This window comes from Yinghuangia seranimata (assembly GCF_029953285.1).
Lineage (GTDB): Bacteria > Actinomycetota > Actinomycetes > Streptomycetales > Streptomycetaceae > Yinghuangia > Yinghuangia seranimata.
In genome coordinates this window covers 1-56,687 of the sequence record NZ_JASAOI010000058.1, presented here as the reverse complement: position 1 = coordinate 56,687, position 56,687 = coordinate 1, and the positions used below count along the sequence as shown (strand labels likewise).

53 protein-coding genes and 1 tRNA gene (1 of these 54 running past the window's edge) are annotated in these 56,687 nt (G+C 73.6%); 35 read left to right on the top strand and 19 right to left on the bottom strand.

Annotation, left to right across the window (positions count from 1 at the left end):
• The 5 genes from QI554_RS34245 to QI554_RS34225 all read left to right on the top strand — a co-directional run.
• Positions 1-430, top strand: the final stretch of a protein-coding gene (locus QI554_RS34245) for an SIS domain-containing protein (RefSeq protein ID WP_281475785.1). The gene continues 503 nt to the left of window position 1, outside the view; the window shows 430 of its 933 coding nt (coding positions 504-933); the start codon falls outside the window, past its left edge; it ends in the stop codon at positions 428-430.
• A 442-nt stretch (positions 431-872) separates the two neighbouring features.
• Positions 873-2,174: an ROK family protein gene (locus tag QI554_RS34240; protein ID WP_343230841.1), complete on the top strand. Its 1,302-nt coding sequence runs from the start codon at positions 873-875 to the stop codon at positions 2,172-2,174.
• The gene (gene nagA / locus QI554_RS34235) at positions 2,171-3,337 is read left to right on the top strand and encodes an N-acetylglucosamine-6-phosphate deacetylase (RefSeq protein ID WP_281475783.1); all 1,167 of its coding nucleotides are present in this window, start codon (positions 2,171-2,173) and stop codon (positions 3,335-3,337) included. Before QI554_RS34240 ends, nagA begins: the two co-directional genes overlap by 4 nt.
• Positions 3,337-4,470, top strand: coding sequence for a 1-phosphofructokinase family hexose kinase (locus tag QI554_RS34230; RefSeq protein ID WP_343230840.1), 1,134 nt, complete (start codon positions 3,337-3,339; stop codon positions 4,468-4,470). The genes nagA and QI554_RS34230 overlap by 1 nt, the downstream gene beginning before the upstream one ends.
• Complete coding sequence (locus QI554_RS34225) at positions 4,448-5,302, top strand: class II fructose-bisphosphate aldolase (RefSeq protein ID WP_281475781.1); 855 nt, start codon at positions 4,448-4,450, stop codon at positions 5,300-5,302. Before QI554_RS34230 ends, QI554_RS34225 begins: the two co-directional genes overlap by 23 nt.
• A 279-nt stretch (positions 5,303-5,581) precedes the next feature.
• Here the strand turns inward: QI554_RS34225 and QI554_RS34220 are convergent, their stop codons facing one another.
• Together QI554_RS34220 and QI554_RS34215 are read right to left on the bottom strand one after the other, a co-directional pair.
• Positions 5,582-5,887, bottom strand: a complete 306-nt coding sequence (locus tag QI554_RS34220) for a type II toxin-antitoxin system PemK/MazF family toxin (RefSeq protein ID WP_281475780.1) — start codon at positions 5,885-5,887, stop codon at positions 5,582-5,584.
• Entirely contained in the window at positions 5,884-6,090 is a 207-nt protein-coding gene (locus QI554_RS34215) for a hypothetical protein (RefSeq protein WP_281475778.1), read from the bottom strand. Before QI554_RS34215 ends, QI554_RS34220 begins: the two co-directional genes overlap by 4 nt.
• A gap of 111 nt (positions 6,091-6,201) precedes the next feature.
• Here QI554_RS34215 and QI554_RS34210 point away from each other — a divergent pair, with 111 nt between their 5' ends.
• From QI554_RS34210 to QI554_RS34195, 4 genes are all read left to right on the top strand, one after another.
• Positions 6,202-6,993 carry an HAD family hydrolase gene (locus QI554_RS34210; RefSeq protein WP_281475776.1) on the top strand — a complete coding sequence of 264 codons (792 nt, stop codon included), beginning with the start codon at positions 6,202-6,204 and terminating at the stop codon, positions 6,991-6,993.
• Positions 6,990-9,395 (top strand): glycoside hydrolase family 65 protein, encoded by a 2,406-nt coding sequence (locus tag QI554_RS34205; RefSeq protein WP_281475774.1) that lies wholly within the window; start codon positions 6,990-6,992, stop codon positions 9,393-9,395. Before QI554_RS34210 ends, QI554_RS34205 begins: the two co-directional genes overlap by 4 nt.
• Positions 9,396-9,562: 167 nt before the next feature.
• Positions 9,563-12,361, top strand: coding sequence for a protein kinase domain-containing protein (locus tag QI554_RS34200; protein ID WP_281475772.1), 2,799 nt, complete (start codon positions 9,563-9,565; stop codon positions 12,359-12,361).
• A gap of 123 nt (positions 12,362-12,484) precedes the next feature.
• The gene (locus QI554_RS34195) at positions 12,485-13,345 is read left to right on the top strand and encodes an SAM hydrolase/SAM-dependent halogenase family protein (protein ID WP_281475770.1); all 861 of its coding nucleotides are present in this window, start codon (positions 12,485-12,487) and stop codon (positions 13,343-13,345) included.
• A gap of 31 nt (positions 13,346-13,376) precedes the next feature.
• Here the strand turns inward: QI554_RS34195 and QI554_RS34190 are convergent, their stop codons facing one another.
• From QI554_RS34190 to QI554_RS34180, 3 genes are all read right to left on the bottom strand, one after another.
• Positions 13,377-14,330 carry a carbohydrate-binding protein gene (locus QI554_RS34190; protein ID WP_281475769.1) on the bottom strand — a complete coding sequence of 318 codons (954 nt, stop codon included), beginning with the start codon at positions 14,328-14,330 and terminating at the stop codon, positions 13,377-13,379.
• A gap of 282 nt (positions 14,331-14,612) precedes the next feature.
• Positions 14,613-16,169, bottom strand: a complete 1,557-nt coding sequence (locus tag QI554_RS34185; RefSeq protein WP_281475768.1) for a diguanylate cyclase domain-containing protein — start codon at positions 16,167-16,169, stop codon at positions 14,613-14,615.
• Positions 16,170-16,424: 255 nt separating this feature from the next.
• A complete protein-coding gene (locus QI554_RS34180; protein WP_281475766.1) occupies positions 16,425-17,204 on the bottom strand; it encodes a TetR/AcrR family transcriptional regulator in 780 nt (259 codons plus the stop codon).
• 94 nt (positions 17,205-17,298) lie between these two features.
• On the opposite strand from QI554_RS34180, the gene QI554_RS34175 reads away from it, so the two are divergent.
• The 7 genes from QI554_RS34175 to QI554_RS34145 all read left to right on the top strand — a co-directional run bounded on the left by QI554_RS34175 (position 17,299) and on the right by QI554_RS34145 (position 23,181).
• Positions 17,299-17,886 carry a 2-oxoacid:ferredoxin oxidoreductase subunit gamma family protein gene (locus tag QI554_RS34175; RefSeq protein ID WP_281475765.1) on the top strand — a complete coding sequence of 196 codons (588 nt, stop codon included), beginning with the start codon at positions 17,299-17,301 and terminating at the stop codon, positions 17,884-17,886.
• Complete coding sequence (locus QI554_RS34170) at positions 17,883-18,128, top strand: 4Fe-4S dicluster domain-containing protein (protein ID WP_281475764.1); 246 nt, start codon at positions 17,883-17,885, stop codon at positions 18,126-18,128. The genes QI554_RS34175 and QI554_RS34170 overlap by 4 nt, the downstream gene beginning before the upstream one ends.
• Positions 18,125-19,297 carry a thiamine pyrophosphate-binding protein gene (locus QI554_RS34165; protein WP_281475762.1) on the top strand — a complete coding sequence of 391 codons (1,173 nt, stop codon included), beginning with the start codon at positions 18,125-18,127 and terminating at the stop codon, positions 19,295-19,297. Before QI554_RS34170 ends, QI554_RS34165 begins: the two co-directional genes overlap by 4 nt.
• Positions 19,294-20,154, top strand: coding sequence for a thiamine pyrophosphate-dependent enzyme (locus QI554_RS34160; protein ID WP_281475760.1), 861 nt, complete (start codon positions 19,294-19,296; stop codon positions 20,152-20,154). Before QI554_RS34165 ends, QI554_RS34160 begins: the two co-directional genes overlap by 4 nt.
• Positions 20,151-21,212, top strand: a complete 1,062-nt coding sequence (locus QI554_RS34155; protein WP_281475758.1) for a D-2-hydroxyacid dehydrogenase — start codon at positions 20,151-20,153, stop codon at positions 21,210-21,212. The genes QI554_RS34160 and QI554_RS34155 overlap by 4 nt, the downstream gene beginning before the upstream one ends.
• Before the next feature lie 24 nt (positions 21,213-21,236).
• The gene (locus QI554_RS34150) at positions 21,237-21,560 is read left to right on the top strand and encodes a cupin domain-containing protein (protein ID WP_281475756.1); all 324 of its coding nucleotides are present in this window, start codon (positions 21,237-21,239) and stop codon (positions 21,558-21,560) included.
• A gap of 130 nt (positions 21,561-21,690) precedes the next feature.
• Complete coding sequence (locus tag QI554_RS34145) at positions 21,691-23,181, top strand: class I adenylate-forming enzyme family protein (RefSeq protein ID WP_281475754.1); 1,491 nt, start codon at positions 21,691-21,693, stop codon at positions 23,179-23,181.
• 86 nt (positions 23,182-23,267) lie between these two features.
• On the opposite strand, the gene QI554_RS34140 is transcribed toward QI554_RS34145, so the two are convergent.
• The 4 genes from QI554_RS34140 to QI554_RS34125 all read right to left on the bottom strand — a co-directional run bounded on the left by QI554_RS34140 (position 23,268) and on the right by QI554_RS34125 (position 27,483).
• Positions 23,268-24,983: a CHAP domain-containing protein gene (locus tag QI554_RS34140; RefSeq protein ID WP_281475753.1), complete on the bottom strand. Its 1,716-nt coding sequence runs from the start codon at positions 24,981-24,983 to the stop codon at positions 23,268-23,270.
• On the bottom strand, positions 24,980-25,153 hold the full coding sequence (locus QI554_RS34135; protein WP_281475752.1) for a hypothetical protein: 174 nt from the start codon (positions 25,151-25,153) through the stop codon (positions 24,980-24,982). The genes QI554_RS34140 and QI554_RS34135 overlap by 4 nt, the downstream gene beginning before the upstream one ends.
• A 223-nt stretch (positions 25,154-25,376) precedes the next feature.
• Positions 25,377-26,018 carry a TetR/AcrR family transcriptional regulator gene (locus QI554_RS34130; protein WP_281475750.1) on the bottom strand — a complete coding sequence of 214 codons (642 nt, stop codon included), beginning with the start codon at positions 26,016-26,018 and terminating at the stop codon, positions 25,377-25,379.
• A complete protein-coding gene (locus tag QI554_RS34125) occupies positions 25,999-27,483 on the bottom strand; it encodes an MFS transporter (RefSeq protein ID WP_281475749.1) in 1,485 nt (494 codons plus the stop codon). Before QI554_RS34125 ends, QI554_RS34130 begins: the two co-directional genes overlap by 20 nt.
• Positions 27,484-28,223: 740 nt before the next feature.
• Between QI554_RS34125 and QI554_RS34120 the strand changes: the two genes are divergently transcribed.
• Together QI554_RS34120 and QI554_RS34115 are read left to right on the top strand one after the other, a co-directional pair.
• Positions 28,224-28,820, top strand: coding sequence for a flavin reductase family protein (locus tag QI554_RS34120; RefSeq protein WP_425528104.1), 597 nt, complete (start codon positions 28,224-28,226; stop codon positions 28,818-28,820).
• A 277-nt stretch (positions 28,821-29,097) separates the two neighbouring features.
• Positions 29,098-30,681 (top strand): GMC family oxidoreductase, encoded by a 1,584-nt coding sequence (locus QI554_RS34115; protein WP_281475747.1) that lies wholly within the window; start codon positions 29,098-29,100, stop codon positions 30,679-30,681.
• 28 nt (positions 30,682-30,709) lie between these two features.
• Here the strand turns inward: QI554_RS34115 and QI554_RS34110 are convergent, their stop codons facing one another.
• The gene (locus QI554_RS34110; protein WP_281475746.1) at positions 30,710-31,564 is read right to left on the bottom strand and encodes an acyl-CoA thioesterase; all 855 of its coding nucleotides are present in this window, start codon (positions 31,562-31,564) and stop codon (positions 30,710-30,712) included.
• A gap of 92 nt (positions 31,565-31,656) precedes the next feature.
• Positions 31,657-31,938, bottom strand: coding sequence for a GlsB/YeaQ/YmgE family stress response membrane protein (locus QI554_RS34105; RefSeq protein ID WP_281475745.1), 282 nt, complete (start codon positions 31,936-31,938; stop codon positions 31,657-31,659).
• Between the two features lie 199 nt (positions 31,939-32,137).
• Between QI554_RS34105 and QI554_RS34100 the strand changes: the two genes are divergently transcribed.
• A tRNA-Thr gene (locus QI554_RS34100) sits at positions 32,138-32,214 on the top strand.
• A gap of 131 nt (positions 32,215-32,345) precedes the next feature.
• On the opposite strand, the gene QI554_RS34095 is transcribed toward QI554_RS34100, so the two are convergent.
• On the bottom strand, positions 32,346-33,572 hold the full coding sequence (locus QI554_RS34095; protein ID WP_281475743.1) for a tetratricopeptide repeat protein: 1,227 nt from the start codon (positions 33,570-33,572) through the stop codon (positions 32,346-32,348).
• 188 nt (positions 33,573-33,760) lie between these two features.
• Here QI554_RS34095 and QI554_RS34090 point away from each other — a divergent pair, with 188 nt between their 5' ends.
• From QI554_RS34090 to QI554_RS34080, 3 genes are all read left to right on the top strand, one after another.
• The gene (locus tag QI554_RS34090; RefSeq protein WP_281475742.1) at positions 33,761-34,249 is read left to right on the top strand and encodes a hypothetical protein; all 489 of its coding nucleotides are present in this window, start codon (positions 33,761-33,763) and stop codon (positions 34,247-34,249) included.
• Positions 34,250-34,321: 72 nt separating this feature from the next.
• On the top strand, positions 34,322-34,999 hold the full coding sequence (locus QI554_RS34085) for a hypothetical protein (RefSeq protein WP_281475740.1): 678 nt from the start codon (positions 34,322-34,324) through the stop codon (positions 34,997-34,999).
• A gap of 163 nt (positions 35,000-35,162) precedes the next feature.
• A complete protein-coding gene (locus QI554_RS34080; protein WP_281475738.1) occupies positions 35,163-36,950 on the top strand; it encodes an LGFP repeat-containing protein in 1,788 nt (595 codons plus the stop codon).
• 62 nt (positions 36,951-37,012) lie between these two features.
• On the opposite strand, the gene QI554_RS34075 is transcribed toward QI554_RS34080, so the two are convergent.
• Positions 37,013-38,260 carry an ROK family protein gene (locus QI554_RS34075; protein WP_281475736.1) on the bottom strand — a complete coding sequence of 416 codons (1,248 nt, stop codon included), beginning with the start codon at positions 38,258-38,260 and terminating at the stop codon, positions 37,013-37,015.
• A 156-nt stretch (positions 38,261-38,416) separates the two neighbouring features.
• Here QI554_RS34075 and QI554_RS34070 point away from each other — a divergent pair, with 156 nt between their 5' ends.
• The 3 genes from QI554_RS34070 (at position 38,417) to QI554_RS34060 (ending at position 41,618) form a co-directional block, all read left to right on the top strand.
• Complete coding sequence (locus QI554_RS34070; protein ID WP_281475735.1) at positions 38,417-39,904, top strand: carboxylesterase/lipase family protein; 1,488 nt, start codon at positions 38,417-38,419, stop codon at positions 39,902-39,904.
• A 252-nt stretch (positions 39,905-40,156) separates the two neighbouring features.
• Positions 40,157-40,444: a cation transporter gene (locus tag QI554_RS34065; protein WP_281475734.1), complete on the top strand. Its 288-nt coding sequence runs from the start codon at positions 40,157-40,159 to the stop codon at positions 40,442-40,444.
• 103 nt (positions 40,445-40,547) lie between these two features.
• Positions 40,548-41,618 (top strand): hypothetical protein, encoded by a 1,071-nt coding sequence (locus QI554_RS34060; protein WP_281475732.1) that lies wholly within the window; start codon positions 40,548-40,550, stop codon positions 41,616-41,618.
• Between the two features lie 227 nt (positions 41,619-41,845).
• On the opposite strand, the gene QI554_RS34055 is transcribed toward QI554_RS34060, so the two are convergent.
• A complete protein-coding gene (locus tag QI554_RS34055) occupies positions 41,846-42,196 on the bottom strand; it encodes a HesB/IscA family protein (protein WP_281475731.1) in 351 nt (116 codons plus the stop codon).
• Positions 42,197-42,430: 234 nt separating this feature from the next.
• Between QI554_RS34055 and nadA the strand changes: the two genes are divergently transcribed.
• Positions 42,431-43,624, top strand: coding sequence for a quinolinate synthase NadA (gene nadA / locus QI554_RS34050; RefSeq protein ID WP_281475729.1), 1,194 nt, complete (start codon positions 42,431-42,433; stop codon positions 43,622-43,624).
• 28 nt (positions 43,625-43,652) lie between these two features.
• On the opposite strand, the gene QI554_RS34045 is transcribed toward nadA, so the two are convergent.
• From QI554_RS34045 to QI554_RS34035, 3 genes are all read right to left on the bottom strand, one after another.
• Entirely contained in the window at positions 43,653-44,678 is a 1,026-nt protein-coding gene (locus QI554_RS34045; RefSeq protein WP_281475727.1) for a TIGR03617 family F420-dependent LLM class oxidoreductase, read from the bottom strand.
• Between the two features lie 90 nt (positions 44,679-44,768).
• On the bottom strand, positions 44,769-45,047 hold the full coding sequence (pspAA, locus tag QI554_RS34040) for a PspA-associated protein PspAA (RefSeq protein WP_281475725.1): 279 nt from the start codon (positions 45,045-45,047) through the stop codon (positions 44,769-44,771).
• Between the two features lie 2 nt (positions 45,048-45,049).
• A complete protein-coding gene (locus QI554_RS34035; protein ID WP_281475723.1) occupies positions 45,050-45,889 on the bottom strand; it encodes a PspA/IM30 family protein in 840 nt (279 codons plus the stop codon).
• A 154-nt stretch (positions 45,890-46,043) separates the two neighbouring features.
• On the opposite strand from QI554_RS34035, the gene QI554_RS34030 reads away from it, so the two are divergent.
• From QI554_RS34030 to QI554_RS34020, 3 genes are all read left to right on the top strand, one after another.
• Positions 46,044-46,637, top strand: a complete 594-nt coding sequence (locus QI554_RS34030) for a DUF3043 domain-containing protein (protein ID WP_281475721.1) — start codon at positions 46,044-46,046, stop codon at positions 46,635-46,637.
• A gap of 127 nt (positions 46,638-46,764) precedes the next feature.
• Positions 46,765-47,541, top strand: a complete 777-nt coding sequence (locus QI554_RS34025; RefSeq protein WP_281475719.1) for a class I SAM-dependent methyltransferase — start codon at positions 46,765-46,767, stop codon at positions 47,539-47,541.
• A gap of 21 nt (positions 47,542-47,562) precedes the next feature.
• Positions 47,563-48,561, top strand: coding sequence for an aldo/keto reductase family protein (locus QI554_RS34020; protein ID WP_281475718.1), 999 nt, complete (start codon positions 47,563-47,565; stop codon positions 48,559-48,561).
• 95 nt (positions 48,562-48,656) lie between these two features.
• On the opposite strand, the gene QI554_RS34015 is transcribed toward QI554_RS34020, so the two are convergent.
• Complete coding sequence (locus QI554_RS34015; RefSeq protein WP_281475716.1) at positions 48,657-48,863, bottom strand: hypothetical protein; 207 nt, start codon at positions 48,861-48,863, stop codon at positions 48,657-48,659.
• A 139-nt stretch (positions 48,864-49,002) separates the two neighbouring features.
• On the opposite strand from QI554_RS34015, the gene QI554_RS34010 reads away from it, so the two are divergent.
• From QI554_RS34010 to QI554_RS33995, 4 genes are all read left to right on the top strand, one after another.
• Positions 49,003-50,322 (top strand): bifunctional adenosylcobinamide kinase/adenosylcobinamide-phosphate guanylyltransferase, encoded by a 1,320-nt coding sequence (locus QI554_RS34010; RefSeq protein ID WP_281475714.1) that lies wholly within the window; start codon positions 49,003-49,005, stop codon positions 50,320-50,322.
• A gap of 315 nt (positions 50,323-50,637) precedes the next feature.
• On the top strand, positions 50,638-51,858 hold the full coding sequence (cobT, locus tag QI554_RS34005) for a nicotinate-nucleotide--dimethylbenzimidazole phosphoribosyltransferase (RefSeq protein ID WP_281475713.1): 1,221 nt from the start codon (positions 50,638-50,640) through the stop codon (positions 51,856-51,858).
• Positions 51,855-52,640 carry an adenosylcobinamide-GDP ribazoletransferase gene (locus tag QI554_RS34000; protein WP_281475711.1) on the top strand — a complete coding sequence of 262 codons (786 nt, stop codon included), beginning with the start codon at positions 51,855-51,857 and terminating at the stop codon, positions 52,638-52,640. The genes cobT and QI554_RS34000 overlap by 4 nt, the downstream gene beginning before the upstream one ends.
• Before the next feature lie 125 nt (positions 52,641-52,765).
• Positions 52,766-54,280 (top strand): leucyl aminopeptidase, encoded by a 1,515-nt coding sequence (locus tag QI554_RS33995; RefSeq protein WP_281475709.1) that lies wholly within the window; start codon positions 52,766-52,768, stop codon positions 54,278-54,280.
• Between the two features lie 90 nt (positions 54,281-54,370).
• On the opposite strand, the gene QI554_RS33990 is transcribed toward QI554_RS33995, so the two are convergent.
• Entirely contained in the window at positions 54,371-54,694 is a 324-nt protein-coding gene (locus QI554_RS33990; protein ID WP_281475708.1) for a hypothetical protein, read from the bottom strand.
• Between the two features lie 262 nt (positions 54,695-54,956).
• On the opposite strand from QI554_RS33990, the gene lpdA reads away from it, so the two are divergent.
• Together lpdA and QI554_RS33980 are read left to right on the top strand one after the other, a co-directional pair.
• Positions 54,957-56,345 (top strand): dihydrolipoyl dehydrogenase, encoded by a 1,389-nt coding sequence (lpdA, locus tag QI554_RS33985; RefSeq protein WP_281475707.1) that lies wholly within the window; start codon positions 54,957-54,959, stop codon positions 56,343-56,345.
• Between the two features lie 51 nt (positions 56,346-56,396).
• A partial coding sequence (locus QI554_RS33980) for a biotin/lipoyl-containing protein (RefSeq protein WP_343230839.1) occupies positions 56,397-56,687 on the top strand: 291 nt, incomplete at its 3' end.

Genomic DNA, 56,687 nt, shown 5'->3' with positions numbered 1-56,687 from the left:
CGAGGACCTCACCGCCGCGATCCGCGACGCGGCCGTCGCCGTCACCGACCCGCTCCCGGAAGCCCTGCTCGCCGCCGAGCAGTTCACCTTCCTCGGCACCGGCTGGACGGTCGGCCTCGCCGCCGAGGCCGCCCTGAAGATGCGCGAGGCCAACGGCGCCTGGACCGAGCACTACCCGGCCATGGAATACCGCCACGGCCCGATCAGCATCGCCGCCCCGGGCCGCGTGACCTGGATCTTCGGCCCCGTCCCCGAAGGCCTCGCCACCGACATCGCCCCCACCGGCGCCCACCTCGTCTCCAACCCGGGCGACCCGATGGCCGACCTGATCCGCGCCCAACGCCTCGCCGCGGCGGTCGCCTACGCCCGAAACCTCGACCCCGACCGCCCCCGCAACCTGACCAGGTCCGTCGTCCTGGACCAGGGGTAACAGTGAGAACCGGACGCCCAACGAGCGACGGCGTGCGCGCACCGCGGTCGGGTGACGCACACCCCGTCGCCGGGTCCCGCCTGTGCGGGCAGCCCGCCTGCGCTCGGGCCCTCGTCGGATCGGGGTGGGGCGGGTCGCGGGGCCAACTCTTCAGGGGGTACCGTTCCGCAGCCGTGGCCGGACATCACACCGGTGCGGGCGCGGGTGGTGGCGGTCTCATCAGGGGCGGGCGCTCCCGCGGCGTGCGGTGTCCCTCGACCGTGGCCGGCCACCCCGCCGGGCCCTCCCGCACCGCACATCGCGACACCCGGCGCGCTCCCTCACGCGCCTCGACCATGGATACGGCCTGCCATCGCGCGGGCCCGACCGCCACCACCGAGGGAACCGGCCCGGCGAGAACGGCTTTTGCCGTACACGGCCGTGGCCGAAAGCAGGAGCACCAGTGAGCGCGTACGACGACCACAACCACCCGCACGCCGCCCCCGCGGACGGCGTCGAGCCGACCCGCACGGCGGCGGGCGCGGTTCCGCACTCTCCCGCCAACCCGTCGGCTCCCACGGGTGGATCGGCTGTGCCGCCGCGGGGCTCCGCGGCCGGCACCGGTTCGGAGGCGTCGTCCGCCGACGCCCAGGCCGAGGTCGGCGGCGAGTCGACCGCCGCGGGTCGAGATGTTCCGGCAGCCGCGTCGGCCGGCGGCGGCCCCATAACGTCACTCTCTGCCTCGTCGGCTCCGGCGAACCCGTCGGGGCCCACCGGCGGTTCGCCTGACCATGGGGCGGCCGTCAGTCCCGTCGGTGGTCCGGACGCGCGTGTGCGCGTCGGGGGTGACTGTGTCATCGCCCTGGACGTCGGCGGCACCATCATCAAGGGCGGGCTCGTCGCGCCCGGCGGTACGTTCCTTCACACCGAGCGTCGGGCCACCGGGCGTGAGGGCGGTCCCGAGGCGGTCACCGCTCGAATCGTCGACTTCGCGGACGACCTGCGCCGCACCGCGCTGGCGGAGGGTCTGAACCCGCGGGCCGTCGGGGTCGTCGTGCCCGGGATCGTCGACGCCGCAGCCGGCATCGCGGTCTGGTCGGCGAACCTGCGTTGGCGTGATCTGCCGCTGCGCGACCTGGTCGCCGAACGCACTGGGCTGCCCGTCGCGTTCGACCACGACGTCCGCGCAGGCGGGCTCGCCGAGGGGCGTCTCGGGGCCGCGAAGGGCTGTGCGAACTTCCTGTTCCTGCCACTCGGTACCGGCGTCGCGGGCGCGTTCGTCGTGGACGGCGTGCCGTACGCCGGTGCCCAAGGCCGGGCCGGCGAGATCGGCCACATCATCGTGCGCCCCGGCGGGACGCCGTGCGGCTGCGGCGCCCGCGGCTGCCTGGAGGCCGAGATCTCCGGTCCGGCGGTCGCCCGCCGCTACGCGGAGGCGGTGCCCGGCGGGCACGCGACCGCCGCCGAGGTGGCGGCCCGGGTGGGGGCGGGCGACCCGGTCGCGGCGCGGGTGTGGGAGGAGTCGGTGAGCGCGCTCGCCGACGGCCTGCTGATCGCGCTGGCGCTGCTCGACACCTCGCTCGTCGTCATCGGCGGCGGCCTGTCGCGGGCCGGCGAGACCTTGTTCACCCCTTTGCGCGAGGCGCTCGCCGCGCGTGCGACCGTCCAGTTCGTGCCGCGGATCGAGGCCGCGGCGCTCGGCGACGACGCCGGGTGCCACGGCGCGGCACTGCTGGCCTGGGACATCTTCGAGGTTGCCAGGTGATCCGTCAGACCCGATTCACTGGGGCCCGTGTGGTCCTGTCGTCCGGTGTGCTGGAGGGCGGCGAAGTGGCCGTGGCCGACGGCCTGATCACGGCGGTCGGTGGGCCCGGCTCGTTGCCGGAGACGCCTGGTGCGACGGTGCACGACCTGGGCGGGCGTTGGCTGGTGCCCGGGTTCGTGGACATGCATGTGCACGGGGGTGGCGGTGCGTCGTACACCGCGGGGGACGCCGACCAGGCGTTGCGGGTGGCGGCGTTCCACCGGGCGCACGGCACGACCACGACGATGGCTTCGCTGGTTACCGCGACGCAGGACGAACTCCTTCGTAGCGTCTCGGAGTTGGCGGGCCTGGTCGAGGACGGCGTGCTGGCGGGCGTGCACCTGGAGGGCCCGTATCTGAGCCGGGCCCGGTGCGGCGCGCACGATCCCGACCTGCTGCGGGAGCCCGACCGGGCCGAGGTCGACGCGTTGCTCAAGGCCGGGCGCGGGACGGTCCGCATGGTGACGTTGGCGCCCGAACTGCCGGGCGGTGTCGACCTCGTGCACCGTTTGGTGGACGCGGGTGTGCTGGCGGCCGTCGGCCACACCGACGGCACGCACCGCGAGACGCAGGCCGCGCTCGCGGCGGGTGCGAGCGTCGCGACGCACCTGTTCAACGCGATGCGCAGCGTGCACCACCGCGAACCGGGCCCGGTGACCGCGCTGTTGCAGGACAGCGATGTGGTGGTCGAGCTGATCAACGACGGCGTGCACCTGCATCCCGGCATCGTCAACCTGGCGTTCCAGGCGGCCGGTTCGTCGCGCGTCGCGTTCATCACCGACGCGATGGGCGCGGCCGGCATGCCTGACGGCACGTATCCGCTCGGCCCGATGACCGCCCGGGTCGAGGGCGGAATAGCGCGGCTCGCCGACGGCGACTCGATCGCGGGCAGCACGCTGACCCTGGACCGCGCGCTGCGGACCGCGGTGCGCGAGAACCACCTGCCGATCACGGACGTCGTCACCGCGTTGAGCGCGACCCCGGCGCGCGCGCTCGGCATCGCCGACAAGGTCGGCTCGATCGAGGCGGGCAAGCAGGCCGACCTGATCGTGCTGGACGAGGATCTGAAGGTGGACGCCGTGCTGTGGGGCGGGCGTTGGGTCGGCGACGGCCTGGACGCCTGATGATCCTCACGGTCACCCCCAATCCGGCGCTGGACGTCACGTATCACCTGGACGAGGTGGTCTGGGACGGCAGCAACCGCGTCGAGCGAATATCCGCGCGGGCGGGCGGCAAGGGGCTCAACGTCGCCCGCGTGCTGACCGCGCTGGGCATACCCGCCACCGTGCTGGGGCCGCTCGGCGGGCGGACCGGCGACGGGGTGCGCGAGGACCTCGCGCAGGCGGGCCCGCGCGACGCGACCGTGCCCGTCACCGGTGAGACGCGCCGCACGACGACCGTGGTGGACGCGGCGGCCGGCGAGACGACGGTCTTCAACGAGGCCGGCCCCGAGCTCAGTGCAGGCGAATGGGCCGCGCTGTGCGAGGCGTTCGACCGCCTGCTGCCGCAGGCGCACGCGGTCGCGTTGTGCGGGAGCCTGCCGCCGGGCGTGCCGACCGACGCGTACGCCGACCTGGTCCGCCGCGCCCGCGACGCGGGTGTGCCGGTGCTCCTGGACACGTCGGGCCCGGCCCTGCACGCGGGCCTGGCCGCGGGCCCCGACCTGGTCAAGCCGAACGCCGACGAACTCCGTGAGGCCACCGGCGAGTCCGATCCGGCACGCGCCGTCGCCGCGCTCTCCGCCCAGCTGCGCGCGGCGGGCGGCGACGCGGTGGTGGCCTCCTTCGGTCCCGAGGGCCTGCTCGCCGCGACCGCCGCGGGCTGGTGGCGGGCCCGTCTCCCGTACGCCATCCAGGGCAATCCGACCGGCGCGGGCGACGCGGGTGTGGCCGCCCTCCTGGCCGGCCTCACCGCCGGACGCCCGTGGCCCGACCGCCTGGCCGAGGCCGTCGCGTGGTCCGCCTCGGCGGTCGCGGCGCCGGTGGCCGGCAGCGTCGACCGCACGACATACGTCACGGCCCGCGCCCACGTCCTGGTCGGCGCCGTCGAACCGCCCCACGGCCAACGGGATCCCGGGGCCGGGACACCGGGCCTGAACCTCCGGCCCGGCACCGCACAGCGCGGCGGAGCCGCCCAGGCGGGCGAGCCCGCCGCCAGCCTCTCCACCGCCCTGCGAGGCAAGGCCCCCGCCGAGCCCTCCGCCCCCGCACCCCAAACCCCCGAAGGGAACGGCCATGCCGCTCACGGTCACCGGTGACATCGTCGCGTCGGCACGCGAGGCCGGACGCGGGGCCGCCGCCTTCAACGCCATCACGCTCGAACACGCCGAGGCGATCGTCGCCGGCGCCGAGGCCGTCGGCCTCCCCGTCATCGTGGCGCTCAGCGAGAACGCGGTGCGGTTCCACGACGGTCGCCTGCGCCCGCTCGCCGACGCGTGCGCGGCGCTCGCCGACTCCGCGTCCGTCGCGGTGGGCCTGCACCTCGACCACGTCGTCTCCGAGGAGCTCCTGCTCGCGGTCGAGGGCACGGCGATCAGTTCGGTCATGTTCGACGCGTCGAAGCTGTCCTACGCGGACAACGTCGCCGCGACCCGCGCCGCCGCCGCATGGGCGCACGGCCGCGGCCTGTGGCTGGAGGCCGAGCTCGGCCAGGTCGGCGGGAAGGCCGGCGAGCCGGCACTCGACGCGCACGCGCCCGGCGCGCGGACGCGGCCCGACGAGGCCGTCGACTACGTCGCGGCGACCGGTGTCGACGCGCTGGCCGTCGCCGTCGGCAGCAGCCACGCCATGACGACCCGCACGGCGGCGCTCGACCACAACCTGATCGCCGAACTGCACGCGGCGGTCGCGGTGCCGCTGGTGCTGCACGGCTCGTCTGGCGTCCCGGACGACGAGCTGCGCGCGGCGACCGCGCACGGCATGACGAAGATCAACATAGGCACGGCGCTCAACCTCGCCTACACCGCCGCCCTGCGCGCCGAACTCGCCGCACACCCCGAGCGCACCGACCCGCGCCCCAGCCTGACCGCGGCCCGCCAGGCGATGGCGGACACCGTCGCGCACCTGCTCACCGTCGTCGCGAAGGGCTGACCCGACGGCGAAGGGAACCGAGAGGGCGAAGGAGCCATAGGGCGTGTCTGGGGGATCTCTTCGGATCAGCCCGCGTCGCGTGGTGCGTGCGCGCCGGGCCTGGCGGCCCTCCCGAGCGAGGCGCAGGACTTGGGAGGGCCGCCAGGCCCGGCTGCTCGTACTCGGTCGTACTCGCGAGGTCCTGCAACGCGGCGGAGCGAGCGCAGCGAGTGAGGAGGGCCGTCTAGGCCCGGATGCGTGCCACGCGGCGCGGGCCCGGAGAGATCCCCCAGGCACGCCCTAGAGCTCGAGGATCGCCCGCAGCGCGATCTCGACGCGCTCCATTGTGTCCGAGTCGACCCGCCCCAGCAGCTTGCCGTGGTCGAAGCGCGCCTGCCGGAAGCCGGCCACGTCCGGCACGCCGACGACGCCCTGCACGGGCTCCTCCAGCGGCACCGTGACCAGCGACTCGGGGAACGCGCCGGGCTCGTGGACGACGACGCACAACGCCTGCCCGTACATCGCGGTCACCTCGTCGGCCCCCACGACCAGCACGGTGCGCTCGCGTCCCACGGTCGGGATGCGCCAGACCTGACCGCGCCTCATCGCAGGTCCGTCTCTGCCGCGTGCAGCACGTCGTCCGGCGGCGGGGGCGGATGCCCCGCGTCGGCGACCTCGCGCATCGCGTCCATCAGCAGCGCCGAGCGCAGCGCCTTGACCACGTACGCCGTGATCTCGCCCCCTGACGCCTCGCCGACCGCGGTGACCAGCTCACCCGGCAGCGACAGCGTGACCTCAACGTCCGCCATGCCCGACCCTCCCCTTCCCCGAGGCTGGGGCCCACCGTAGCGGGTATCCGAGGCACGCCGAGTTGCCCCCGATCGGGGATGATCGCCCGCGCAAGGGGTAAGACGACGCCCATGTTGGGACTGCCGGACGCCATCCACGCCTTCCTCTTCGACCTCGACGGTGTGCTGACGCAGACCGCCAAGGTGCACGCCGCGGCCTGGAAGGACATGTTCGACGGCTTCCTGCGCGCCGAGGCCGAGCGCACGGGGACCCCGTTCGTGCCCTTCGACACGGGCGCGGACTACGACACCTACGTGGACGGCAGACCCCGACTGGACGGCACGCGCGAGTTCCTGGCCTCACGCGGCATCACGCTCCCGGAGGGCGCCCCGGACGACCCGCCCGGCACCCGCACCGTGCAGGGCCTGAGCAACCTCAAGAACGACACGGTGCTGCGCATGATCCGCGAGCAGGGCGTGGACGCCTACCCGGGCTCGCTGGCCTACGTGCGGCGCCTCGCCGAGCTCAACGCCCCGCGCGCGGTGGTGTCCTCCAGCGCCAACTGCCGCGACGTCCTGCACGCCGCCGGGTTCGACGGCATGTTCGAGGTGATCGTGGACGGGATCGTCGCCCAGCAGGAGCACCTGCCGGGCAAGCCGGCGCCCGACACCTTCCTGGCCGCGGCCCGCAAGCTCGGCTACGAGCCCGAGAACGCCGTGGTGTTCGAGGACGCGCTGGCGGGCGTCGCGTCGGGCCGGGCCGGCGGCTTCGGCCGGGTGGTCGGCGTGGACCGGGTCGGGCAGGCGGACGCGCTGCGCGCGCACGGCGCCGACGTGGTGGTCGCCGACCTGGCCGACCTGCTGGCCGACCCCGCGCAGGGGCCGGGCCCCTCGGGCAACGGAACGGATCGAGGTACGCGATGACCGCACACGACGCCTACACCGTCGACCCGTGGGGCCTGCACGAGCAGTCCCTGGACTTGGAGATGCTGGCCCGCGCCGAGTCGGTGTTCACGCTGTCCAACGGACACGTCGGGCTGCGCGCGAACCTCGACGAGGGCGAGCCGCACGGCCTGCCCGGCACCTACCTCAACGGCGTCTTCGAGCTGCGCCCGCTGCCGTACGCCGAGGCCGCCTACGGCCAGCCGGAGTCCGGCCAGAGCGTCATCAACGTCACCAACGGCAAGATCATCCGGCTGCTGGTCGACGACGAGCCGTTCGACCTGCGCTACGGCGACGTCAAGCAGCACGAGCGCCGCCTCGACTTCCGCGACGGCCTGCTGCGCCGCCGCGCCGTGTGGACGTCGCCGGCCGGCCGCACCGTCAAGGTCACCTCGACCCGGCTGGTGTCGCTGACCCAGCGCGCCGTCGCGGCGATCTCGTACGAGGTGGAGCCGGTCGACGGCCCGGCCCGCATCGTCCTGCAGTCCGAACTCGTCGCGAACGAGCAGCTGCCGTCGGCGAACGGCGACCCGCGCGCGTCCGCCGTGCTCGAGGCGCCGCTGGTCGCCGAGCAGCACTCGCACAACGGGACCAAGGCGGTCCTCGTCCACCAGACGCGGTTCAGCGGACTGCGGGTGGCGGCCTCCATGGACCACGTCGTCGAGTGCGACAACCAGTACCTCGGCGAGATCGAGACCGAGGAGGACCAGGCCCGCTACAGCGTCACGACCGTCCTGAAGGCCGGCGAGAAGCTGCGGCTGATCAAGTTCATCGCGTACGGCTGGTCGGCCGCCCGCTCGCTGCCGGCCGTCCGCGACCAGGTCGCCGCCGCGCTCACCGCCGCCCGCTTCACCGGCTGGGACGGCCTGGTCGAGGAGCAGCGCCAGTACCTCGCGGACTTCTGGGAGCACTCCGACATCGAGATCGACGGCGACGTCGAGCTCCAGCAGGCCGTCCGGTTCGCGCTGTTCCACGTGCTGCAGGCGGGCGCGCGGACCGAGGAGCGGGCGATCCCGGCGAAGGGCCTGACCGGGCCCGGCTACGACGGGCACTGCTTCTGGGACACCGAGACGTTCGTGCTGCCGGTGCTCACCTACTGCCTGCCCGAGGCCGTCGCCCAAGCGCTGCGCTGGCGGCACGCCACGCTGCCGATGGCGCGTGAGCGGGCCGCGCAACTGGGCCTGGCCGGCGCGGTGTTCCCGTGGCGCACGATCCGCGGCGAGGAGTGCTCCGGGTACTGGCCGGCCGGCACCGCCGCGTTCCACATCGGCGCCGACATCGCGCGCGCCGTCGAACGCTACGTGCGGGCCACCGGCGACACCGACTTCGAACGCGACTTCGGCATGGAGATCCTGGTCGAGACCGCCCGCATGTGGCGCTCGCTGGGCCACCACGACGCCGAGGGCCGGTTCCGCATCGACGGCGTGACCGGGCCCGACGAGTACAGCTCGATCGCGGACAACAACGTCTACACGAACCTCATGGCGCAGGCGAACCTGCGCGCCGCCGCCGACTCCGCGACCCGGCACCTGCACGAGGCGGCCCGACTCGGCGTCGACACCGAGGAGATGGCGCAGTGGCGGGACGCCGCCTCCGCGATGTTCATCCCGTACGACGAGAAGCTGGGCGTCCACCCGCAGGCCGAGGGCTTCACCAACCACGAGATGTGGGACTTCGAGAACACGCCGCCCGACAAGTACCCGCTGCTGCTGCACTTCCCGTACTACGACCTGTACCGCAAGCAGGTCGTCAAGCAGGCCGACCTGGTGCTGGCCATGCAGGTGCGCGGCGACGCGTTCACCGCCGAGGAGAAGGCCCGCAACTTCGCGTACTACGAGCGCCTGACGGTCCGCGACTCGTCGCTGTCGGCGTGCACGCAGGCGGTCATCGCGGCCGAGGTCGGGCACCTGGACCTGGCGTACGACTACCTGGCCGAGGCCGCCCTGATGGACCTGCACGACCTGGGCGGCAACACCCGCGACGGCCTGCACATGGCGTCGCTCGCGGGCGCGTGCATCGCGCTGGTCGCGGGCTTCGGCGGGCTGCGCGACCACGACGAGGACCTGGTGTTCCGGCCGCGCCTGCCGTCCGGCCTCACGCGCGTGGCGTTCTCCATGCGGCTGCGCGGCAAGATCGTGCTGCGCACCGAGATCACCCGCGCGCAGGCCACCTACACGCTCCTCGAAGGCGACGCGATCAAGGTGGTGCAGGACGAGGAGGAACTGCTCGTGCTGCCGGGCAAGCCGCTCAGCCGCCCCATCCCGAGGCCGGTGCCGCTGGAGCGGCTCAGCCAGCCGCCCGGACGCGAACCGGCGCGCAGGCACGCCCAGTCCGGGCCGAGCCTGGCGTCCGGCGACCTGACGGAGGCCCACGAGCCCGAGTGACGGCCCGCCCCCGGGCCGCCGTGAGGGACCTCCGTCAGACCACCCCGCCGGGACGGCCCGCGACCGCCGGGCCGTCCCCGGCGCGTCGACCGCCGATACGCTGGCGGTCGTCCTCCGCCGGACCACACGCGCGAAGGAGGCGGACAGCCGAACGGGGATGGGTGGTCATGGAGGCGCTGCGCCCGGGGGATCCGCGGCAGCTCGGCCCGTACCGGTTGCGCGGTCGGCTCGGCGAGGGCGGCATGGGCGAGGTGTTCCTCGGCGTCTCCCCGTCGGGGCTGCGCGCCGCCGTGAAGACGGTGCGCCCCGAGTACGCGCACGACCCCGGGTTCCGCGACCGGTTCCGCCGCGAGGTCGCCGCCGCGCGGCGCGTCGACAGCGCGTGGACCGCGCCCATCGCGGAGGCCGACCCGGACTCCGACCCGCCGTGGCTGGCCACCGAGTTCCTGACCGGCATGCCGCTGTCCGAGGCGGTCGCCCGGTACGGCCCGCTGCCCGAGCGCGCCGTCCGCGTGCTGGCCGCGCAGCTGGTCGAGGCGCTCATGGCGATCCACCGCGCGGGCCTGGTGCACCGCGACCTCAAGCCGTCCAACGTGATCCTGGGCCGGGACCGGCCGCGCGTCATCGACTTCGGCATCTCGTACGCGGCGGACATGACGCACGCGCTGACCTCGCCCGGCGGCGCGGTGGGCTCGCCCGGCTACATGTCGCCCGAACAGGCCGGCGCGGCGGGCGAGGTGGACTACCGCAGCGACGTCTTCGCGCTCGGCGGGGTGCTGGCGTACGCGGCGACCGGCCGCGCGCCGTTCTCCGGCCCGGCGCACAGCCCGATCCAGCTGATGTACCGGATCATCCACGGCGAACCGGACCTCGACGGGGTTCCCGAGGGGCTGCGCGGCCTCGTCGTGGACTGCCTGGCCAAGGACCCCGCGGCGCGGCCCGCGCTGACCGACATCCTGCAGCGCACTGTCGGCGACGCGGACGTCGCGGCGGCCGCGGCGGGCGGCGCGTGGGTGCCCGCGGAGCTCGCCGCCGAGCTGATCCGACGTCAGAACGCGGACCCGATCGGCCCCGACCCGCTCGGCCCCGACGCGAACGGCGACGACGTCGCCACCGAGGCCCTCGACCCGGCCGCGGCGCCCACCGCGGCCGTCACGCCGCTCGCGGCCGTCGCGCCGACCGACGGCACGGTGCCGGCACCGCCGCCCGGCGTGACCGTGCCGCTCCCCGGACCCAGGCCCCCGGAGGCGCCGCCCACGACGCCGCCGACCGCCGCGCTGACGCAGGCGGCCACGGACGCCCCGGTCGTGATCGGCCCGCCCGGCACGGCCGCGGACGCGTCGGCGCGCGGCGGCCTGAGCCGCCGCACGCTGCTGGTCGGCGGCGCGGTCGTGGGCGTCGCGGCGGTGGGCGGTGCGGCCGGCTGGGCGCTGTCCGGCGGCTCGTCCGACAGCGGCCTGATAGCCGGCCGGTTCCCGCTCGGCCAGTTGCAGAACGCCGAGTCGGTCCTGGTGACGTCCGCCAAGCCGGACCGGAACCTGCTGGTCGTCGCGGCCGACGGCGCCGTGTCGAAGAACGGCTCGGTCGCGTCCGGTGTCGTCGCGATCGACCTGGACAAGGGTCAGCAGGCGTGGTCGCGCAGCCTGCGCGGCCGGTACGCCGGAGCACCGGTGGTCGGCCCGGACGCGGTCTACGTCGTGGCGTGGAGCGACGCCGCCAACAGCTACGACCAGACCAAGGCCCACACCCTCTACGCGCTCTCCCTCGCCGACGGAACCCCGCTGTGGCAGCAGGACTTCGCCACCACGAGCATGCACCTCGCGCGCGAGACCAAGGGCGGCGCGCTGTTCGTGTGCGTCGGGACCAAGTCCGGCTCCAGCAGCGACGCGGGAACCGCCCAGATCCTGGCCCTCGACCCGCGCACCGGCGCCACGAAGTGGCGGGCCGCGCCCGGCTCGAACACGCCGGAGATGCAGATCCCCTGGTACGACGACGCCACCAAGACGCTCGTCGTCGCCTGCCAGCCCCCGACCGGCTCCTACGGCAACGCCTACGCCGCGGTGTACGCCCTCGACGCGGCCAACGGCGACACGCGGTGGACCTGGAGCGCGGCCAAGGAGCAGTGGTGCGCCTCGCCCGCGGTCTTGAACGGCAAGGCCTTCCTGCGGTGCAGCACCTCGTCCTCGTCGTCGGCCTACGCCGAGAACCGCACGCTGACCGCCCTCGACCTCGGCAAGGCCGCGGACCACAAGCCCGTGTGGCGGACCACCGACCTGCCCGCCGGCTGGGGCCCTTCGGTGCCCAGGACGGACGCCGCGACCGGCTACGTCCTCGTGGTGACCTCGGGCAGCGACTCCGAGAAGACCTCCGCGTGGGTGCAGGCGTTCGACGCCACCACGGGCGGCCTGCGGTGGCAGTTCGCGCCGCAGGAGCGGAACGCGAGCGACATCGTCGTCTCCGGCGACGCCGCGTACGTCGCCTGCACGCCGACCAGCCAGCAGTCCGGCACCGTCCCGCGCGGGTCCGGCACCGCGTCGCCCACCGCCACGCCGTCCGCGCCCGAGGGCGGCTTCAAGCGGACCGGCCGGGTCTACGCGGTCGACGTCCGCACCGGCGCCCCGCTGTGGACGTTCGAGACCGGGGGCACCGGCTGGCTGTCCGAACCGCAGGTCGTCGACGACGTGGTGTGCGTCGGCATGTCGGACGGCGACGGCAAGAACGGCGCGGTCCTCGGCGTCGACGCGAAGACCGGCAGGCTCCGGTGGCGCTTCAACGCGCGGCTCCCGCAGATCTCCGGACTGACCGGCGACGACGACGAGTTGCACGTCGTCGCGGCCACCGACCAGGACGCCGAGGCGGCGACCGCGATCGCCTACTCGCTGCGCCCGAAGGCCACCAAGGGCGCGGACGCACCGGCCGACCCGAGCACCGGCACGCCGTCGAACGGGCCCTCACCCGCGAAGTGACGCCCGCGTCCGGCGGCGTGCGCGTGTCCGGGCTGCGTGCCTGATCCGGCAAGGTGCCCGGTCGGGGCCGCCGTTCCGGTGCGTCGCGCCCGACCGCCGCGCCCGCACACGTAGCGTGAGCGCATGCCGCGCATCTCGTTCCTGACCGACTACGGCCTCACCGACGGCTTCGTCGCGGCGTGCCACGGCGTCATCGCCCGCATCGCGCCCGCCGTTCCGGTGCTGGACATCACGCACGCCGTGCCGCCGGGCGACATCCGGCGCGGCGCGGTCGTGCTCGCGCAGACGCTGCCGTACCTGCCGCCCGGCGTGCACGTCGCCGTCGTCGACCCCGGCGTCGGCACCCTGCGGCGCGGCGTGCTCGTGCGGACCGCCGAACACCTAATGGTCGGGCCGGACAACGGGCTGCTGATGTGGGCGGCGGACGCGCTGGGCGGCGCGGTGGCGGCGTACGAGCTGACCGAGCGTGCGCTGATGCTGCCGCGCGTCTCCGCGACGTTCCACGGCCGCGACGTCTTCGCGCCGGTCGCCGCGCACCTCGCGCTGGGCACGCCGCCGCACAGCGTCGGGCCCCCCGTCCCGGTCGACGAACTGGTGCGGCTGCCCGAGCCGGTCGCCTATGTCGCCGACCGGCGCGCGCACGGCGAGGTGCTGGCGGTCGACCGGTTCGGCAACGTGCAGACGTCGCTCGACGCCGCACGGCTCGACGAGATCGGCGCGGCGCCCGGCACCGAACTGGCCGTGCGCACACCGCACGAGGACCGGCGCGTCGACTACGTAGGTACCTTCGGGCACGTGCCGCGCGGCACCCCCGCGGTGCTGGTCGACTCGTCCGACCGCGTCGCGCTGGTGTGCAACGGGGCCGATGCCGCGGCCCACTTCGACCTGGTGCCGGGCGACCTGCTGGTGATCGGGGTCGCCGCCGACGACGAGCGGGTCGAGGCGGACGCCGAGACCCCGGACACGACGGAGCCGGAGGGCTGAACCACGCCCTCCGGCTCCCGTGTCCGTGCGCCTACGAGGACTTGTTGGCGCCGACCCACATCTTGTCGACGGTCACGTTGCAGGAGTCACCCGGCTGGCAGGCCAGGGTGACCGTGTTCGGGCCCTCGTTGAGGTCGATCGTCCGGTAGGTGGTGTACCAGCTGTCCGGGCTGCCGGTGCCGTACAGGTTGATCTGCCCGTACTTGTTCGACCCGTTGGCGACGACGGTCATCGTCTTCTTGGGCCGGTTCGGCTGCCCGGAGGTGCTCGTCGGGTCCGGGTTCGCGTAGAGCACGTACAGCGAGTAGCTGCCCTTGGAGGGCGCGTCGAACGACACCGTGATCGACGCGCCGGGCTGCGTCAGGCCGGCGACGAAGCCGGACCCGCTGAACTTCTGCGCGTTGTTGGCCACGACCGCGCCGCCCGCGAGCTGGGCGGTCTCGGCCTCCGTCTCACCGAACTTGGTCGGCGCCGCGGAGGACGGCGGGGCGCTGCTCGGCGGCGCGCTCGACGCGGCGCTGCTGCCCGGAGGCGTGGACGGCGGCGGAGCGGCCTTCTTCTTGTCGTCGCCGCCCCCGTTCAGCGCCATCACGGCCGCGATCACCGCGATCACCACCACGATCGCGACGACGGCGCCGATCACCGGGCCGCGGCCGCCGCGCGAACCGCCGCTGCCGTGCCCGCCGCCTTCGCGGCGCTGCCCCGGGACCGCGGGCGGCTGCCCCGGTCCGCCCGGCTGCGCGGGCTGGTAGACCGTCTGCTGCTGGTCCGGGTGGACGCCCGGGACGGCCTGGGTCGCCTGGGCGTCGGGCGACGGGACGTATGGCGGCGGCGGCTGCCCGTACCTGGTCTGGCCGACCTGCACGTACGGCGACGTTCCGAACCCCGCAGGTGCGCTCTGGCTCCCGGCTGGCGCGTCACCCGGGCCGGGGCGGTAGAGGTAGCCGTACGGGTCGTCCGGCTCTCCCTCGTTACCCACCGTCATCGGGTTCTCGCCCTTCCTGTGAGACTGTGTGCGGCTGCACCGCCTGCCGCGCGAGGCCCGATCCCACTCGAGCCGGGCCGGGCTCCGACGACAGGCTGACGCATCACACTAACGGGCGACGGGCCCGAGGATGGCCACAGTCCATCGCCTGGACGACAAACGTCCGCCTGACGATTCCACCGGACGGCCCCAACCGCACGGCCCGACGACCCCGCCACCCCCGCGTCGCCACCCCCCGCCGCGACGCCGATACCGCCTGGTCACGTCGGCCGCCCGGCCCGCTCAACCGGCCCGCCGCTGGGCCCGCTCGCGGCCGCGTTTCTGCCGGTACATCCGCTCGTCGGCGACCCGCAGCAGATCGTCCGGCGTCATCGTGGAATCCGCCCACGCGATACCGAAGCTCGCACCGTCGAGCGGCACCGTCTCGCCCTCCGCACGGATCGGCACGGACAGCGCGCGGCGCAGCCGCACAGCCAGGTCGTGCGCCTCGTCCCGCCCTATCCCGTCGGCGAGGACGACGAACTCGTCGCCGCCGAGCCGGGCGACGGTGTCGCCTTCGCGGACGGCCGCAGTCAGCCGGCGGGCGACCTCGACCAGCACGACGTCGCCGATGTGGTGGCCGTACTCGTCGTTGATGCGCTTGAAGCCGTCCAGGTCGCAGAACAGCAGGGCGAGGCCCTTTCCGTCGCCCGCCACCGCGGCCGCCGTGCCGACCTCGACGGTGGCCAGATGGGCGGGCAGGTCGGCGAGCTGCGGCGCGCGCGTGAAGGTGGCGTCGAGGCGGGCGCGCAGCTCGCGGCCGTTGGGCAGCCCGGTCAGCGGGTCGTGGCTGGCCTGGTGCACGAGGGCCTGCTCGCGCAGCCTGCGGTCCTCGACGTCCTCCACGTGGGTGAGCAGGAAGCGCGGATTGCCGTCGCCGTCCCCGACGTGGGACGTGCGCAGCGACACCCAGCGGTACGTGCCGTCGCTGCGCGCCAACCGCAGTTCCGTGCAGCCCTCGACGGGCGCCGAGCCGCCCAGGTGCCCGGCGAGCAGGTCGCGGTCGTCCTGGTGGACGACGGCGGCCAGGCCGAGGCGGCGCAGCACGGGGGCGGGGTAGCCGAGCATGCGGCACAGCGCGTCGTTGGCGCGCAGGAGCCTGCCGCGGTCGTGGCCGCGGACCCCCGTCATGACCATGCCGCTGGGGGCGTACTCGAAGGCGTGGCGGAAGCTCTCCTCGCTGGCCCGCAAGGCGTGCTGCTCGTCCTCCAGGCGGGCGAGGGCGCGGACCATCTCGCTGCGCAGGCGGGCGTTGTCGACGGCGATGGCGGCCTGTGCGGCGAACATGCCGAGCACTTCGCAGCGCCACGGGCCGGGGCGGCGGCCGTCGACGGGCAGGTCGACGGACAGCACGCCGACCAGGTCGCCCTCGGGGGTGGTGAGCGGGGCGAGGAGCGCGTCGTACGGGTGCCAGGCGTCCGGGTGGTCGCTGATCGGGATGTCCGGCACCCAGCTGGGCACCCGGCCCGGGTCGGCGGGACCCTGACGGTGGTTCAGGAAGCGCAGCGGACCCCAGCGTTCGGCGCTGTCGAGGAGGCGTTCCCAGTCGGTGCGGGGGCCGATCTGGCCGGCCATGGCGGCGGCGAGGTCCTCGGACCCGGCGACCGCGGCGACCTCGAGGTCGCCGTCGGCACGGACCAGGTTGACCGCGGCGGCGCCGAAGCCCAGCCCGGAGACGACCCCGTCGGCGACCGCCTGCAGCGTGTCGCGCAGGTCGCGGGTGGCGTTCAGGTCCGCGACGACCCGGTAGAGGAGGCGCAGGGTCGCCAACCGGACGTGTGTTTCCGTCTCGGCGGTCATCGGTCTCCCCGAGCGTCGGCGACAGTGCTTCTGGGGTGGTTCTCTCGTTCGTCGGTGCTCTTGGCCGTGAGCATCTTCTGAACAGGTATCGGCCGATTCCAGGGAAACTGAATCACAGTGGGCTCAGAATCGGCGACGTACTGTCATCGATAGAGCCGATTCTGTGAGCTACCTCACGCGCACACTGTATCGGGCCACGCAAACCGTTTCGGTGGCGCCGTCGGGGGCGGACCCGTCACATCGACTGACTGAGCGTCAGGAAACTGGAACGCCCAGGCCGTTGCACGCGAAGCGGACGAGGTGGGCGGTCTCCGCCGGGGTGGGCGCGGTACGCGCGCGCAGGTGGTCGTGGAGGCAGGCCAGCGTGAGGCGGTAGACGGCGGTCGCGTCGGCGTCGGGATCGAGCCCGGGGGCGGTGGCGGGGTCGGTCGCGGTGTCGGCGGCCGGGTCGGCGTCGGGCGCGGCGGCCGGGTCGCCGACGGCCGGCCGCGCGGCCCGCTCGGCGTACGCCTGCCGCAGGACCTCGCGCAGCGGCTCCAGCATGGCCTCCGCGGACTGCCGCTGCTCGTCCGGGAACAGCTCCGCGAGCCGGTCCTGGTGGGCCAGGAAGGGCCGCGTGCGGGCGGCCGCGACGGGGTCGCCCGCCTGGGCCAGCACGCCCTCGATCCAGGCCCGCACCTGCCCGGCCGGGTGAGCGGCTCCGGCGATCCGCCGCCGCAGGTACTCGGCCATCCTGCGGCGCCCGTCGTCCAGCAGCGCGACCAGCAGCTCGTCCTTGGACCGGAAGTGCCGGTAGAAGGCCTGGTTGGACAGGCCGGCCTCGCGCAGGATCTCGCGCACCGTCGGGTCGAGGCTGCCGGTGCGCTCGACGACCCGGTACGTCGCGTCGACCAGGCGCTGCACCTCTTCGGTGTAGACCGCCCAGCGCGCGGCGAGCGGGCGGCGCACGGCCTCGCGGACCAGCCCGACGGGCGCCGGAGCGGCCTCACGCGCGTCGGCTCCGCGGCCGCCTGCCGTCCCGTCCTCGCCCGTCACCGGTCACGCCCCTTCCCGTTCAGAACACGCCACGCTACTGTTCAGAACAACGTTCTCATAGTTGTTGCAGTTGTTCCCAGCCCGGGAGGCGCGCGTGCAACGCGAGATCCTCTGGACCGGCATCGGCGGCCAGGGCGTCCAGCTCGGCACCGAACTGCTCGCCCACGCGGCGCTCGCCGAAGGCCGCCACGCGATGTTCTTCGGCTCGTACGGCGGCATGATGCGCGGCGGCAACTCCGAGACCACCCTGGTGCTCGGCGACGCCCCCGTGGAGTCCCCGCCGACCGTCGGGTCCGCCTGGTCGGCACTCGTCCTGCACCCGGCGCACGCGGCGGGCCCCCTCGCGCGGCTGCGGCCGGACGGCGTCCTCGTCCTCAACACGACGCTGTGCGTCGCCGCTTCGGACCACCCCGGGCCCGTCGTCCGGATCCCCGCCACCGAAATCGCCGCCGCCGCGGGGAGCACCAACGCGGTCACGATGGTCGCGCTCGGCGCCTACGCCGCCGCGACCGCGGTCGTCCGGCTCGACACGCTCGACGCGGTTCTGCCGGACGTGCTGCCGCCGTACCGCCACCGGCACCTCGCCGTGAACCGCGCCGCGCTGCGCGCCGGACACGCCGCCGCCCTACCGCTGGTCGACGCGTGGGCGGTCGAGCACACGCCCGAGGAGGCACCCGTATGACCGACAGCCTCGGCACCCTCGTCATCGACACCGAGGCGTGCAAAGGGTGCGAGCTGTGCATCGACGCGTGCCCGCCGCGCGTCCTGCGCATGACGACCGATCAGGTCAACGAACGCGGCTACCGCTACCCGCGGTTGCTGCCCGGCTGCATCGCCTGCAAGGCGTGCACCGCGATATGCCCCGACTTCGTCTTCCAGGTCTACCGGTACGAGCAGCCCCAGACGCACGAGGCCGGCGCATGACCGCCACCGCACACGCCGGCGCCCGCATCATGCCCGGCTCGGCCGCGATCGCCGAGGCCATGATCGCCGCCGGATGCCGGTTCTTCGCCGGATACCCCATGACCCCGTTCACCGAGGTCCTGGAGACCATGGCGGCACGGCTGCCCGACGTCGGCGGTGTGTGCGTCAACGCCGAGAGCGAGCTCGAAGCCGTCGGCATGGCGTGGGGCGCGGCCGCCACCGGCACCCCCGCCGCGACCGGTTCCACCGGGCAGGGCCTGTCGCTCATGCAGGAGTCGCTCGCCGAAATCGTGTACTCCAGGCTGCCGTTGGTCGTCCTCAACATGGCCCGCGCCCAGGGCGACTACTTCCAGGCCACCCGCGGTGGCGGCCACGGCGACTACCGGCACCTCGTCCTCGCGCCGTGCGGCGTCCCCGAGGCCGCCGAACTCACCCAGCTGGCCTTCCACCTGGCCGAGAAGTGGCGCGCGCCGGTACTGGTCATGGGCGACTACTACCTGGCGCACACCCACCAGTCCGTCTCCGTCACGCCGCTCGACTTCGGCCCCCTCCCGCCGCGCGACTGGGCGCTGGACGGCTCCACCGGAGGCACCGGCGCCGCCAAGCTCGTCTCGCCGCTCAGCGACGCCAAGCAGCGGCACGCCGCCGGACGCGCCGACGCCGGCTACGACCTCGCCGAGTTCTACCACCGGCACGTGGCCGCGATGGAACGCATGGTCACCGACGAACCACCGCGCCACGAGGCCGGGTTCACCGACGACGCCGAGCTCGTCGTGATCGCGTACGGCACCCCCGGCGGCTACGTGCGTCAGGCCGTGCGCGAACTGCGCGCCGAGGGACGGCGGATCGGCTGGCTGCGCCCGATCACCCTCGTGCCGTTCCCGTCCGACGTGGTCGCCGAGGCCGCCCGGCGCGCGGGCAGCGTCGCCGTCTACGAGAACAACCAGGGGCAGATGCTCGACGACGTGCGGCTCGCCGTCCTCGGCTCCGCCGACGTGCGCTTCATCGGCGGGCTCAGCCTCGACCCGTCCGGCTTCGGCATCGCGCCCGACCTCGACGTCGCGCTGCTCAAGCGGCGCATCGCCGATCTCCACGACGCCGTGACGGGTCGCCGACGCGGGCCGGAGCCCGAGCCGCCGCATCGCGAGCACCCGAGGAGCCGGCCGTGACCCCGCCCGAACCCGAACACCGCACCCGCCTACCGGTCTTCGTCGACACCGACGCCCCACCCGACGCCCCCGCACGGCTGTTGCACGACTTCACGCCCGCGCTCATCGACGTCGGCGCCCACCACCTGTGCCCCGGCTGCGGCGAGCCGATCGCGATGCGGTCGATGGTCGAGCAGGTCGACGAGCTCGGCGAAGTGTCCCGTGCCATCGCGGTGTTCGGCATCGGCTGCTACACCGCCTACTCCAACAACCTGGACATCGAGGTGCTCCAGGCGCTGCACGGCCGCGCCCCGTCGCTGGCCACCGGCGTCAAGCGCTGCCGCCCCGACACCCTCGTCTTCACCGTGCAGGGCGACGGCGACATGGTCAACGAGGGCCTGCAGGAGGTCCTGCACACCGCCGCACGCGGCGAGAACGTCACCTGCTTCATGCTCAACAACGGCGTCTTCGGCGAGACCGGCGGCCACATGACCGCCGCCACCGTCCTGGGCCAACGCACCAAGAACACCCTGGAGGGCCGGGACGCGGCGCGGCACGGCCACCCCATCCGGCTCGCCGAACTCGTCGCGGCGCTCGACGGCGCCGCCTACGTCGCCCGCGGCGCGGTCAACAACGCCGTCAACATCACCCGCACCAACCGCATGATCAAGGACGCCTTCCGCACCCAACGCGAAGGTCTGGGCTTCTCGTTCGTCGAGATCCTCACCATGTGCCCCACCGGCTGGTTCGTCGACACCGTCGACGCCCCCGGCTACCTCGACAGCGCGCTCGCCGCCACGCACCGCCCCGGCGTCCTCAAAGACGCCCGCAAGGGACTCGAGTTCCGCACCCCCGCGCCGAAAGGAAGCACCACATGAACCCCCTGGTCGTCGGCATCATGTACCCGCCGCGCTGGGACATCAGACCCGCCGAGGCCTACCGGGCCGACCTCGCCGCGCTGCGCGCGCTCGACCCGCGCGTCGAGATCGTCGACTGCCGGTACGTCGAGGACGACGCGCTGCGCACCGCCCGCGGCCGCCCCGGCTCCGCGGCCGACCCCGGACTGCGCGCCCTCGCCCCGGAACTGACCGAGGATCAGCGGGCGGCGCTGGCACGGATCGAGGTCGCGCTGGTCGCCGACCTTCCGTTCGACGTCGCCGACGCCGCGCCCCGGCTCCGCTGGGTGCAGAGCGTCGCGGCCGGCAACGGCCAACTGGTCTCGGCGGGCCTGCCGACGCCGCGCGTCGCCGCCACCACCGCCGCGGGCGTCAACGGCGTCCCGATCGCCGAGTTCGCGTTCGCCCGCCTGCTCGCCCACTTCAAGGGGCACCGCGAGCTCGACGAACGGCAGCGCGAGCACCGTTGGAAGGCGGTCTTCGGGACGCTGGTCTCCGGGCGCACGCTCGGCCTGGTCGGCGTCGGCGGCATCGGGGGCGAGATCGCCAAGCGGGCCCAGGCGTTCGGCATGACCGTGTACGCGACGCGGCGCCGCACGGACGTCCCCGCGCCGAACGTCGACCGGCTGTTCCGCCCCGAGGACCTGCACGACATGCTCGGCCGCTGCGACGCCGTCGTCTCCGCCGCGCCCGAGACCGCCGAGACCGTCGACACCATGGACGCCGCGGCCTTCGCCGCCATGCGCCCCGGCGCGTTCTACTGCAACGTCGGCCGAGGCTCGTTCGTCGTCGAGGACGACCTGATCAAGGCGCTGGAGAGCGGCCGCCTCGGCGCCGCCGCGCTGGACGTCGCCCGCACCGAGCCGCTGCCCGCCGACGACCCGCTGTGGGACGCCCCCAACCTCTACCTGTCCGCGCACTGCTCCAGCGACGCCCGCGACCACTTCACCGGCGTGTTCCGGCTCTTCCGCGAGAACCTCGCGCGGTACCTCGCCGGCGAACCGCTCCGCAACACCGTCGACCCGACCGCCGGCTACTAGCCGGCCCACACAGAGGAGGCCCGTATGACAGCGGAACGCGAACTCGGCGGCATCGGCAGCAAGGTCCTGTTCGAGGACGACCGGGTCCGCATCTGGGAGCTGGCCCTCGCCCCCGGCGAGCGCAGCGACGTCCACCGCCACGACCTGGACTACTACCTCGTGCAGGTGGCCGGGGACCGCATCGCCGTCGAGCCCGAGCCGGACAGCGAGGGCGAGTTCAAGGAGTTCTTCGCCGCCGACGTCGTGCCCGGCGTGGTCGTGCCCATGAAGCGCGGCGGCGTCGAGACCGCGGTCAACGTCGGCGACCGGCCGTACTACGAGATCATCGTCGAACTCAAGGACGCCTGACCGCCAGGTGATCGATCACGCGTGCGCGCGGCTCTTCCCAGTGCGCGGCCAGGCGCTTAGCGTACGTGCGTCAGTGCACGACGACGGTGCACGGCATGCACGGCAACGGGGCGTGACCAGGGAGGTTCGGGTGGGGCAGGGACTCGTCATCGGGGAGATATTCGCGGGCGCGGCCCGTGCCGTCCCCGGCCGCGCCGCCGCGATCCTCGGCGACCGGAGCGTCACGTTCGCCGAGCTGGCCGCGGGCGGCGACCGCGCCGCGCGGGCGCTGCTCGCGCACGGCGTCGGGCCGGGCGACCGCGTGGTCTGCTGGAACGCGACGTCCCTCGACATCCTGCCGGTCTTCGCGGCCCTCGCCCGGATCGGCGCCGTGTACGTGCCGGTCGGCCCCGCGCTGCCCGCCGACGAGGCCGAGGCCCTGGCCCGCGCGGCCAAGCCCGCGCTGCTGCTCGGCGACGGACGGGTGGACGGCGCCAGGGTCGCCGAGCGGATCGGCGTCCCGTACCTCGCGCTCGCCGACCTGACCGCCGCGGCCGACGCCGAGTCCGCCGACCCGCCGGAGACGCCGGAGCCCGCGGAGACCGACCCGCACGCCATCTTCTTCACCTCCGGCAGCACCGGGAAGCCGAAGGGCGTCGTGCTGTCGCACCGCGTGAACGTGCTGCGCAGCCACCCCGGTTCGCAGCTCGAACCGCGTGGCGCGATGGTGTGCGTCTACCCGCTCTTCCACATGGGCGCGTGGACGATCGCGCTCCAGCAGTGGCAGGCGCGCGACACGCTGATCCTCGTCCCGCAGACCGACGGCGCGTCGATCGTCGCCGCGGTGCGCGAGCACTCCGCGACCCGGCTCAACTGTGTCCCGGCGGTGTGGGAGCGCGTGCTGTCGGCGCTCGCCGAGGAGGAGGCGACCGACTCGGGACCCGGCACGCTGCCGAGCCTGCGGTTCGCCGACTCCGGCACGTCCGCGACCGTCCCCGAGCTGCTGCAGGGCATCGCCAAGGCCGCGCCGAACGCCACCCTGCGGGTGTTCTACGGCTCCACCGAGGCCGGCAACGTCACCTCGCTCGACGGCGCCGACGTGCTGCGCAAGCCGGGCAGCTGCGGCGTCCCGAGCGTCTTCCAGCACCTGGCGCTCGATCCCGAGGGCGAGCTGTGCGTCCGCGGACCGCTGCTGTTCGACGGCTACTTCGACGACCCCGAGGCGACCGCCGCCGCCCTCCAGAACGGCTGGTACCGCACCGGCGACATCGCCGTCACCGACGACGAGGGCTACCTGAGCATCTCGGGCCGCTCCCGCGACCTGATCCGCACCGGCGGCGAAAGCGTCGCCCCCAGCGAGGTCGAGCGCGTGCTGGCCGCCATCGAGGGCGTCCGCGACGTCGCGGTCATCGGGCTGCCGGACACCACGTGGGGCGAGGTCGTGTGCGCCGTCGTCGTGCCTGACGACCCGTCCTCGATCCCCGGCCCCTCCGCCATCCGCGCCGGCTGCGAGGGCCGCCTGGCCGGCCACAAGCACCCGCGCCGGGTCTTCTACGCCGACGCCCTCCCCCGCACCCCGGCCACCGGGCAGATCCAGCGCAAGCAACTCGTCGACGAGATCCTCTCGGCCCGCGCGAGCTGATCCACAACTCTTCTCGGCGCGCGAGCTGACCAACGACCGCCGTGGGGCACGGCTACCGAACAGCCGTGCCCCACAGCACGTTTCACTCACACGACCTGGAACCCGTGCGCCGCGCCGAGCCGCGCCAGGCTGTCGTTCCCGGGGATCCCGTCCGCGTCCCCGCCCGCATACCCGAGCCGCCGCTGCCACGCGGCGTACGCGGCAAGGGTCTTGGTCCCGTACGAGCCGTCCGCGTACCGCGCGTCGAGCAACCCCTCGGCCACCAGGGCACGTTCGACCAGCAACGTCCCCGCCCGGTACGCCATCGGCGTCCCCGGCGCGGGCGCGTCCGCCCTGGCCGCCGCCTGCAACCGCGCCAACGACACCTGCTCCACCTGCGGCGGAGCAGCCGGCCCGCCACCCCACGCCGGATCGGCCGAGGTGATCCCCCCGGGATACGCCGGATACCCGTACGCGAACACGTACGGATCCCGCCGCAACCGCTTCTTGAAGTAGACCCCGTCCCCCTCCGCCGAACCGGTCTGGTTCGTGTTGTGCGTCGGGATGAAGTCGTCCGTGACGTACAGGTGCGAGGGTGCCGAGACCCTGATGCACTGCACCTCGTCGTCCCGCAGGTACTCGACGCTGACAACCCTGCGGTGCCAGGCGCCGGACCGCGGCCTGAACCGCTCCGCTTTGCGCGGGACGGCGAAGGGGTTGTGGAACGGCATGTCGATGTTCTGGAGCCGACAGGCGGGTGGCACGCACGCTGCGTTCGCCTCGGTCTTGAGCGATGTGTGCCCGCCCAGGGAACGGACGACTTCCCCGACGTCCTCGGCCAGCGGCGCACAGCAACTGCCGAAATCGATACGGCCGGCAGCATCGATGTCGCCGCCGGTGTCCATCAGACCCCGCAGCAGTTCGAGACGGTCCTTCACCGTCGCCCGCTTGTACTGCTCGGGGATGAACACTTCCCGAGCCGTCTTACCCCACAGCCCGAGTCCCCCGAGCGCCGCAGAGGCCTCGGCGTCGAGGTCGGTCAGGTGCGGTCCGACGCCGCTCATTCGCCCCTCGCCGATGAGCGCGCCCAGCAGGTACGGCGGCAGCGGGAGCGGCTCGTCCACGAGGTACTCGACCGGCTGGATCTGCGGCAACCGGACCCGCATATTCGGACTGGCCACCACCCTGGCGAGTTCGGCTGTCGTGACCGTGCGCGGTTTGCGCGCGTCGATCTCGACGCCCCACAGGTGCTCGTCGCACGCTTCGGTGGTGGAGCCGTCCTGCAGCGTGACGCGGTAGACCTTGCGGGTGCCCTTGGGGAACACCCCCGTGACCGTGGATGGCATCCCGGCCGGATCCACGACATCGTCCCCCACCGCGATGTCGCCCATGCGCACGTAACCGCGCGGGGTGAGAACGGCCGCGTCCAGCGGCTGGGCATTGCCTTCGACCGTGTAGATGTACGTGGCGTCGTAGGCGTAGACGACGCCGGTGTGGTGGCCGCCGTCGCCGAGTTCGCCGCCTACGCCGTAGAAGACCTGGGCGCCGACGGCAGGGTAGTCGGAGCCGCGGCCGCGGCGGCGGAACCAGTCCAGACCCTCGCCGCAGGAGGCCGTGCGGGGGAACAGGTCGGCGGCGTCGCCCGTCATGGCGCACCAGGAGACGAACGTCGCGCACCAGGGCTCGCCGTTCGACCAGGCCAGGCCCGGGACTTCCTCGCTGTACTTCTGGATGTTGTTCCAGTGCCCCGACGGGGACATTCCTTCGTGGTAACCGACTTCGCCGCGTGCGGCGCCGATGACGGATTCGGCCGACGGGCTCACGGCGTCGCCCCCTCGGCCGGTTCGAGCAGGGACTCGTCGAGCGGGACGTCCGGCATTCCGGACTCGTGCGCGCGGCCGGTGGTCACGGCCAGGTCGGCCGCCTCACCGGGATCGCCGGCGGCCTCGGCGTACTGGTCGCCTGGGTTCATGGATTCGACAGGACTGGTCACACCCGGGTCCTCCCGTGCGTTACGGCATGGACGTGGGCGCGGCACCTGAAGGCGGCAAGACGGCACGGCGGCCGCAGCGACCGAAGTCAGGCGGTATTGCTCCCCCCAGGGCAAACGCCTCACAGCGGAACGTACAACCAACCGCCTTGATCCATCTGGAAATTCCCGAATCCGGGACGAACAGGCCCGGACGGGTGTAATGGGACGCGAGGTGCGCGGCGGGCTACTCCTCGGCCGCCGCGAGCATCGTCCCGAACGACTGCTCGACCAGCGCCACGAGGTCCTCGCGCGACAACCCCGTCAGCTCCGGGAAGAACCCCGTCGGCCGGATCACCGCGAGCCCGATCAACGCCGCCACCGCGAGCTCCACGCGCGGGCGGGCGGCGGCCTCGTCGCCGCCCATCCGCTCCACCATCGGGTCGACCATCGAACGGCGCACGGCGGCCGACGCCTCGGCGCGCACCGCCTCGTCGCCCTCCTCGCCGAGCGCCGCGCGGAACGCCGGGCCCGGGCCGCCGAGGTCGTCGATGCGGGCGACCAGGAAGTCGGCGAGCGCGCCGATGTGCGCGAGGTCGCGGCGCGCGGCGACGGCGTCCTGCCCGTCCTCCTCGATGGCCGCCAGGTACAGCCCGGCCTTGTTGCCGTAGTAGCGGGCCACCAGGGCGGCGTCCACACCGGCCCGGTCGCCGATGTCGCGCAGCGTGGTGCGGTCGTAACCGCGCTCGCCGAACAGCGCGCGGGCCGCGTCCAGCAGCGCCTTGCGGCTCGCGGCGGCGTCGCGGCGGCGCGGCCGGTCGGCTGCCGGACGGGGATCCTCGGCGGACCGCTCGTACGCAGCCGCTCGCTCAGGTGCCGAACTGTTCACCAGGGGTTCCTTCGCCGCCGGGGCCATCCAGGGCCTTAGACGGTAGTCCGTCGGCTGACGTGGCGGACACGGATCCCCCCGGCTCGGCCGATTTGGCATCCCGTGCCGGTATCGCGACAGCGGCGACCGCGCCCAACACGCACGCGGCGGCGCCGACCAGGAACGCCACCGTGTAACCCCGGTCCGACGCCGGGTCGCCCGCCCGTGCGGTGTACGCGCCGAGCAGCGCCGCGATCAGCGCCGACCCGATCGCCCCGCCCACCGACCGCAGCACGGCGTTCAGGCTCGTCGCGCTCCCGGTCTCGGTCGGCGGGACCGCGCGCACGATCAGCGCGGGCATCGCGGCGAACGTCGTCCCGACGCCGACGCCCAGCAGCACCGCCCCGACCACCAACTGCCACAGGTGGTCGCGGACCAGCGCGAGGAACACCATGTCCCCCGCCACCACCAGCGCGCCGAACGGCAGCACCGGGCGCATCCCGAACCGCGCCGCGACCAGCGACGCGACCCGGTTCGCGCCCAGGCTGCCGAACGACAGCGGCATCAGCACCAGGCCCGCGCCGACGACCGAGAGGTGGAAGCCGTAGCCGTTCCCGGCCGGGATCTGCGAGTACAGGTTGATCAGCGACATCGTCATGTAGAGGCCGATGCCGATGAGTACTGCGGCAACGTCGGCCGTGAGCAGCTCGCGGTTGGCCAGCAGGCGCAGCTCGACCAGCGGGTGCGGGGTGCGCAACGCCTGCCACACCCACGCGGCGGCCAGCGCCACGGCGGCGGCGGAGAGACCGGCCACCATGCCGGAGTCCCAACCCCAGCGCCCGCCCTGACTGACCGTCAGCAGCAGGCAGGTGAGGGCGCCGGCGAGCAGCAGGGCACCTGGCAGGTCCAGTGGGCGCCGTCGGGCGGGCGATCCGGGCGGGACGACGAACACGACCAGCAGCAGTGCCGTCGCCCCGACGACGGCGCCGAACCAGAACGCGGCGCGGTAGTCCCACTCCCGCGCGATGAACCCGGTCACGGGATAACCGAGACCCGCTCCGACCGAGGTCGTCACCGACAACACCGCGATGCCCGACCGCGCCCGCTCCGGTTCGAGGTGGTCACGGGCCACCGCGATCGTCAACGGCATGATCCCGAGCCCGGCCCCCTGCAACGCCCGCCCGGCGATCAGCCACCCGAACCCGGGCGCGACCGCCCCGAGCACCCCGCCCGCGACTACACACCCGAGCGCCCCGAGCACGACGGCACGGCGGTGCGGGCCGTCTCCCATGCGTCCCATGACGGGCGCGGCCACGGCGCCGGTGAGCAGCGTGGCGGTGAGCATCCACTGCGCGGTGTCGAGCGAGACGCCTTGCGCGCGGGCGATGGTCGGAACGAGCGGGGCGCCGAGCGTCGTCATGACGGAGACGGCGACGGAGGTGAACATGAGGACGGGCAGGAGGGCGCGACGGCGGAGTCCGGGCATCGCGGCGGGCTCGGGTGGAAGGTCAGCGGCCGTGCCGGCCGGGGCGGGCGGCGAACGGTCGACGGCCGTCCCGGCGGCGGTGCGGGGTGACCGGTCGACGGCTATAGCGGCGGGATCGGGTGTGCGGTCGGAGGCAGTGCCGGCGGCAGTGCGAGGTGACCGGTCGGCGGCTATGGCGGCGGGGCTGCGCGGCGAACAGCCGACAGACCCACCGGCCGACTCACGGGGCGACGGATCGACCGGCCCACCCGCCGCGGGCTGTTGCGCGGATGCATCGTGCTGCCCCGCTGCCACGACCGCGGCCACCGGAACGGCAGGTCCGCTTGCTGCCTCCCGCGTCAGGGCCTGCGCCGCGTCCGGCGCCCCCGGTCCGCGTCGGGCGGCCTCGCGCGCTGCGTCGGGTCCCGCGGGCCTCTCGTCCGGCGTCCCGGCGGTTCCGCTTCCGGCCATGCCCCGCCCACCCCTCCGGCAGGCGGCCGCGCCCCGGGCCGCCAGGTCATGAGTTGATGACTTCCGGACGATACGCCATCCGGCCAGCCGCACCGCGGGCGCCCGGGTGGGCGGGGCGCCTGTGCGACCGCGTGGCTGGACACCCCGGCGGGCGGGGGCGGGCAGCAGACGCACACGCATGTGGACGGATGCATGGGCAGGCGGGCGCGCGCACGCAGGTGGAGCCCGAGCGCGCGGCGCAGGCCGCCCGGCAGGCAGTGGCCGGCCTCGCGGCTGTCTACCCTGGACGCGTGGACACTCCCGAGCCCGCCGCCCCGGGCGCATCGGCCGCCCCTGTGCCGGCGGAGCGCGCCGGCGCCGCTGTGCCGTCGTCCTCCGTGGACCCCGACACGTTCAAGGCCGCGCTGTCCCGGTTCGCCGCCGGTGTGGTCGTGGTGACCGCCCGCGAGACCGACGCGACCAGCGACACGCCGTCCGGCGACGAGGTCGGCATGACCGCGACCGCGTTCCTCTCCGTCTCGCTCGAGCCGCCGCTGGTGCTCGTCAGCCTGCGCAACGTCGCCCGCATGCGCGAGGTGCTCGACGCCCAGCCGCTGTGGGCCGTCTCGCTGCTGTCGCAGGGGCAGCGGCACGTGGCGGGCCGGTTCGCGATCCCGGGGCGGGTCAGCGACCGGCTGATGTTCGCCGACATCGCCCACCGGCCGGGCCCCCTCACCGGCGCCCCTCTGGTCGGCGGAGCCCTGGCCACGCTGGAGTGCCGTACCCACCAGATCGTCGAGGCGGGCGACCACTCGCTCGTCATCGGCGAGGTGCTGGCCGCCAACCTGCCGAGCCCCGACGGGCTGCCGCTGCTGCACTTCCGGGGCCGCTACCGCTCGCTCGGCTGACCCCCACACAGCCGCGGCCGACTCGCCCGACCCCGCCCGACCCCGCGCGACCGACCGGCCCAACCCGACGCGCCCGGCGGCGAAACACCGCCCCGCGCACGGCCGTTACCTATCGATCGCTAATCCGCCCGGCCAGACCCCTACCCTCGCCGCGCGCGACTCGCCAGACTCCTGTCTGTAACCCGCCGTCACACCCCGGCACCACGCTCGTCCCGCGCCCCCAGCCCCGCCCCGGCACGTCTCCGCTCGTCCGTCGGACCCGAGGGAAGGCCGTCTCATGCTCACGTACGACTACGTCATCGTCGGTGCCGGCTCGGCCGGGTGCGTCCTGGCCGGACGGCTCAGCGAGGACAGCGGCAGCCAGGTCCTGCTCGTCGAGGCCGGCGCGCCGGACCGCAAGCAGGAGATCCACATCCCGGCCGCCTTCGCCAAGCTGTTCAAGACGCCGTACGACTGGGACCTGCACACCGGCAAGCAGTCCGAGCTCGCGCAGCGCGAACTGTACTGGCCGCGCGGTCGGATGCTCGGCGGCAGCTCGTCGATCAACGCGATGATGTGGGCCCGCGGGCACCGCGCCGACTACGACGCGTGGGCTGAACTCGGCGCCGAGGGCTGGTCGTACGACGACATCGCCGCCTACTTCCGGCGTGCCGAGCGGCGTACCGGACCCAACGACGGAGGCGTCTACGGCACCGAAGGACCGCTGCACATCCAGGAGTTGCGCGACCCGAACCCGACCACCGCGGCCTTCCTCTCCGCCTGCTCCGAACTCGGGATGCGCCGCCACGACATCAACTCCCCCGACAACGAGGGCTATTCACAAACTCCCGTCACGCAGCGGCGCGGCCGCCGGTGGAGCACCGCCGACGCGTACCTCAAGCCCGCCCGCAAGCGCCCGAACCTGACCGTCGTCACCGGCGCGCTCGCGCGCAAGGTGCTCATCGACGACGAACTGCGTGCCACCGGTGTCGAGTACAGCGACTCGTCGGGCCGCACCCACCAGGTCCGCGCCCGCCGCGACGTCATCCTCAGCGGCGGCGCCATCGGCTCGCCGCACCTGCTGATGCTGTCCGGCATCGGCGACCCCGAGGTGCTGCGCGCCGCCGACATCGCGCCCCGCCACGAACTCCCGGGCGTCGGACGCAACCTCCAGGACCACCTGGCGATCGCGACGGTGACCCACTGCACCGAGCCGGTGACCCTGGCCGGCGCCGAGTCGCCCGTCCAGCTGCTGCGCTACCTGCTGCTCGCCAAGGGCATGCTGACCTCGAACGTCGGCGAGGCCCTCGCGTTCATCCGCACCGACGACGCCCTGACCGCGCCCGACATCGAACTCATCTACGCGCCTGGCCCGTTCATCAACCACGGCCTCGAACCCCCGCCCGGCCACGGCATGACGGTCGCGGCGATCCTGCTCCAGCCGGAGAGCGTCGGCACGATCGTCCCGGCCGGCCCCGATCCGGAGCGGCAGCCCGTCATCGACCCTGCGTACCTCAGCGCGTCCGCCGACCGGGCCACGCTCCTCGCCGGGCTGCGCCGCGCCGTCGACGTCCTCAACACCGACGCGCTCGGCCGCTACGTCGGCGCCCCGATGGCCCCGTGGCCGGGCGACGTCGACGACGAGGCGCTCGGCCGCTACATCTCCGAGCACTCCGAGACGCTCTACCACCCGGTCGGCACGTGCCGCATGGGCACGGACGACCAGGCCGTCGTCGACCCGCAGTTGCGCGTGCACGGCATCAGCGGCCTGCGCGTCGTGGACGCCTCGGTCATGCCGCGGATCAACCGCGGGCACACGCACGCGCCGACCGTGATGATCGCCGAACGCGCCGCCGACCTGATCGAGTCGGCCACGCCCTGACCCCTTTCGCGGCCGCGCCGCCGCGGCGCTAACCCGCCGCGGCGGCCACGCGCATCAGCCCGTCCGCCATCACCGACGCGACGAGCCGGCCGTCCTCCGCGTACACGTGCGTCCTGCCGTGCATGCGGCTCCGGCCCGCGTACACGCTCTCGCACCTCAGCAACAGCCACTCGCCGATCGAGAACGGCTCGTGGAAGCTCACGTTCTGAGTGAGCATCACCGAGGTGCCCTTGCCGCCCATCTCGTCGATCTCCGCCTGCGGATAGGGCCGCAGGGCGACCGGGCCGAGGAAGCCCTCCGTCCCATGCGCCAGCAGCGCGCGGGACAGTGACGGCGTGTCAGCGACCTCGGTGCAGCGCATCCACACGTCGAGGCTCGGCGGCCCGGCGAGGTCCGGCGCCAACGCGGCGGCACCGCCGAACGTCCGGACCTCCCACGGGATCATCGCGACGGGCAGCACCTCGCAGTCCTCGGGCCCGGGGACGTCGTCCGGCCGCGGCCGGTGGTGCCGCAGGAAGTCCGGCTCGTCGCGGCTGAGCATCACCTGGGCGCGGTAGTGCTCGCGGCCCTCCTGCTGAAACGTCACGGCAACGGTCGCGAGCGCCCGCCCCGACTGCACCACCTCGACGTCGATCCCCACCGGCTCCGCCGCCACCCCGCCGCGCGGGAACACCCCCTGCAGCGACTGCACCGCCATCCCGGGCACGGTCCGCTCCGCCACCAGCACGGTCTGCGCCAGCACCTGGCTCCCGAGCGTGCTGGGTATGCGCGTCACCACGTTGCGCGCCCGGTACCGCCCGGGCTCGCCGGTCTCCGCCACGTCGAGCGCGTCCATCAGGTCCGCCAGGTCGATGCCCGGCCACAAAGCGGTTCCACTGGCCATGACCGCATGATCGCAAACCCGATCTGACGACACGTCAGGGGGCGGAGCCTTTCGACTCCGCCCCTGGTCCGACAGGCCGCCCCGAGCCCGCCTCAATACCGCGAGCCGCTCCTCCGCTGCCGCAGGAACGACGCCACCAACGCGACCAGCACCATGGACACGCCGATACTGACGATCCACCGGATCCAGTCGACCCCCCTGGTCTCCGCCACCCCGAGCGCCGCCGCGATGCCGTACCCGACCATCGTGCCGACGATGCCCACCCCGATCGTCGCCAGCATCCCGATGCTCTGCCTCCCCGGCAGGAACAGCCTGGCCAGCGCCCCGACGATCGCGCCCGCGATGATCAGACCGACGACGTCCCAGAACCCCATGAGATCCACCTCCGTGCGCACCGCCCCCACGGCCACGTATTGGCGACATTCCAGACATTCCACACCAAAGCCGAGCGTCCCACGATCGGCCTACCCCCGCCACCCCACCCACCCCCACCCCGCCAAACCCCCTCGCCCGCCCCTCGCCGCGCCTTGTACCGTGTCCACCACAAGGCAGAATGGTCCGCAGCACCCCCCGGCCCCGATAGCTCAGCTGGCCAGAGCGCCGCTCTTGTAAAGCGGAAGTCGTCGGTTCGAACCCGACTCGGGGCTCCACACAGAAGGCCAGGTCAGACCCCGTCTGACCTGGCCTTCTGCTTTTCCGGCGGCGTGTCGCCCGGCTTCCGCGGCATGCCGCTACCCCGCCGGCGGCGCGGGTCGTGGCATGGGTGCCGTGCCCTGGCGTACTAGCTGGTCTCCAGCGTCGGCTCGGACACGGGATGCGGTCCGAGATGCGGCGGGGCGGTCCATGGCGCTATGACTGCGATGCGCGGCGCGCCGGGGGCGAGTTGTTGAGCGGTGGCTAGTTCTTCTGCGGCCTTGGCCCGTTCGCCGAGTGCGAGGTAAGCGTGTGCGAGCGTGCAGTGGACGTGTGCGGACTCCGGGAGGCTGGTCGTTGCCCCGGCGGCCTCGTTCGCAGCGGTCACAGCTTCGGCATGGTCGCCGCGGATCAGCCGGTACTGGGCCAGGACGTCGCTGGACGCTGTGGCACCGGGGACGGCGAGCGCGGCGGCGGCCGCCGCCTCGACGTCGTCGGGAACGCCCTCCGGCTCTCGGCCGGCAGGCCCCGTCAGCGGGGCGGCAAAGTGCCTGCCGAACAACGCCGCCTCGCGCCCGTAGCACCAGGCCCGGACGAAGTCGGCCGCCAGCATGGCCCGGAACGGCCCTTCGGGGGCATCGGGCCAGGCCGACGCCACGTCGGCTGCTTCCGCGTACCGTCCCTCGTCCAGCGCCAGACCGGCGGTGGCGTTCGGCGAGTACACCGGGTGCGGCGGCAGCGAGGCCAGGCTTTGGCGCGCAGCCTCGAGGTCTCCGACGGCGAACAGGTGCGCGAGGCGCAGCCAGTCGTCGTCCACGGCCATTCCGCGTTCCACGGCCTGTCGGGCGGACGGCGGGTGCAGGAGGACGCGCGTCGGGCTGTCGGGTCCGACGTCGACGAGGCTCAACAGCAACGTGGTGGCGAGACCGCACCCGGCGGGGCGCCCGCAGTACGGCGGCAGCAGGATCGCGAGCAGTGCGGCGGCCGAGACGTAGACGACGAGCACCGAGGCCGTGGCCAGCCAGAGGCGGAGCCCAACAGCCCTGCCCGGTCGCGGAACGCGTGCGAGCGACGGCCGCCCGCGGTGCTGACGCCGCACCACCAGTCGCCCTCGGACGAGCCGCGCCGACGACAACGGCCCCTTCCCGAAGCTCAGTACTGCGAGCCGCAGCCCGAACAGCGGGGCCACGAAGACCTGCCAGGCGGACCCCACCAGCCTCGCGATCGGCGCCACGCCAACCCACCAGTACAGGACGGGCGACAACACGCCCGCGCCGCTGCGGACACCGATCACGACTGCGGTCAGCATCCCGGCGCCGAGGACGCCGTATCGGCGCCAGACCTCGGCGCGAGCGGACGCGCGGGTGGTGGCCATGGTGTCCGCCTCTGGAGAAGGGCCGGTCGGGCAGCGGTGACCTTACCGGCGGCAAATCCGGAAGAGGCCACAGCCCGGATTGCCCCGCACACCGGAATGGCGAAGGCCACCTACCGGTTGACGGTCGGCCGCGTCCAGCGGCAAGGCCCCCTCGTGTCGGCGGGTGGGGGCATCTATGTTGCTGAGTCGTGGAGTTGCTGACGTTGGTGGGGACGTTGAGCGGGGCGGTGCTGGGGATCGCCTCGACCATGGCGACCGAGACGTTTCGGGCGCGGCGGGATCGGCGGGCGCGGCTGGATGGGGTGCGGCGGGAGGGGTATGCGAAGTACCTTCAGGCGCTGACCCGGACGGATGCCGCGATGCAGGCCGCCGCGGCGGCGCATGCGGGGCCGTTGGACGCGGATGTGGCGCTCGAGGCTTTCCGGTCGCAGGACTTGCTCGCGTGCCGGTACGAACTGGTGCTGATCGCCTCGCCGGAGACCGGGCGCGCGGCTGAGGAGGCGTACCGGAGGCTGCGGGACATTCGTGAGGCGCTGATCGCCGCCCACCTGGAGATCAGTACGGTCGCCGCGCGGGACAGCGATCGGACGGTGGCCTGGCGGTCCGTGCACCGTCCGTACGTCGAGGCCCTCGAAGGGCTCCGCGAGGCCATGCGCCGTGACATACAAGGCGGTTGACCGGGCCGCGGCGGATGCGTGCCCACACGCTGTGGAAAGATCGCGTGCGACAGAGCTGGGCAGTTGGGGGGCATGAACGTGGCCGAAGGTCGGAGGGTGCGGCGGACGCCGCCGCCCGAGTTGGTCGGGATCGCGGCGCAGTTCCCCGGTGGTGCGGTGTCGCAGATCGACGGTACGCAGATCAGCGACCCCGACGGCTACGTGCCGCCGGAGGCCATCGTGGGCGCCTGGGTCGTCGGCCCCGACGGCAAGCTCACCGGCGAGTTCGTCGAGAACCCTCGGCACGGGCCCGTGCAGGACGACTTCAGCAAGCTCACCGAGCCCGACCACTGGCTGGGCTGGCTGTCCGACGAGCCGGCCGTGCTTGTGCGCGATGCCGTCGCGAAGTCGCTGGAGAAGCAAGCGCCCGGCGCGGTCGTCGAGTGGATGAAGGTCACGCACGCCCCGGCGTTCCTGACCGGCGGCGTGCCGCGGGGCGAGCCGGACGCGGACGGCAAGTCCCGCGTGCTGGTGGTCCGCGCCGCCGTGGCCGTCCCTTTCGCGCTCTCCGTACGCACGCCCGACTCCCGCCGCGAGGTGCTGTGGGGCGCGTTCTCCTGGGTGGCGGTACGCCTCGACCGCCCGCACGAACGCCGCGACCGCACCTGGCTGGACCTGTGGATCACTCCCGAGCGCGCCGAGGAACTGCTGCGCGAGCGCGTGTACACGGTCGGTACGGCGCACGAGGACGAGAGCAGCCCCATCGGCTGACCCGGGGATCACCGACAGGCGCCGCGCGGGACCGGTCAGGCAAGCCGCCCATACCGGCGGACAAACGGTTCGGCAATTCGCTTCACGCGTGATCGCCAACTGGCTAGGATTCCCCGGCCGTGCCGTGTGAGCACGCCTCCACGATGGGATCCCCGACTTGCGCATGCCGTCCCGTGTCAGCACTTCCCCTCGCTTCCGCCAAGGTGTCACCGTCGCCTGTGTCGCGGCCGCGCTCGCGGGCGGACTCCCGGCCCTCGCCGGCCAGGCCTCCGCCGCTCCGGTACGCCCGAGCGGTTCCGCCGCCCAGGCCGAACTCCCGCAGGCCGCGCCGACCGCCGCCGCGGCGCCTCAGGCAGCCCCGGCCGCGGTCAGCAACCCCATCGGCATAACCATGGAGATCGACGCGCAGGGCGCGCTGTCCCTCCGACTCGGCTGGACCGTCGACGACCAGGCCACCCAGTGGCGGGTGTCCGTACTCCAGACCGACGCCCAGGCTGCCCGTGTCGTCGCCACCGTGCCCCGCACCGGCGCCGAGACGGCGGTCCCCCTGCCCGGCCCGATCACCGAGACCGTCCTGCGCGTCGAGGCGCTCGACGCGGCGGGCAACGTGCAGGAGATGCGCGAGCTCGCGGGCGACATCCCGCTGATCCGCAAGTACGGGGCCGCCGGCGGCGCCGCGCGGTTCGGCGAGAGGCTCTGGGAGACGCGCAACTACGTCGGCACGACATGGGGCTTCGCCGACACGCAGCTGTGGTGGACGTGGGGCGACCGCGAGGCATTCGTCGTGCCCAACACGGTCGTGCTGAAGATCAACAGCCTGCTCTCGTACGAGCGCGAGGGCCTGGGCAAGCCTGTAACGGACCCGATCACCATGCCTGACGGCAAGGGCACCGTCCAGTACTTCAGCGGTGGCGCGGTCGTCGTGCCGCCGGGTCGCGCCGCCGTGGTCGTGTTCGGCCAGGAGTACCGGCAGTACGGCGGACCTTCGGGAGTGCTCGGCTACCCGCTGGCCGACCGCGTGACGGACGGATCGCCGGTGCACCAGCGGTTCGAGCGCGGCACGATCCTGATGCCAGGCGGGAGGCCGAACGTCGTCCTCTTCGGCGGCATCCACGCCAAGTGGCTTGAACAGGGCGGTGCCACCAGCCCTTGGCTCGCCCAGCCCTTGAGCGGCGAACGGCCGACGCCCGACCACGGTGGCGTGTACGTCGAGTTCGAAGGCGGATGGCGGATCTACTGGTCCGCAGCAACCGGCGCGCACCTCGTCGACCCCGTTTCGTACGCCAAGTGGGCTTCTGCGGGCGGCCCGGGGGGCTACCTCGGCTACCCGGTCACCGACAGCATGAACAGCGCCCGCCCGTTCGAGTACTTCATCCACTTCCAGCGCGGCTCGGTGTACCCGGGAGGCCCCATCCTCGGCACGCCCAACTACACACGTCCTCGGTACATCGTGATGGGCGGAGTCCGCGATGTGTGGGCGGCCACGGGTTGGGCCGGCGGTACCCTGGGGGATCCGCAGACCGACGAGCTGAGCCTGCCCGACGGCGTCGGCCGCTACCAGATGTTCGAGTACGGCGCGGTCTTCTGGAACCCGCGCACGGGCGCCCACTGGATCAACCACGGCACCCGCGGCGCCTGGGAGCACAACGGTGGCGGAACGGGATTCCTCGGCTACCCGATCGCGAACCAGCAGGCCACGGCCGACGGGCGCGGTTCCTACACGGTGTTCGAGCGCGGCACGATCTACGGCCTGCCGCAGAGGGGCTACTTCGAGGTGCACGGCGGCATCCGCGCCACATATGAGGGCCTCGGCGGCCCCGGCGGCCGACTCGGCTTCCCGGTGGACAACGAGGGAGGCAACAACCTCGACGGGAACCGGATGAGCATCTTCGAGCACGGCGTCATCATGTGGGAAGCCCGCACCGGCAAGATCACCGTCTCCTACTGGTAGCCGCCCACCCAAGCAACCCCCGTGGGCCCGTCCCGGCGCACCAGCACCAGGACGGGCCCTCGTCACACCCCCGGCACGCTCGTCGGATCGTCCAGCGTCGCCTCGCGCGCCGCCTGCAAGGCCCCCTTCAAGGTCGCGTCCGCGCCCAACACCCCCGGCACCACGACCGGTTCGAGGTGCGGTGCGACGGCGCGGCGGCCCGCGAGGGCGGTTTCGATGCCCGGGGCGAGCCAGGTCGACCAGTCGGCGAGGTAGCCGCCGAGGATGACCTCGCCCGCGTCGGTGAGGCCGGAGACGGCGAGGACGGCCGCGCCGAGGGTGGTTCCGGCGGCTGCCAACGCCGCTACCGCCGTGGGGTCTTCGGCCAGAAGAAGGCGGTCGAGTTCGGCGAGGGCCGCGTCGACGCCGTGAACGGCGGCGAGTTCGGCGAGGCCCGCGGCCGCGGTGAGCGGTTCGGGCCCGACGTACACCGCCAGGCAGCCGCGCGCCCCGCACGCGCACGCCGGGCCGTCGAGGGCGAGGGGCATGTGTCCGATCTCGCCGGCCGAGCCGTGCGCCCCCGCGTGTACCCGGCCCCCGATGAGCAGGCCTCCGCCGACGCCCGTGTCGGCCTTGATGTAGGCCACGGTTTCCGGGAGTTCGCCGGCGCCGGGGTCGTACGCGCCGTGCCGTGCGTGGTATTCGGCCAGTGCCGCGACGTTGGCGTCGTTGACGATGTCGACCGGCGCGGCGAAGTCCGGCAGGTGGGCGCGCACGAGGGCGCCGAGGTCGGTGCGCTGCCAGCCGAAGTCGATGGCGGCGGCGACGATCTGCGCGGGCCCGACGACGGGCGCGGCCATCGCGATGACGGCGCGCGCGAGGTGCGCGCCGGGGCGTGAGGCGCGCACGGCGCGTTCCGCGACGGCGATCTCGCGCGCGACGCCGGCCGCGAGCGGCTCCGGGTCGCCGTACGGCGCGCGGTGCGGCACCGAGGCCCGGTGCAGGACCTCGCCGCCCAGGTCGGCGGCCATGACCTCGACGCGTTCGAGGGTGATCTGCACCGCGATCGACGCGACGCGCTCCGGGACGAGGGTCAGCAGCCGCCGGGGCCGCCCCCGCCCGCCCGAGACCACCGCGCCGGCCTCGCGCACCAGGCCGCGTTCGATCAGTTCCCCGGCGAGTGCCGTGAGCGACGCGTTGACCAGCCCCGTCGCCGCGGCCGCGTCGGTGCGCGCACAGGGCCCGTGGGCGGCGATGTGCCGCAGGACACGCGCGAGGTTGTGGCGGCGCACGGCGGCGGTGTCGGCGGGCGCCGGGACGGGGGTGCTCACCTGCCCGATTGTGCCGTGCGGCGCGGGGCGGGGCGGCTCCGGAGTCCTCACCGCACATTTATTTCATGTATTGCAATATATGAGGGCGGGGGCTGATACTCCGAGCACGCCGCAACGCGCCCGCCGCAGAACCACCGCAACGAAAAGGACGACCCCGTGGCCCAGCAACCGCTCGTCACCACCGCTCTCGGCCCGGTCCTGGGCACCTGGAAGGACCACTCGGCCCGCTTCCTCGGCATCCCCTACGCCAAGCCCCCGGTCGGCGACCTGCGCTTCGCCGCCCCGCAGCCGCCCGAGGCGTGGACCGAGCCGCTCGAGGCCACCGCGTACGGCCCCACCGCGCAGCGCCGCACGCTCGGCGGCGGGCCGACGATCATCCCCGAACCGAGCGTCGACGGCGACGCCGTCCTCAACCTCAGCGTCTTCACCCCGGCCCCGGCCTCCGACGCCGCCCTGCCGGTCCTGGTGTGGATCCACGGCGGCGGCTACGTCGCCGGCTCGGCGGCCAGCCCCTGGTACGACGGCGCCACCTTCAACCGCGACGGCGTCGTCACGGTGGCGGTCGGCTACCGCCTCGGTGTCGAGGGCTTCCTGCACCTCGAGGACGCGCCCGACAACCGCGGCGTGCTCGACTGGATCGCCGCGCTCGAGTGGGTGCGCGACAACATCGCGGCGTTCGGCGGCGACCCGGCCAAGGTGACGATCGCCGGCCAGTCCGCGGGCGGCGGCGCCGTCCAGACGCTGATGGCCACGCCCGCCGCGCACGGCCTGTTCCGCGCCGTGATCTCGGTCTCCGGCGCGATCATGGAGCCGCAGAGCCGCGCCGACGGCCTCCGGGTCTCCGAGGTGTTCACCGAGCGCACGGGCCTGCCGGCGACCGCCGCGGCGCTGCGCGACGTCCCGGGCGAGACGCTGCAGGAGTTCGAGGACAGCACGATGGCCCCGACCGAGGGCCAGCCGCCGATCCCGAAGCTGATGCTCGCGCCGTTCACCGACGGGGTGCTCATCCCCGAGGACGTCGTCGACGCGTTCGTCGACGGCTCGGCGTCCTCCGTGCCGCTGATGCTCGGCGCGACGCTCCACGAGTTCAACATGATCGGCGAGTTCGCTCTCGCGGGCGCCCCGATGGAGGTCGCGCACGCAGTGCTCCCGGCGCTCGGCCTGACCGCCGAGGGCGCCGCCCGCTACCTCGCGCTGCACGAGGGCGCCGACACCGGGCAGATCGTCGGCCAGGCGGTCACCGACCGCATGTTCCGCGTGCACGCGGCCGGCCTGGCCGAGGCCCGCGCCGCGCACGGACTGCCCACGTGGCTCTACTCGTTCGAGTGGCTGTCGGGCTCGCCGATCTTCGGCGCGCCGAAGTCGTTCCACTGCCTGGACCTGCCGTTCGCGTTCGACATCCTCGGCGGCGAGCACGTCGAGAACTCGACCGGCCCGGACGCTCCGCAGAAGCTCGCGGACGTGATGCACGGCGCGTGGATCGCGTTCATCCGCGACCTCGACCCGGGCGCCGACTGGCCGCAGTACGACACCGCGCGGCGCGCCACCATGGTGTTCGACACCGACTCGCGCGTCGAGGAGGACCGGGCGGGTGCCGAGCGCGCGATCTGGCTCCCCGAGACGGACGCCGCCGCGTCCGCGTGACGGACTGATCCGCGCCACCACGGGCCGCGGCCGCCTCCCCCACAACGGGGAGGCGGCCGCGGCTTTTTGCATGCCCGGATCGGACACCACACCCCATCTGCGCATCCATGCCCATACCCCTAGGCGGTAGGAGTACGAAAAAGGCCGTCGGGCCGGCTTGACGAGATACCCCCTAGGGGTATCTCATAGGGGACGTCGGCAGCGCCCGGCACCAGCACCGCCGAGAACCACACCGAAGCCGAGGAGGCCCCCATGAGCACGCCCACCGCGACCAGCGCCTACGCCGAGTCGTTCACCGTCACCGGCATGACCTGCGGGCACTGCGTCGGCTCGGTCACGTCCGCGATCGGCGCGCTGCCGGGCGTCACCGGCGTCGAGGTCGACCTGCCGACCGGCAAGGTCGCCGTCACCGGCACCGAGTCGCTCGCCGACGACGCCGTCGCCGCCGCGGTCGCCGAAGCCGGCTACGAGGTCGCCCCGCGCGCCGTCACGCAGCTCCCGCAGGCCGGCAGCTGCTGCGGCGGAGGCGGCTGCAGCTGACCCGCGGCCGGAGCCCCGCCCCGCGCCACCGGCACCCCGCCCCGCCCCGCCCCCGCAACGCACCGCACGAACCGCACACCCCCACCCACGGAGGAGACCCGCGATGAACACCGCCGTCCGAGTCGGCGCCTTCGGAGCCGGCATCACCCTGGCCTTCGGTGCCGCCCTCGGCATCGGCCACGCCGTCGGCCCCGTCGGCACCGGCTCGGCGCCGGCGCACGCGGGCCACCCCGGCGGCGACCACGGCACCCCCGCCCCGAGCGACCAGCACGGCACGAGCAAGGAGAACGGCGACATGAACGGCAGCACGCACACCGGCCACGGCGGCACCCCGAACGGCCAGGCGGCCGACGGCTCCACCGCCCCGGGCGGCCTCCAGGTCTCCGAGCGCGGCTACACCCTCGCCGTCTCCGCCGACCCGATACCCGCGGGCGTGCCCACCGACTTCCGGTTCCGCGTCCTCGGCCCCGACGGCGCGCCGTGGACGAAGTTCGACCGCTCGCACGACAAGGAACTGCACCTGATCGTCGCCCGCCGCGACCTCTCCGGCTTCCAGCACGTACACCCCGTGCTCGGCGCCGACGGCACGTGGAGCGTCCCGCTGACCTTCGCCGAGGCCGGCGCGTACCGGGTGTTCGCGGACTTCGCCCCCACCGGCGACCCGGCGGGACCGCTCACCCTGGGCGCGGACGTCGCCGTCGCGGGCGACTTCCGCCCGACCCCGCTCCCGGAGGCGTCCCGCACCGCGACCGTCGACGGCTACACCGTGACCCTCGACGGCGACCTTTCCGCCGGCAGCGCGACCATGCTGACGCTGTCGGTGTCGCGGGACGGCAAGCCCGTCACCGACCTGCAGCCCTACCTCGCCGCGTACGGCCACCTGGTCGCGCTGCGCCAGGGCGACCTCGGCTACCTGCACGTCCACCCACAGGGCGAGCCCGGCGACGGCGTGACCCCGGCCGGCCCGGGCATCGGCTTCCACACGCAGGCCCCGAGCGCCGGAACCTACCGCCTGTACCTGGACTTCCAGCACAACGGCGTGGTCCGCACCGCCGAGTTCACGGTCGTCGTCGGCGTCCCGGCGACGGCACCCGCCGCACCCGCCGCGGACCACCCGGGCGCCCCGGCCCCCGCGACGACCGCCCCGTCCGAGGGCGGCGGCCACCACCACTAGGAACCGGCCCTACCAGCAACAGGCCCCACCGACCGCGGCGGGGGCCCCCCCCGCCCCCGGGGGGGGCCCCCCCCCCCCCCCCGCGCCCCCCGCCGCCCCCCCCCCCCCGCCGGCCCGCCCCCCCCCCCCCCACAACCCCCCCCCCCCCCCCCCCCCCCCCCCGGCGGCGCCCCCCGCCCCCGCCCCCCCGCCGCGGTCGCGTCAGGGGGCGGATGTCCGCCGGACGCTCAGCTGAACGAGTCGCCGCAGGCGCAGGAGCCGGCCGCGTTGGGGTTGTCGATCGTGAAGCCCTGCTTCTCGATCGTGTCGACGAAGTCGATCGTCGCGCCACCGAGGTAGGGCACGCTCATGCGGTCCGTGACGACGCGGACGCCGCCGAACTCCTGGACGGCGTCGCCGTCGAGCGAGCGCTCGTCGAAGTAGAGCTGGTAACGCATGCCGGAACAGCCGCCCGGCTGCACCTGGACGCGCAGCGCGAGGTCGTCGCGCCCTTCCTGCTCGAGCAGGGCCTTGACCTTGGCCGCGGCCTCATCGGTGAGGATGACGCCACTGGTCGTGGTCTCGTCCTTGACCGTCATCTGGATGCTCCCACGTGGTGGTTCGGTGCTGGATACGGCTGTCACCGTCCGCAACGAACGGTGTCCTGGTTTCTATTCCAGGCCCGATCAGTTCATGGTCGCACACCGCCGCACCGACCGGGACGGCCGTCGCGGTGTGACGTACGACTGTGACCCGCGTCGCGTGCCGACCCCCACTCTCGTCAATCCGACGAAATGAAGGTAGGATTCCATAACGTCAGATAGACGAAAAGGATGTGCGACGTGACCGCGACCACCGACCTGGACCTCCCGCCGGGCGTCGAGCCGACGCCGCTCGCGCTGCTGATGCTCGGCCGCGGTGCCGACCCGTACAGCGAGCGCGGCGTGGAGTGTCCCGGCGACCTGCCCGACCCCGCCGACCCCGACCTGGTGGCGCGCGCCCGCGCCGCGAAGGAGAAGCTCGGCGACTCGGTCTTCATCCTCGGCCACCACTACCAGCGCGACGAGGTCATCCAGTTCGCGGACGTGACCGGCGACTCGTTCAAGCTGGCCCGTGAGGCGGCGGCCCGTCCCGACGCGCCCTACATCGTCTTCTGCGGCGTGCACTTCATGGCCGAGAGCGCGGACATCCTGACCGCGGACCACCAGCAGGTGATCCTGCCGGACCTGGCCGCGGGCTGCTCGATGGCCGACATGGCCACGTACGACCAGGTCGAGGACTGCTGGGACGTGCTCACCGACGCGGGCATAGCCGACGTCACGGTGCCGGTCTCGTACATGAACTCGTCCGCCGACATCAAGGCGTTCACCGGCCGCCACAACGGCACGATATGCACCTCCTCCAACGCCAAGCGCGCGCTGGAGTGGGCGTTCGAGCAGGGCGAGAAGGTGCTGTTCATGCCCGACCAACACCTGGGCCGCAACACCGCGGTGCTGGAGATGGGCTTCTCGCTGGACGACTGCGTCGTCTACAACCCGCACAAGCCGAACGGCGGGGTGACCGCCGAGCAGCTGCGCGCCGCGAAGATGATCCTGTGGCGCGGCCACTGCTCCGTGCACGGCCGCTTCAGCGTCGACTCCGTCGAGGACGTGCGTCAGCGCATCCCGGGCGTCAACGTGCTGGTGCACCCCGAGTGCAAGCACGAGGTGGTCACCGCGGCCGACTACGTCGGGTCGACGGAGTACATCATCAAGGCGCTGGACGCCGCCGAGCCCGGCTCCGCGTGGGCGATCGGCACCGAGCTCAACCTGGTGCGCCGCCTCGCCAAGGCGCACCCGGACAAGCAGGTCGTGTTCCTCGACAAGACGGTGTGCTTCTGCTCGACCATGAACCGCATCGACCTGCCGCACCTGGTGTGGACGCTCGAGTCGCTGGTCGAGGGCACCGTGGTGAACCGCATCCAGGTGGACGCGGACACCGAGAAGTACGCGAAGCAGGCGCTCGACCAGATGCTGGCGCTGCCGTAGCCGGTCCCCGAGGGACGGGCGCGGCCGCTCAGCCGCGCAGTTCGGCGACCGCCTCGGCGACGAGCGGGTCGTGGGCGGGGTCGGCCGGGAGCGGGATCGTCACGGATCCCGCCAGGCCGCCCCACCTGTCCCGCACGAGGCCGGGCAGCTCGGCGTAGGTGCCCATCGGGACGAGCGTCTCCAGGACGTCGTCGGTGACCAGCGCGGCGAGCCGGTCCCACTGGTCGTCGCGGATCAGCGCGGCGAGCTTCTCCTGGAGGTCGGCCCAGCCGTACAGCTCGAGCGTCCTGCGGTACGCGGGGGTCGAGTACAGGAACGCGAACAGCCTGCGCTGGCGCTCGCGTTCGCGGTCCAGGTCGGCGCGTGTGGCGCCGACGACCAGCTGGGTCCCGGCGACCAGCTCCAGCGCGTCGGCCGACCGCCCGGCGCGCGCCGCGCCGGCGGCGAGGCCAGGCCGGCAGATGCGTTCGAGGTAGCGCGGGTCGGAGTTGGTGGGGTGGGTGACGAACCCGTCCGCGAGCTCGCCGGCCAGCTCGCACATCGCGCGGTTCACCCCGCCGAGGTAGATCCGCGGCTCGGCGGTGTCCGGGTCGGGACCGGGGTTGAAGTAGGGCTGCATGCGGGTCATGCGGTAGTGGTCGCCCTCGTACGCCGGGCGTTCGCCGGTGCGGAAGGTCGCGAACGCGGTGCGCAGCGCGCCGATGTAGTCGCGCATCCTGGCGGCGGGCTCGGACCACGGCATGCCGTACCGGTCCTGGATGTTCTGCCGGATCTGGGTGCCCAGCCCGAGCTGGAAGCGGCCGCCGGAGAACGCGCTGAGGTCCCATGCGGAGTACGCGGTGAGCAGCGGCGCGCGGACGAAGGCCAGCGCGACCGAGGTGCGGACGGTGATCCGCTCGGTGTGCTCGAGCGCGAGCAGCGCGACGGCCAGCGCGTCGTGCACGGTCTCGGCGACCTGCAGCCCGTCGTAGCCGGCGGCCTCCGCGCGGCGGGCGTGGGCGGGCACGGCGCGCAGCGGCAGCCGCGGGTCCATGCCCGTGTAGACCTGGAACAACGAAACACCCCTCCGCGTGCGACTCCGCCGAAAGCTTGTCAGAGTCAAGAGAATCGCGGAAGGGGTTCGCGTCGGCCCGGCACCACTCGGTCAGCCCGGGATCAGGCCCCCGTCTTTCAGGAGCGCGCGCACCTCGTCGACATGGGCGTCCGCGGCGGGGAGGATCAGGCCGGACGGTTCGAGCACCTCGACCGGCACCGCGCCGCCCAGCTCACGCACCTTGTCCAGCAGTCCGGTGAGCGCGACGCGGAAGGCCGCCTCGTCGCCCGCGGCCAGCGCCGCCTCGATCCGGTCGTCGAACAGGTCCAGCGCACCGAGCCGGTCGTCCGCGACGTCGAACTGCCCCTCCCCCATGATGCGGACGATCATGGTCATTCCCCTTGCTTGTCGAACCGGGGCTGGTACTGCGGCTCGCCGTGCTGCGGCTGGCCTGTGCCCGGCTGCGACTGCGCGGGACCGATCGCCTGCTGCGTGCCCTGGCCGAGCGCCTGCTGCGAGGGGGCCGGGGCCTGGCCCAGCTCCTGCTTCATGCGCATGAGCTCGAGCTCCACGTCCGAGCCGGTGGACAGCCGCTCGAGCTCGGCCGTGATGTCGTCCTTGGTCGTGCCGGTCGGGTCGTCCAGCGCGCCGGACGCCAGCAGCTCGTCGATCGCCGACGCGCGGGCCTGCATCTGCTGCGTCTTGTCCTCGGCCCGCTGCATCGCGAGGCCGACGTCCGCCATCTCCTCGGAGATGCCGGCGATCGCGCCGCCGATGCTCGCCTGCGCCTCGGACGCCGTGTACGTCGCCTTGATCGTCTCCTTGCGGATCCGGAAGGCGTCGACGCGGGCCTGCAGCCGCTGCGAGGCCAGCGTCAGCTTCTCCTCCTCCGACTGCAGCTGCTGGTACTGCAGCTGGAGGTCGGCGATCTGCTGCTGGATGCCGCTGCGCCGGGTCAGCGCCTCGCGGGCCAGGTCCTCGCGACCGAGCGAGAGCGCCTTGCGCCCCTGGTCCTCGTGCTTCGCGGCCTGCTGTTCGAGCTGACGCAGCTGGAGTTCGAGGCGCTTCCGGGAGGTCGCGACGTCGGCAACTCCACGCTTCACCTTCTGAAGCAGCTCCAGCTGCTTCTGGTACGAGTAATCCAGCATTTCGCGCGGATCCTCGTACTTGTCGAGCGTTTTGTTGGCCTTTGCGCGGAAGATCATGCCCATCCGCTTGAAAACACCACTCATGACCGCCGCGCGCCCCCTTCGTAGGCAAGCTCTTGCGCTGTACCAGCCTAAATGCCGAAAGGACCTTCCGGCAGGAGGGCAGTCCATCAGCCCCCCGCGGACCGGGTCCAAAGGCCCGGTCCGGGGGGCTTGCCCCAGCACGTAGGCTGGAGGCGTGTTCAGACGTCGTTCCCAGGCAGAGTCCGAGTCGGTCGAGACGGTCGCCACCGTCGAGACGGACGTTCGCGACCCCCAGGCCCCCAAGGGCCGCCCCACGCCCAAGCGCAGTGAGGCCCAGGCCAACCGCAAGACGCGGGTCGCGCCGCCGAAGGACCGCAGGGAGGCCGCCAAGGTCGCCCGCCAGCGCGCCCGTGAGGACCGCGAGGCCCAGCGCACCGCCCTCGTCACCGGTGACGAGCGCGGGCTGCCGGCCCGCGACAAGGGCCCGGTCCGCCGCTTCTGCCGCGACTTCGTCGACTCGCGGTTCACCGCCGCGGAGTTCTTCCTGCCGTCCGCGGTGCTCATCCTGATCATGAGCATCATGCCGAACACGGCGATCAAGAACATCTCGCTGCTCGCGTGGGCGGTCGTGATCGTTCTGATCATCCTGGACTCGGTGCGCGTCAACTTCTCGCTCAAGCGGCAGCTGCGCACCCGCTTCCCGGACGCCAGCCTCAAGGGCTGCACGCCGTACGCGCTGATGCGCGCCCTCCAGATGCGCCGCCTGCGCCTGCCCAAGCCGCAGGTCAAGCGCGGCGAGGCCATCTGACCCTCCGCTGACTGAGCGCGCCGGGCCGACGCCGGGCGCGCGCCTCCCTACGCGCCCAGCCCGGACCCGTCCGGCCCCGCGCCGCCGGGGCCCGTCCGCCGGGCGCATCCTTCGACGACGGAGCAGCATGACGACCGCCCTGCACGAGGCGACCACCTGGCCCATGGACCTGCAGACCCAAGTCCAGCGCGAGATCGCCTCGCGGCAGTTGGCGGAACACCTGGTCCGGCTGCGGACGCGCGGTCCCCTGAAGGTGCTCGACGTCGGCTGCGGCCCGGCCACCCCCGCGCTGCTGCTGGCCCGGGCCGGGCACCTGGTCACCGCGGTGAGCACCGACACACTGCAGCTGACCGCGCTGCACGACGAACTGGCGGACGAGCCCGACGACGTCCGCGCCCGGCTGCGCCTCGTCGAGGGCGACGGAAGCGAGGCCGGCCGGCACTTCCCGCCGGGCAGCTTCGACCTCGCGCTGTGCCACGACGCCCTGGACACCCTCGACGAGCCGGACGGCATGCTCGCCGCGCTCGCCCGCATCCTTAACCCCGGCGGCCTGCTCTCCGTCACCGCGCGCAACGGCGCCGCCGCCGCGCTGCGCACCGGCGCGGCCGGCGAGTGGACGGCGACCCGCAAGGCGCTCGCCGCCCGGTCGGTCGGCGCCGCCGACCCCGCGCGCCCCGACTCCGCCGAGGGCCTGTCGGTCATGCTCGCCGACCTCGGCACCCCGGTGCTGTCCTGGTACGGCGTCGGCGTCTTCACCGCGCTGCGTCCCGAGGAGCCCGCCCCGCCGCGCAACGGCAAGGCCTGGCAGAACCTCGTGGCGGTCGAGGAGGAGGCCGGGCGCACCGACCCCTACCGCGGGATCGCGTCCGTCCTCCATCTGGTGGGCGAGAAGACCATCCGCTGACACCCGTCATAGGGTTGTCCCATGGAGTTCCGACACCTGGGCCGCAGCGGCCTCGTCATCAGTGAGATCGCGTACGGCAACTGGCTGACGCACGGATCCCAGGTCGAGGAGGACGCCGCGCTCGCGTGCGTGCGCGCCGCCCTCGACGCCGGCATCACGACGTTCGACACCGCCGACGTGTACGCCGAGACGCGCGCCGAGTCGGTGCTCGGCCGCGCGCTCAAGGGCGAGCGCCGCGCCGGCCTGGAGATCTTCACCAAGGTGTTCTGGCCGACCGGCCCGGGCCGCAACGACCGCGGCCTGTCGCGCAAGCACATCATGGAGTCGATCGACGCGTCGCTCACCCGCCTGGGCACCGACTACGTCGACCTCTACCAGGCGCACCGCTACGACACCGCGACGCCGCTCGAGGAGACCATGCTGGCGTTCGCCGACGTGGTGCGCTCCGGCAAGGCGCTGTACATCGGCGTCTCCGAGTGGAACGCGGCGCAGATCCGCGCGGCCGCCGACCTCGCCCGCGAACTGCGCGTGCCGCTGGTGTCGAACCAGCCGCAGTACTCGATGCTGTGGCGCGTCATCGAGACCGAGGTCGTGCCCGCGAGCGAGGAGCTCGGACTCGGCCAGATCGTCTGGTCGCCGATCGCGCAGGGCGTGCTCAGCGGCAAGTACCGGCCGGGCCACCCGCCGCCGGCCGGGTCGCGCGCGACCGACGAGAAGGGCGGGCAGAACTTCATCTCCCGCATGATGGGCGACGACCTGCTGACCGCGGTGCAGAGCCTGCGGCCGCTCGCCGACGACGCGGGCCTGACGATGGCCCAGCTCGCCGTCGCGTGGGTGCTGCAGAACCCGAACGTGTCCGCCGCGATCATCGGCGCGTCGCGACCCGAGCAGGTCGCGGAGAACGTCAAGGCGGCCGGCGTGAAGCTGGAGGAGGAGCTGCTGTCCAAGATCGACGTCATCCTGGAGCCGTTCGTGCAGCTCGACCCCGCGCTGACGGTGAGCCCGCCCGCGCGGCCCTGACGCCGGGCGGCGGCGGACGAGGCGCCCGACACGCACGAGGGCGGCCCGGTCACCCGGGCCGCCCGGACACGTGAGGCGCCGTCGCGCGGGCCGGGCTACTGCTCGGCGGCGCGCAGGCTCATCCCCGCGTAGACCACGTCGTCGCCTTCGAGCAGGGTGACCTGTTCGACCCCCGCGTCGAGCAGGCCGCGCCAGTTCTCGCCGAGCCAGGACTCCGCGTCCGACTGGTTCGAGAACTCCTCGGCCGTGGGACCGGGGACCGGGCTGCCGTCCGCGTTCTCGTACCGCCACTGCCACATCATCGTGGGCTCCCTCGGGTCGTCGACCGCACCGCCGCGGTGAACCGGCGGGCGGTCCGCAGAGTAGCCGACCACGGCCCACAAGACGGGCCCCGACAGACATTCCGTACCGCACTACCGCTCGGGAGTAGCGCAGAACACCATGGAAGTGACGTTCCTCGGCACGGCGGGTCCGCGCGGCTGGCCGCAGCCGTTCTGCACCTGCGCGTCCTGTCTGGGCTGCACCGGCTCGGCGGTACGCGAACCCAGCTGCGTCCTGATCGACGGGACCCTGCTCATCGACTGCGGGCCCGAACCCGCACACGCCGCGGCCCGCGCCGCGCGGCCGCTCACCGCGGTACGCCACCTGCTGCTGACCGGCCCCGCCGAGAAGGCACCGCTGGCGTGGCTGCCGGCCGCCGGACTCGAGGTGGTCGCGGCGCCGTCCGGGCCGCCCGCCGGGCTGCCCGCGCCGACCGCCGGCGGGCCTCCGTGGCGGACCGTCGCCGCGGGCGAGGAGTTCGTACTCGGCGACCACCACGTCACCGTGCTGCCCGGCGGCGCCGCGGGGCGGGTGGCCTACGCGGTCTCCGGCCCCAACGGCGCCCGCCTGCTGTTCATACCCTCGGCGCCGCTCGCGCCCGAGGCGGACACCACGCGCGCGTGGGCACGGCCGGACGGACTCCCCTACGACGCCGTGCTGTTGGACGTGGTCGCGTGGCCCGAACGGCTCGCCGCGTTGCGCCGCGACGGCGCGGTCACCGAGGCCACCGACGTGCTGGCCGTGCACCTTTCGCACGAGGCGCCGCCCGGCGAGGAGTTGCAGCGCCGACTCGCGGCGTGGGGGGCCCGCGCGGTCGCCGACGGCGGTGTCGTCCGGTTGGGCGCGGAGCCCGACCGGCAGCCGGCGCAGCCGTACCGCACGCTGGTCCTCGGCGGTGCCAGGTCCGGCAAGTCGGCCGAGGCGGAACGGCGGTTGGCGGCGGTGCCCGAGGTGACGTACGTCGCCACCGGCGGCACGCGCGACGGCGACGCCGAGTGGGCGCAGCGGGTCACCGTGCACCGCGAGCGCCGTCCGGCGGCGTGGCGGACCGCCGAGACCACGGACCTCGTGGACCTGCTGGCCACCGCGACCGGGCCGCTGCTGGTCGACTGCCTGTCGCTGTGGCTGACCGCGGTGATGGACGCGTGCGACGCGTGGGACGACGCCAAGTGGGAGTCCGGCGGGCGGGAGCAAGTACGGGCGCACATCGACGCGTTGGCCCTCGCCTGGCGCAACTGCCGGGCGCAGGTGGTGGCGGTGAGCAACGAGGTCGGCAGCGGCGTCGTGCCGGCCACCGCGTCGGGCCGCCGCTACCGCGACGAGCTGGGGCGGCTGAACGCGGTGATCGCCGAGCAGTCCGACGAGGTGCTGCTGGTGGTGGCGGGCCAGGTGCTGACGCTGCGCGGGCTGCCGCGCAAACCCCGGCACGCGCGCAGCTGACCCGACACCCACCAGGAGCACCCGGGAGCACGACGGGGCGACGGCAAATTCGTCGCCAAGGCGAGGGGCGGGTCCGGCAAGGTCACCGGCGTGATCCGGCTGTCCTCCTGACGGTCAGCCGGGCAGGGACGGAGCACGGCGGCCCGTGCCCCGTCCTGGGCCGGCGCCCCGTGTCCGAACATCGCGGGGTGTCGGCGGGGCGGCACCTCCGATCCCATGAGGCGCCGCCCACTTGCCGGCTCTCCGTCGCCCTTGTTCGACGGCGGCCGCGCCTGCCCCTTCTGCGCCGCGCCGCACGCACTACGCTGACCCGCGATGACTATCGATCTCGACTCCCTGTCCGCCCTCGTCGACCGCCCCGACGACGAGGCCCGTGCCCGGCTCAAGGCACGGCTGGCACAGCAGACCGGTTCGGCCGGGGCCCTCGGGCGGCTCGAGGACGTCGCGCTGTGGCTCGCGGGCGTGCAGGGCGGCGAGTCCGTGCGCCCCGTCGCCGCGCCCCGCGTGGTGGTGTTCGCGGGCGACCACGGCGTCGCGGCGCGCGACGTGTCGGCGCACGAGGCCGGGTACACCGCGCACGCGGTGCGCGAGGCGGCCGCGGGCGGCGGCGCCGTCGGGCTGCTGGCGAACCTCAACGGCGCGTCGGTGCGGGTCGTCGACATGGCCGTCGACACCGATCCCGCGCTGCTGCCGGAGGCCGTGACCCGGTACCGGGTGCGGCAGTCCAGCGGTTCGATCGACGAGCACGACGCGCTGACCACCGCGCAGGCCGAGCAGGCGTTCCGGGCGGGCATCGAGATCGCCGACGCGGAGATCGACGGCGGCGCGGACCTGCTGGTCGTCGGCGACATCGGGGTCGGCAGCTCCACCCCCGCCGCGGTGCTGATCGGCGCCCTGACCGGCACCGACGCGGCCGCCGCGATCGGCCGCGGGTCGGGCATCGACGACGCCACGTGGATCCGCAAGTGCGCCGCGATCCGCGACGCGCTGCGGCGCGCGCGGCCGGTGCTCGGCGACCCGCTGCGGCTGCTCGCGGTCTCCGGCGGCGCGGACTTCGCGGCGATGAGCGGATTCCTGCTGCAGGCCGCGATCCGCCGCACCCCGGTCGTCCTCGACGGAGTCGCCTCGGCCGCCTCCGCGTTGGTGGTGCAGCGCATCGCGTACCGCACGCCCGACTGGTGGATCGCCGGGCACCTGTCCCCCGAGCCGGGGCACGCCAAGGCGCTCGACCGCATGGCGCTCGAGCCGCTGCTCGACTACAAGGTGCGGCACGGCGAGGGCACCGGCGCGCTGCTGGCCCTGCCGATGGTCCGTGCCGCGGCCGCGCTCGCCGCCGAACTCCCCGCGCCCGCAAAGCCGGACGCGGGTGCCACGGTGTCGTTCGACAAGGCCGACCGGGCCGACAAGGCAGAGCAGGCCGAGGGCCGCCAGGACAGCGAGGCGTGGCTGCCGGGCGCCGCGGCGTTCGACGACGGCAAGACCACCGACGACGCCGGGGCCGCCGGGACGCCGGGCACCGCCGACCCGGCTCCGTGACCCGCTCGTCCCCCACACTGCACGGCCTGCGCCTGGCGTTCGGCACGCTGTCGGTGCTCCCGGTCCGCGTCCCGCACGTGGACCGGGCGGTCGCGGCCCGCGCGATGGCGATGGCTCCCGCGGTCGGCCTCGTGCTGGGCGGACTCGCCGCGGGCGTGGGCGCGTCGGCGGGTCGGGCCGGGACCGGCGCGCCGGTCGCCGCGACACTCGCGGTCGGCACGCTCGCCGTGCTGACGCGCGGCCTGCACTTGGACGGCCTCGCGGACGTCGCCGACGGGCTGGGCTCGAACAAGCCCGCGCCTGACGCCCTGCGCATCATGAAGGCGTCGGACATCGGACCCTTCGGCGTCCTGACCCTCGTGTTCACACTGCTGCTCGAAGTCGCGGCGCTGGCACGGGTCGACGCCGCACACGACGCGCCGACGACGGCCGCCGCGCTCGTCCTCGCGGTCGTCGCGGGACGTGTCGCGATCACGGTGGGCTGCGCGCGCGGCGTGCCCAGCGCGCGCTCCGACGGGCTCGGCGCGATGGTGGCCGGAACTCTCCCGCCGGCGGTGGTGGCGGGACTCGCGGTGGCGCTGGCCGGTGCCGCCGCCGCGGTGGGTGCGGCGAGCGGCCTGGGGATCCTGCGTTCCCTCCTCGCCGTCGGATTTTCGCTGGTCACAGCAATGCTCTTGCTACGCCACGCTGTTCGCCGGTTCGGAGGCATCACCGGCGACGTGCTGGGCGCGTTGTGCGAGACGGCGACGGCCACCGCGCTCGTGGTCCTGTCCACGGGCTGAGACACGCCGCCAGTGCGCATGTAATGCTGGGGGGCGTACAGCCGGGACCGACCACGCGCCCCGGTGGATCCTTGCCAACCGCGGGGCACCCCCCGCGGATGAGACGAGCAGAGAACAGGACACACGTGACCACACTGAGCCTGAGCACCAGCTCCGCCGCGACGCTCCGCGTCGACGCCGTCGTCATCGGTCTCGCGAAGGGTGCCGACGGGCCCGTTGTCGTCGCGGGCGGCGAGGCGGTCGAGGCCGCCTTCGGCGGTGCGTTGGGCGCGGTCCTCACCGCGCTGGGCGCCACGGGCGCGGAAGGCGAGATCACGCGCGTGCCCGCGGCCGCGGGCGCGGACTCGCTCAAGGCCCCGGTGGTCGTCGCGGTCGGCCTGGGCGCCGAGCCCGAGGGCGGCTACGACGCCGAGGCGCTGCGCAAGGCGGCGGGCAACGCGGCGCGCGCCGCGGCGGGCCTGAAGAAGGTCGCGCTGGCGCTGCCGGTCGCGGACGCGGACGCGGTGGAGGCGGTCGCGCAGGGCGCGCTGCTCGGCGCGTACGTCTTCGACAACTACCGCGAGAAGTCGCAGGAAGGCCGCAAGGCTCCGGTCAAGGAGCTGGTGGTCGTCGGCGCCAAGGCCCGCGACAAGGCGGTCAAGGCGGCGTTCGAGCGCGCGCAGGTGACCGCGGAGAGCGTCAACACCGCCCGCGACCTGGTGAACACGCCGTCGAACGACCTGTTCCCGAAGACGTTCGCGGCGATCGCCGTCGACCAGGGCAAGAACTTCGGCTTCAAGGTCGAGGTGATGGACGAGAAGGCGCTCAACAAGGGCGCGTTCGGCGGCATCCTGGGCGTCGGCCAGGGCTCGGCGAACCCGCCGCGGCTGGTGCGCCTGGCGTACACGCACCCGAAGGCCAAGCGCAGCCTCGCGCTGGTCGGCAAGGGCATCACCTACGACTCGGGCGGCATCTCGCTCAAGCCGGCCGGCGCCAACGAGACCATGAAGATGGACATGGCGGGCGCCGCCGCGGTCCTGAACGCGGTCACCGCGATCGCGCGCCTCGGCCTCGCCGTCAACGTCACCGGCTGGCTGGCGCTGGCGGAGAACATGCCGTCGGGCACCGCGACCCGTCCCGGCGACGTGCTGCGCATGTACGGCGGCCGCACCGTCGAGGTCCTCAACACCGACGCCGAGGGCCGTCTGGTGCTCGCCGACGCGATCACCCGCGCGTGCGAGGAGAACCCGGAGAAGCTGATCGACGTCGCGACGCTGACCGGTGCCATGATGGTCGCGCTCGGCAACAAGACGTTCGGCATCATCGCGAACGACGACGCGTTCCGCACCGCGGTGCACGACGCCGCCGAGCGCAACGGCGAGCCGTCGTGGCCGATGCCGACGCCGGCCGAGCTGCGCCGCACGATGGACTCGACGATCGCCGACCTGAAGAACATCGGCGAGCGCATGGGCGGCGGCCTGTCGGCCGGCGTGTTCCTGCGCGAGTTCGTCGCCGAGGGCGTGTCGTGGGCGCACCTGGACATCGCGGGCCCGGCGTACAACGAGGGCGAGGTGTCCGGCTACACCGCCAAGGGCGGCACCGGCGTCGCGGTGCGCACGCTCGTCCAGATCGCGCAGGACATGGCCGACGGCACCATCTGACCGCCGCTTGACCTGCGGTCTTCCGCCGACCCCGGTCGGCGGCGGACCACCGCACGGCACTGGGCCGGGGCGCACGCGGTGCGCCCCGGCTCAGCCGTTTCCGCGGTTCTTCTGCGTCCACTCCCGCATGCGCGGCGGGTAGCCGACGATGCCCGCCTCGTAGAGCGGAACGCCGAGTTTGCGGGCCAGCGACCGCGCGGCGCCCGGGTCCGGCACCCGACGGCGGGTCCACTCGCCGGTGTCGGCGACGAACACCACCGTGGTGCCGCTGACCGTGGTGGTCGGCTCCAGGTACGCCTCGACGCCGCGGCGGCTGCGCGCGAAGTCCGTCAGATGCCCGACGGCCGTCGCGGCCTCGCCGCGTGCTCCTCGCGCGGTGCCGCGACCCCGCCCGATGCGTCCGAACAGTCCCACGTCCGGTCCCTTCCTCCGCCGCTCCGACCTGGGCTTTCGCCGGTCCGGACGGGCCGCCCGCGGCGGCTCGCGGCCGTCGCGGCGAGGCGCCCGCGGCCTGGCCGGCTCATCCCGGGAACGTGCCGGACACACCCGAGGTGCCCGCCTCCCGACAACAAGTGGGAGGATGTTGTACCGGCACTTGAAGCCTTCCACAAGAAGGGGGTGCTACCCGGCGTATACAGCCGGGTGAGCACATCGCAATCCAGCAGGAGGACGAGACGTGGCGAACGACGCCGGAGCCGTTTTCGATGTAGTGATCCTCGGAGGCGGAAGCGGCGGCTATGCCTGCGCCCTCCGTTCCGCCGAACTGGGCATGCGCGTCGCGCTCATCGAGAAGGGCAAGCTCGGCGGCACCTGTCTCCACCAGGGCTGCATCCCGACCAAGGCGCTGCTGCACGCGGGCGAGGTCGCGGACCAGACGCGCGAGAGCGAGCAGTTCGGCGTCAGGTCGACGTTCGAGGGCATCGACGTCGCGGCGGTCCACAAGTACAAGGACGGGGTCGTCTCCCGGCTGTTCAAGGGCCTGACCGGCCTGATCGCCAGCCGCAAGATCACCGTCGTCGAGGGCGAGGGCCGGCTGGTCTCGCCGACCGCGGTCGAGGTCGGCGGCGTCCGCTACGAGGGCCGCCACATCGTGCTGGCCACCGGCTCGGTCCCCAAGTCGCTGCCCGGCCTGGAGATCGACGGCAACCGGATCATCAGCAGCGAGCACGCGCTGGTCCTGGACCACGTGCCGAGCTCCGCGGTGATCCTCGGCGGCGGCGTCATCGGCGTCGAGTTCGCCAGCGTGTGGAAGTCGTTCGGCGCCGACGTGACGATCGTCGAGGCGCTCCCGCACCTCGTGCCCGTGGAGGACGAGAGCAGCAGCAAGCTCCTTGAGCGCGCGTTCCGCAAGCGCGGCATCAAGTTCGAGCTCGGCTCCCGGTTCAGCGGCGTCGAGTACACCGACTCGGGCGTGCGCGTCTCGATCGAGAACGGCAAGCAGGTCGAGGCCGAGCTGCTGCTCGTGGCGGTCGGCCGCGGGCCGGTGTCGGCGAACCTCGGGTACGAGGAGGCCGGCGTCGCCATGGACCGCGGCTACGTCCTCGTCGACGAGTACTGCCGGACGAACGTCCCCACGATCTCGGCGGTCGGCGACCTCATCCCGACCCTCCAGCTCGCCCACGTCGGCTTCGGCGAGGGCATCCTCGTCGCGGAGCGCATCGCGGGCCTCGAAGTCGCCCCGATCGACTACGCCGGCGTCCCGCGGGTGACCTACTGCGACCCGGAGGTCGCGTCGGTGGGCCTCACCCAGGCGCAGGCCGAAGAGCGGTACGGCGCCGACAAGGTCGCGCTGATCGACTACAACCTCGGCGGAAACGGCAAGAGCCAGATCCTCAAGACGGCCGGTTCGGTCAAGGTCGTCTCGGTCAAGGACGGCCCGGTCGTCGGCATCCACATGGTGGGCGCCCGGATGGGTGAGCTCGTCGCCGAGGCCCAGCTGATCTACAACTGGGAGGCACTGCCCTCCGAGGTGGCCCAGCTGATCCACCCCCACCCGTCTCAGTCCGAGGCGATCGGCGAGGCCCACCTGGCCCTCGCCGGCAAGCCGTTGCACGTGCACGACTGACGCGCCCCTGCTGACACTTGCCCTGAAGCGTACGAAGGAGTCACTGACCCCATGCCGGTCTCTGTAACACTGCCCGCGCTCGGCGAGAGCGTGCAGGAGGGCATCATCACCCGCTGGCTCAAGCGGGAGGGTGAGCGCGTCGAGGTCGACGAGCCGCTCCTCGAGGTCTCGACCGACAAGGTCGACACCGAGATCCCCGCCCCTGTCTCGGGGATCCTGGTCTCGATCAAGGCCGCCGAGGACGACACCGTCGAGGTGGGCGCCGAACTCGCGATCATCGACGACGGCACGGGTGCCGCGCCGGCCCCCGCGGCCGCCGCCCCCGCCGCCGCCGCGCCCGCG

Bases quoted from the DNA above. Each gene is read 5' to 3' on its own strand.
- QI554_RS34190 (WP_281475769.1), bottom strand. From the start codon at position 14,330: ATGACGGTGGGTAACGAGGGAGAGCCGGACGACCCGTACGGCTACCTC.
- QI554_RS34155 (WP_281475758.1), top strand. From the start codon at position 20,151: ATGAACCCCCTGGTCGTCGGCATCATGTACCCGCCGCGCTGGGACATC.
- pspAA (WP_281475725.1), bottom strand. From the start codon at position 45,047: ATGATCGTCCGCATCATGGGGGAGGGGCAGTTCGACGTCGCGGACGAC.
- QI554_RS34195 (WP_281475770.1), top strand. From the start codon at position 12,485: ATGCCGCGCATCTCGTTCCTGACCGACTACGGCCTCACCGACGGCTTC.
- QI554_RS34185 (WP_281475768.1), bottom strand. From the start codon at position 16,169: ATGACCGCCGAGACGGAAACACACGTCCGGTTGGCGACCCTGCGCCTC.
- QI554_RS34215 (WP_281475778.1), bottom strand. From the start codon at position 6,090: ATGGCGGACGTTGAGGTCACGCTGTCGCTGCCGGGTGAGCTGGTCACC.
- QI554_RS34065 (WP_281475734.1), top strand. From the start codon at position 40,157: ATGAGCACGCCCACCGCGACCAGCGCCTACGCCGAGTCGTTCACCGTC.
- QI554_RS34015 (WP_281475716.1), bottom strand. From the start codon at position 48,863: ATGATGTGGCAGTGGCGGTACGAGAACGCGGACGGCAGCCCGGTCCCC.
- QI554_RS34230 (WP_343230840.1), top strand. From the start codon at position 3,337: ATGATCCTCACGGTCACCCCCAATCCGGCGCTGGACGTCACGTATCAC.
- QI554_RS34035 (WP_281475723.1), bottom strand. From the start codon at position 45,889: ATGAGTGGTGTTTTCAAGCGGATGGGCATGATCTTCCGCGCAAAGGCC.
- QI554_RS34200 (WP_281475772.1), top strand. From the start codon at position 9,563: ATGGAGGCGCTGCGCCCGGGGGATCCGCGGCAGCTCGGCCCGTACCGG.
- QI554_RS34080 (WP_281475738.1), top strand. From the start codon at position 35,163: ATGCCGTCCCGTGTCAGCACTTCCCCTCGCTTCCGCCAAGGTGTCACC.
- QI554_RS34115 (WP_281475747.1), top strand. From the start codon at position 29,098: ATGCTCACGTACGACTACGTCATCGTCGGTGCCGGCTCGGCCGGGTGC.
- QI554_RS34225 (WP_281475781.1), top strand. From the start codon at position 4,448: ATGCCGCTCACGGTCACCGGTGACATCGTCGCGTCGGCACGCGAGGCC.
- QI554_RS34025 (WP_281475719.1), top strand. From the start codon at position 46,765: ATGACGACCGCCCTGCACGAGGCGACCACCTGGCCCATGGACCTGCAG.
- QI554_RS34220 (WP_281475780.1), bottom strand. From the start codon at position 5,887: ATGAGGCGCGGTCAGGTCTGGCGCATCCCGACCGTGGGACGCGAGCGC.
- QI554_RS34085 (WP_281475740.1), top strand. From the start codon at position 34,322: ATGAACGTGGCCGAAGGTCGGAGGGTGCGGCGGACGCCGCCGCCCGAG.
- QI554_RS34020 (WP_281475718.1), top strand. From the start codon at position 47,563: ATGGAGTTCCGACACCTGGGCCGCAGCGGCCTCGTCATCAGTGAGATC.
- QI554_RS34170 (WP_281475764.1), top strand. From the start codon at position 17,883: ATGACCGACAGCCTCGGCACCCTCGTCATCGACACCGAGGCGTGCAAA.
- cobT (WP_281475713.1), top strand. From the start codon at position 50,638: ATGACTATCGATCTCGACTCCCTGTCCGCCCTCGTCGACCGCCCCGAC.
- nadA (WP_281475729.1), top strand. From the start codon at position 42,431: ATGTGCGACGTGACCGCGACCACCGACCTGGACCTCCCGCCGGGCGTC.
- QI554_RS34150 (WP_281475756.1), top strand. From the start codon at position 21,237: ATGACAGCGGAACGCGAACTCGGCGGCATCGGCAGCAAGGTCCTGTTC.
- QI554_RS34055 (WP_281475731.1), bottom strand. From the start codon at position 42,196: ATGACGGTCAAGGACGAGACCACGACCAGTGGCGTCATCCTCACCGAT.
- QI554_RS34010 (WP_281475714.1), top strand. From the start codon at position 49,003: ATGGAAGTGACGTTCCTCGGCACGGCGGGTCCGCGCGGCTGGCCGCAG.
- QI554_RS34095 (WP_281475743.1), bottom strand. From the start codon at position 33,572: ATGGCCACCACCCGCGCGTCCGCTCGCGCCGAGGTCTGGCGCCGATAC.
- QI554_RS34060 (WP_281475732.1), top strand. From the start codon at position 40,548: ATGAACACCGCCGTCCGAGTCGGCGCCTTCGGAGCCGGCATCACCCTG.
- QI554_RS34210 (WP_281475776.1), top strand. From the start codon at position 6,202: ATGTTGGGACTGCCGGACGCCATCCACGCCTTCCTCTTCGACCTCGAC.
- QI554_RS34205 (WP_281475774.1), top strand. From the start codon at position 6,990: ATGACCGCACACGACGCCTACACCGTCGACCCGTGGGGCCTGCACGAG.
- QI554_RS34125 (WP_281475749.1), bottom strand. From the start codon at position 27,483: ATGCCCGGACTCCGCCGTCGCGCCCTCCTGCCCGTCCTCATGTTCACC.
- QI554_RS34165 (WP_281475762.1), top strand. From the start codon at position 18,125: ATGACCGCCACCGCACACGCCGGCGCCCGCATCATGCCCGGCTCGGCC.
- QI554_RS34105 (WP_281475745.1), bottom strand. From the start codon at position 31,938: ATGGGGTTCTGGGACGTCGTCGGTCTGATCATCGCGGGCGCGATCGTC.
- QI554_RS34110 (WP_281475746.1), bottom strand. From the start codon at position 31,564: ATGGCCAGTGGAACCGCTTTGTGGCCGGGCATCGACCTGGCGGACCTG.